The organism is Rahnella sp. PD4, assembly GCF_049199325.1.
Classification (GTDB): domain Bacteria; phylum Pseudomonadota; class Gammaproteobacteria; order Enterobacterales; family Enterobacteriaceae; genus Rahnella; species Rahnella perminowiae.
Window position 1 is genome coordinate 57,672 of sequence record NZ_JBLZQF010000012.1, and the last position, 57,671, is coordinate 115,342.

Sequence of the window (57,671 nt, forward strand, 5' to 3'; positions counted from 1 at the left end):
AGTATTTCGCACGCAGCACCGACATGGCGTTTTCGTTATTCTGCGGCGCGGCGCTGTTACTACTGGGAAATATTCTCTGGCTGGTCAGCCGTTACCGCTTTACCTTCCGCGCCGCTGACGCGCTGGTTGCCGCCTGTTATTTTGGCGGGCACTTCCTGATCGTCCGGTCGCTATACCTGTAAAATATCCCGCCGCGGAACCGTTCTGGTTCCGCTGATAAAATACTTGTTGACCTTAGAGCTGACTCCAGGGTTTACACTGGGAGTCATTCCACTCGGTTCCGAACCGGAGGCTTTATGATCCCACTGCAAAAAAACAACGGCTGTAGCTGCGGATGTCAGGGCAAACGTGCGCCTGCACTGCGTATCAACAAAATCGGCGCTATTGCACAGCCGGGCACCCATCCGGCAGGTTGCTGTAGCGAAAAAGCCACGCTGGCGGTTTCTGCCTGCGCCACGACAGACAGTTGCTGTGCGCCAAAAACAAGTGAGCACTCACACACATCAGACGGCAGCGGCACTGAAGGCTCGCCGGGTGAAGATGACCCCGGAGCACCGCTTTCCGGCAGTCGGCAATACAGCTGGAAGGTGGAAGGCATGGATTGCCCGGCCTGTGCCCGGAAAATTGAAAAAGCGGTTTCCGGCATTCATGGCATCAACCGCGCCAAAGTCTTGTTCGCCACCGAAAAGCTGGTGATTGATGCCGGTTTTGATATCACCCGGAACGTACAGAATGCCGTCACCGCCGCAGGTTTTACCCTGCAATCGCTCGACAAGCCACACAGTAAACCTGCCGCTGAACCTTCCCGTTTCCAGGAAGCGCTGCCTCTGATCGCCCTGTCGGCGCTAATGTTGCTGAGCTGGATTCTCGACCATATCAATCCGCAGGCTGGCAAAATCGCGTTTATCGCCACGACGCTGGTCGGGCTATGGCCGGTACTGCGACAGGCGATTCGCCAGACCCGGGCCGGTTCGCCATTCGCCATCGAAACGCTGATGAGTATCGCCGCGCTCGGTGCACTGTTTATCGGGGCTACGGCAGAGGCGGCCATGGTTCTGCTGCTATTTATGGTGGGTGAACGCCTGGAGGCTTTTGCATCTGGCCGTGCACGCAGCGGGGTAAAAGCGCTGATGGCGCTGATCCCGGATACCGCCGTCCGTATTGTGAATGGTCAATCGGAAACCGTGCCGGTCACCCGTTTGCGTCCCGGCGATATCATTGAAATCGCGGCAGGTGCACGCCTGCCTGCCGACGCCGTTTTACAAAGCGCCGCCAGTTTCGACGAAAGCGCGCTGACCGGTGAATCAGTGCCTGTAGATCATCTGCCCGGTGAAAAAGTACCGGCGGGCAGCCTGTGTGTTGACCGGCTGGCACGCCTCGAAGTGGCTTCCGCACCGGGCAGCAGCGCCATCGACCGCATCCTGCAACTGATTGAAGAAGCCGATGAACGCCGGGCGCCAATCGAGCGTTTCCTTGATACCTTCAGCCGCTATTACACACCGGTCATTATGCTGATGTCGTTGCTGGTGATTATCGTTCCCCCGCTGGCAATGGGGCTGTCGTGGGAGACCTGGATTTACCGCGGGCTGACGCTGCTGCTGATTGGCTGCCCGTGTGCGCTGGTGATTTCAACACCTGCCGCCATTACGTCCGGACTGGCAGCAGCCACGCGTCAGGGCGCATTAATTAAAGGGGGTGCAGCGCTTGAGCAACTGGCGCTGATTCAAACCGTTGCGCTGGATAAAACCGGTACGCTGACTGAAGGCAAACCTGAAATCACGAAGATTTTACCGCTGAACGGCGCCAGCGAAGGCGAGGTATTAAGTCTGGCATCTGCGGTGGAAGAAGGTTCGCATCACCCGCTGGCGCAGGCGATTCTGGCCCGTGCAAAAACCAGTAATCCGCTACCGCTCACGGCGCAGGATCGCCGGGCCCTGGCCGGTGCCGGCGTCGAGGGTGTGGTCGCAGGCCGTAAAATTCAGGTGCTGGCCCCGAAAAGTGTCACGCCAAACGGCCTGACGCCGGAAACCTTTGTGCAAATTGCTGACTGGGAATCCACAGGAAAAACCGTCGTCGTGGTATTACAGGAAGGGAATGCGATCGGGCTGATCGCCATGCAGGATCGTCTGCGTGATGACGCGGCCGACGCATTGCAGAAACTCAAAGCACTGGGCGTGTCCGCCGTCATGCTGACCGGCGATAATCCGCGCGCGGCAAAAACCATCGCGGACCGCCTGGGCATTGATTTTCGTGCGGGTCTGCTGCCTGCGGATAAAGTTTCGGCGGTCACTGCGCTGAACGCACAGAAACCGGTGGCGATGGTCGGTGACGGGATTAACGATGCGCCTGCCATGAAAGCGGCGACAATCGGTATTGCGATGGGAAGTGGGACGGATGTCGCGCTGGAAACGGCGGATGCCGCGCTGACGCACAACCGCCTGAGCGGACTGGCGCAGATGATCAGTCTTTCACGCGCCACGCGGGCGAATATCCGCCAGAACATTACGATAGCGCTGGGGCTGAAAGCGATTTTCCTGGTGACCACGCTGATGGGTCTGACCGGATTGTGGCTGGCAGTGCTGGCGGACTCCGGTGCAACAGCGCTGGTGACCGCCAATGCGCTGCGGCTGTTGCGCAATAAATCGAAATAAACCACACGGGCTGAGCCATCAGCCCTGTTTTTCCCTCAACCCTTTGCACAGTAAATAACGATACGGCTGATTATCGGTATCAGATGCTAATAACGTGTGTTCCATAAAACGGCAGAAACCGGGAATATCGCGGGTCGTTGCCGGATCATCGGCGATAATCAGCAGTGTTTCGCCATCTTTCATGGTGCGTACCACTTTGCGAACCATCATCACAGGTTCCGGACAGCGCAAACCCAGCGCATCAAGCTGATGGTCGGGATTGATAAAGGGATCGGTCATTTCGTTTCTCTACACTTCTTTGGGCGCGGCAAAGCCCCATAGTTTAACCCGCTGGATTTCACACGCAACAGACAGGGCTCATTGCGCTAAAATTAACCGCCGGCCCTGTTGCGCAAACGGTGCGCAAACAGTTACTATGCGCGCCGCAAACAGCTAACGCCCCTGCGGTTTCAAGAATGCAGGGTATTTGGGTTCCCTCACCCCAATCAACTAAAAAGGTCACATATATGTACTCCTTTACTGCTCAGCAGCGGTTCTCCGCGCTGATATGGCTTTCGCTATTCCACATTGCCATCATCACCTCAAGTAACTATCTGGTTCAGCTGCCCGTTTCCATCTTTGGTTTTCATACCACCTGGGGCGCGTTCACTTTTCCGTTTATTTTTCTGGCCACCGATCTGACTGTCCGCATCTTTGGTGCACCGCTGGCACGACGGATTATTCTGTCCGTGATGGTGCCTGCACTGGCCATTTCCTATGTCATCTCAGCGTTATTCTTTGAAGCGCAATGGCAGGGCATGGGAGCGCTCAACAGCCTGAATATTATGGTTGCCCGTATCGCCACCGCCAGTTTTATGGCGTATGTGCTGGGGCAAATTCTCGATGTTCACGTGTTTAACCGCCTGCGCCAGAACCGCCGCTGGTGGATAGCGCCGGTCGCCTCAATGTTCCTCGGCAATATCAGCGACACGCTGTCCTTCTTCTTCATCGCCTTCTACAAAAGCAGCGATGCCTTTATGGCTCAGCACTGGGTAGAAATCGCGATGGTGGATTACACGTTCAAGGTCCTGATCTGTCTGGTGTTCTTCCTGCCGATGTACGGCATGCTGCTCAACATGCTGCTTAAACGTTTGTCAGCAAAGGGAAACACTCCGCATTCTGCCGTCAGCGCGCATTAAACCCGGTCGCCGGTAAGACACAAATCGCGCCATAATCTGACTTGCATTTGTGGCCTGAATAGGTTGCCATAAAGGCTGTTAAGTCAACATGTAAGCCTGGTGAACAGGCCACTTAAGGAAGCCCGATGCGTAATATCGCGAAAATGATGGGAATGGCAGTACTGATCGCCGGTCTGGCTGCGTGTGACGGTAAGTCGACCGATGCACCGGCCACAGATAAAGGTGCACCGGCGGCCGCAGCGACGGCGGCGACCACACCAGTCAGCCTGCTGGATGGCAAAGTCACCTTCTCCCTGCCGCAGGGGATGAGCGATCAGAGTGGTAAGCTGGGTACTCAGGCCAATAATATGCACGTGTATGCAGACAGTACCGGCCAGAAAGCAGTGATCGTCATTTTGGGAGATAACACCCCCGAATCACTGGACGTTCTGGCGGGTCGTTTACAGGATCAGCAAAAAGCGCGTGATACCAATCTGCAGGTCGTCACTAATAAATCTATTCAGGTGAACGGCCAGACGTTGCAGCAATACGACAGCGTGATCACTTCTGCCGGTCAGAAAGCCTATTCGTCTATCGTTTTGGGCAAGGTCGACAGCCATTTGCTGACCCTGCAAATTACCCTGCCTGCGGATAATCAGCAGCAGGCACAAACCGATGCAGAAGCCATTATCAGTACCCTGAAAATTCAATAAATTCAGAGGTGATGGAAATATCAGGCGGGGCTCAGGCTCCGCCTTTTTTGCTTTGTGCTGTTACCCAATCTCACAACCCCGCCCGACTGTAATAAAAATGTAACATTTCCGTCATAAATCACAGTCCGTTTGTGCGCGAATAGCTAACATGATGTTCGTTATAGAACACATTGGCCCAGCCATTTCCCCATGGCTCATGATGAGTCGGACCTGATTTATGCCATCGGAGGCATGTATGCTCAGTATCTTTAAACCCGCGCCCCACAAAGCTCCTGTTGATGAGACTCACGTCGATCCGCTGTACCGCCGCCTCCGCTGGCAAATATTTATGGGGATTTTCTTCGGTTATGCGGCCTACTATCTGGTGCGCAAAAACTTCGCACTGGCTATGCCTTATCTGATTGATCAGGGCTTCTCACGGGGTGACCTTGGTTTTGCGTTGTCCGGGATTTCCATCGCCTACGGCATCTCAAAATTCATCATGGGTTCGGTGTCGGACCGTTCGAATCCGCGCGTCTTTCTGCCTGCTGGCCTGATCCTGGCCGCCGCAGTGATGTTATTCATGGGCTTCGTGCCGTGGGCAACGTCAAGCATCGCCATCATGTTTGTCTTGCTGTTTCTGTGCGGATGGTTCCAGGGAATGGGCTGGCCACCGTGCGGACGTACTATGGTGCACTGGTGGTCACAGAAAGAACGCGGTGGCGTGGTATCGGTATGGAACTGCGCACATAACGTCGGCGGCGGCATTCCTCCGCTGCTGTTTCTGCTGGGTATGGCGTGGTTTAACGACTGGCATGCGGCGCTGTATATGCCTGCTTTCGGCGCCATCTTGCTGGCGGTATTTGCCTTCATGACCATGCGCGATACGCCGCAGTCCTGCGGTCTGCCGCCGATTGAAGAATACAAAAACGATTACCCGCCGGACTATGTAAAAGAATCTGCTGAGCAGGAACTGACGGCGAAGCAGATTTTCATGCAATACGTTTTGCCGAATAAATTGCTGTGGTACATCGCGCTGGCCAATGTCTTTGTCTATTTGCTGCGTTACGGCATTCTGGACTGGTCGCCGACGTATCTGAAGGAAGTGAAGCACTTCGCGCTAGATAAATCTTCCTGGACATATTTCCTTTATGAATACGCAGGCATTCCCGGCACCCTGTTGTGCGGCTGGATGTCGGACAAAGTCTTCAAAAGTAATCGAGGCGCAACCGGCGTGTTCTTTATGGTGCTGGTCACCCTCGCGACCGTGGTGTACTGGCTCAATCCGGTCGGCAATCCGGGCATTGATATGGCCTGTATGATCACCATCGGCTTCCTGATTTACGGGCCGGTAATGCTGATTGGTTTACATGCGCTGGAACTGGCACCGAAGAAAGCAGCCGGCACCGCCGCCGGCTTTACCGGACTGTTTGGATATCTTGGCGGCTCGGTCGCGGCCAGCGCCATTGTGGGTTATACCGTGGATTACTTTGGCTGGGACGGTGGCTTTATCGTGATGATTGCCGGTTGTGTGCTGGCCGTTATTTTGCTGCTACTGACCATGCTCAGTGAAAACAAACATAAGGCGCAGCTGGCAAAAAGTGCCTGACGTTGGGTTTATCTTCGTCGAAAGGCACCGAAAGGTGCCTTTTTTACGCGCCATCCGGGAGAATCCGCTTGCCCGTTACATCAAACAATAAAATGCTGGCGGCATTAAACCCGAACCTGAGTGGCGTATTTTTAGCAAAGGAGAGCTGTTTCGATGACTTCATTTTCAGGATATGTTCGCCAAAGCGCGCATAGACCAGCGTTATTGCCTCGGCGCGATGCTGCTCGACCTGAATAATCCGTTCAACATCCTCGCCAAGTCTTCAGTACCGCTGTTACAGCCGGAAGCGATTTATGAAAAAGAGGGATTTTTTGGCAACGTGGTGTTCACCTGCGGCGCCTTGCTGGAACAGGAGATGCTGAAAATTTATTATGGGGCAGCCGATGAGTGCATTGCGCTGGCAACAATGCCGCTCAATGCTTTGTGGGGGCATCTCGGCCTGCCAACGTGAGTGTGGCAGAAATTCACGGCAACGGCGGATAAAAACAGCCTCGACACCGGCACGTTAGGCTTCAGCGACATCGGTAATAAAGCGGCAGATGCAGATCCCAAAGCAGAGTGGAAACCCTGCTTTGGTTTACCGCAGATTAACGCTCTTCGGACAAATACATCTTACCCAGGTAATGCGGCACGGCGTCATCAGCATTGGAACCGATGATCTCAGCATCCGGCATCGCCGCCTTCAGGCGCGGCAATGATCCGCTCATCAGACACCCTTTACCGGCCATGGTCAGCATTTCCAGGTCATTCAGTCCGTCACCAAAAGCGATGCAATCTTTCAGGGAATAGCCCATCAGTTTGGAGACATATTCCAGCGCATGGCCTTTTGATACGCCGCCTGCCATCACTTCCAGACACACCGGCAGTGAGAAACTGACGTTCACACGGTCGCCCCATCGCGCATTGATAGCTTCTTCCAGCGGCAGCAGTTTTTCGTGATCTTCACAGGTGAAATACACTTTGCAGATGCCATCAGTTTCCAGCAAACCCGGTTCATACAGTTTGTATTTGAAAACGGATTCACGGAAGAAATCATCCTGATCGGCACGGTCACGGTTCATGTACCAGTCATCATTGCGGTAAACGTTGGTCAGAATATCCGGGTTATTGTGCATGATACCGAACAAATCTCTGGCGATGTCTTCATCCAGATTGTGCGAGAAAATCAGTTCGCCATCGGTGTTATGCACACGCGCACCGTTGGAGGTGATCATGTACGCACTGATTTCCAGATTGTCGCGCATCTGCGCCACATCGATATGGTGACGCCCGGTGGCGAACACGAAATGCACGCCGCGCCGGGTCAGCAGTTTCAGCGTCTCTTTGGCGAACGGGGTCAGGGTATGATCAGGTGATAGCAGTGTGCCATCTAAATCGGAAGCAACAACATGGTACATAGCGTTAGGTTCTAACCTCTGATGGAGTTGTGCGCGGCGAACCGCGGATTAATGCTGTCGCGCAAAAAAGCGCATGATAGCGTCCAGCGCCTGTGCCCTCAGGTCGTCCCGTTCAAACAGGATCTCATGGCGCGCGCCTTCGATGACCAGCGGTTTTTCCCCTTCACAGGGGTGCCCCGCAACAGCCATGGCCTGACAAAAAGCAAGATGGGACCGGTTATCCACGACACGGTCTTCGCTCGCCTGCAATAACAAAACAGGAGTGGTGATTTTTTCGGCTTCTTTCAGGATATGCATCCCCGCCTCAATCCCTTCACGCACCCAGTGATAAGTTGGCCCGCCGACCTGCAACTCAGGGTAATCGGCATAAAAACGCAGATTACGGCGATAACGTTCGCGGCTGTGGGTCAGACGGTTGACCACAAAGGGTAACGGTCGCCAGTGGCCGGTACCGAGCGCATAACCGTCACGGCGCAGCGGGCGATTCTCCGCCCAGTTGAGGATCCGGCGTGAAATCCAGCCCGGCATCGGCAAATAAATGCCCGTCATCGGCGCGAGTAGTGCCGCTGCATCAAACCTGCCCGGATTTTTCGCCAGGAACAGCGCCAGAATTGCCCCTCCCATGGAGTGTGCCAGCGCGAACTTTTTCGCGTACTGACGTGGGGCAATCTCCAGTTGATAAAAGCTTTCGAAATCCCCGACATAATCGTCAAAGTGATTAACGTGCCCGCAGTGTGGATCATCGAGCATACGCCCGGAACGCCCCTGGCCACGATGATCAACAATCATGACATCATAACCACAATGGAATAAATCGTAGGCCACTTCAGGATATTTTACGTAGCTTTCTATACGCCCGGGTGACACCACGATGACTTTATCATGCTCCGGGGAACAGAACCGGACGTAGCGGATCGGAACGTCGTCAATGCCGCAAAACTCGGCTTCTTCGCGTGTACGCCAGAAATCCAGCAAAGGTCCGGTCGCAAAGGCGGAAAACTCCTTCTCTCGGGTTAACCACTTGGCAAAATTCACAGGCATTCATTGATCCAAAGTCGTCAGGCAGGGAGGAGGAAAGTGTTATTTGTGAGTTATAGCGCAATTATAAACAATGGCGTATTGTGCCATAAAACAACCTAAAACGTATTCAGGGAGTCTCGCAATGACACTGGACTGGTGGTTAACCTACCTGCTCACCACTTCTATTTTAAGTTTATCCCCCGGTTCCGGTGCCATTAACACGATGAGTACAGGCATCAGCCACGGCTATCGCGGGGCGGTGGCGTCAATCGCCGGGTTACAACTCGGTTTATCCATCCACATCGTGCTGGTCGGTATCGGGCTGGGTGCTCTGATTTCCTCATCGCTGATGGCCTTTGAAATTCTCAAATGGCTGGGTGCAGCGTACTTAATCTGGCTGGGTATTTGCCAGTGGCGCTCTGCCGGGGCGATTGATCTGAACGCGCTCGCCAGCAGTATGCCGCGCCGTCGTTTATTCAAACGCGCTATTCTGGTGAACCTGACCAATCCTAAAAGCATTGTGTTTCTGGCCGCGTTGTTCCCGCAGTTTATCATTGCGCACCAACCTCAGGCTGCACAATACGTGGTACTGGGCGTGACCACGGTTGTTGTCGACATCATTGTGATGATCGGTTACGCCACGCTGGCCACCCGCATCGCCGGTTGGGTGAAAGCCCCGAAACAAATGCAGTTGCTGAACCGTATTTTCGGCTCACTGTTTATGCTGGTGGGTGTGTTGCTGGCGAGTGCCAGAAAGGTTTAACACCGCAGAATGCAAAAAGGGTCCGGCATCAACCGGACCCTTTTTATGTGCAAAATGCGTTAATTAACGATTCATGATAAGCGCAACACCAAAACCTGCAAATACCACGCCCGCCACGCCATCAATCCATTTCGCTAAACGCTGGTATCCGCGACGCATTTTCGGCAGGGCAAAAACCAGCGCCACGAGCGAAAACCAGGCCAGGGTTTCCACTACGATCAGCAGAAATATGCCCAGACGCTCGCCACCGCTGACGCTGTCGCCAACGAACATGGAGAATACACTGCCGAAGTAAATCACGGCTTTAGGGTTCGAAAGATTGGTCAGTAATCCGCGCATAAAAGTACGACCACGGGCAGGCAATGCCACCGGTGTCTCATCGCCATTCTGCTTTTTAGCCCGTGCTGATTTCAGCAACTGCCAGCCCATCCAGCATAGATACAATCCGCCACCGACGGTAATAATCTGATGCAGCCAGGCCATTTTTTGCAGAATCAGATGCAACCCCATCAGCGCAACGGCTGCCCACACCAGTACCCCCAGAGTAATACCAATCACGCCCATCATGGCTTCTTTACGCGACCGGCTGGCAGCCGTTTGTGAGACAAAGAAGAAGTCCGGCCCCGGACTCATCAGCGCGATCAGATGAACCATCGCAACCGTCAGAAATAGCATCAGCATGATTAACTCTCTGTGTTATGTGTAGGAAACAGAATTCTTATTCGTCGCCGTTATCGATGTGATCACGGATCATCGCCATAAAGGGCCGGCCGAATTTCTCCAGCTTACGCTGACCGACACCGGTGATGTCCAGCAAATCGCTGGCGCTGACCGGCAGATGTTCAGCCATTTCCAGCAACGTGGTGTCGTTAAATACCACGTACGGCGGTACATTGTTGTCATCTGCCAGTGACTTACGCAGCTTGCGTAATTTGGCAAACAGCTTGCGATCGTAATTTCCGCCATAGGTTTTCTGGCTGGCATTGCTTTTAATTTTGAGCGTTTGAATACGCGGCACCGCCAGTTGCAACGGAATTTCACCACGCAAAACCGGACGCGCCGATTCCGTCAGTTGTAAGGCCGAGTGCATGGCGATATTTTGCGTAATCAGTCCAAGATGAATGAGCTGGCGCACCACGCTGGTCCAGTGCTCGGTGCTGTGTTCTTTGCCGATGCCGTACACGCTCAGTTTTTCGTGGCCGTATTCACGGATACGCTGGTTGTTCGAACCGCGCAGCACTTCGACGACATAACCTAAGCCAAAACGTTGCCCGACGCGCGCAACGACTGACAGCGCCTTTTGCGCATCCAGCAAACCGTCGTAGCGTTTTGGCGGGTCAAGACACACATCGCAGTTACCGCAGGCATTCTGTTTACCTTCGCCAAAATAGTTAAGCAGTACCAGACGGCGGCAGGTTTGAGCTTCGGCAAAGGCGTTCATGGCATTCAGCTTATGACGTTCAACGTCCTGTTGCGCACCCGCCGGTTTCTCTTCCAGACAGCGCCGCAACCACGCCATATCGGCCGGATCGTAAAGCAGCACCGCTTCGGCAGGCAGGCCGTCACGTCCTGCACGCCCCGTTTCCTGATAATAAGACTCGATGGTGCGCGGAATATCGAAGTGCACGACAAAACGCACGTTAGGTTTGTTGATGCCCATCCCGAAGGCCACGGTGGCAACCACAATTTGCAGGTCGTCACGCTGGAAACCTTCCTGCACACGGGCACGGGTGTCGTTATCCAGCCCTGCGTGATACGCCCCCACGCTCAGCCCGCGGCTTTGCAGACGGGCGGCGGTGTCTTCGACTTTGGCCCGGCTGTTACAGTAAATAATGCCGCTTTTTCCGCGCTGGTCCTGCACGAAACGGATCAGCTGATCGAGCGGTTTAAATTTTTCTACCAGTGTGTAACGGATATTCGGGCGATCGAAACTGCTAACCTGAATCAGCGGATCGTTCAGTTCCAGCAGGCGGACGATATCATTACGGGTCGCTTCGTCGGCGGTTGCCGTCAGGGCAATCACCGGCAATTGCGGATAACGCAGTTTCAGCTGTCCGAGTGCGCGGTATTCCGGGCGGAAATCATGGCCCCATTGGGAAATACAGTGCGCTTCATCCACGGCAAGCATCGCCGGGTTCCACTGTTGCAGCTGTTCGAGGAAATCGCCCATCATCAGGCGTTCCGGCGCGATATACAGCATTTTGATACGCCCCGCACGGCAACCGGCCATGACGTCAAGTTGCTGCTCACGGGTTTGCGTTGAGTTCAGGCAGCCGGCTTCAACGCCTGCAGCCATCAGTTGGTCGACCTGATCTTTCATCAGCGAGATGAGCGGCGAAACGACCAGCGTCAGACCGTCCATCACCAGAGCGGGAATTTGATAGCACAGCGATTTACCGCCGCCTGTTGGCATCACGACCAGGCAATCCCGGCCAGAAATGGCGGTATTGATGATGGTTTGCTGGCCTGGTCTGAATTGCTGATAGCCGAAGGTATCGCGTAATACCTGATGAGCCAGCTCTTCTTTGTTTATCACTGCCGCCGTAGACACTCAATTCCCCAACTGTTCAAACCACCCGGCTAAACCCTAAAGCCGCCGGGGCTGTACTGCACCGACATAATATACCCTAAATAATTCGGGATGCAGCCAACGCAACTGCAACCGGAAGTATGGCGGAATTACATGATGTCGTTAAGCATAATACCCACACCGATACGGGTCTGCTTATGGTTATAGTCAATCAATGACTCGCCGTAACCACTGAATACCTGAGTATAGAAACGAACCTGTTTAGTAATAGGATAGCTCCAGCCGGTAGTCGCACCGCCGTAGCCGGTATTCCAGTTGTAACGGCTTTCCACGCTGAATACGCTGTCACCCCAGGCATAACCGACTTTCAGACGGTAATACCCCATGTATTTGGTGATGTCGGGATTGTCATCATTTTTGTCGCTTTCCGGAATGCGATACCAGGGTTTGAGATCAACCTGCCAGTTGCCATTCTGCGCCATAAAACGGGCATACACGCGGTTCCAGCTGCGGGAGGTCGGATCTGAGCGGCCGTTAGACTGATGGCTGACACCATATTCCGCTTCGCGCAGTGTCCAGCCGAGAAAATCGTAATCCGTCGCCCAGGCCAGGAAAAACTGTGGCTCGTAGTTAGTCTCACGGAAAGGTGAAGATTGCCCGCTGTTGGAAAGCTGCCAGAACGATTTTTGCGTGTAAGACGCGCCGAGAACTGAGTTATCCCCCGCAATTCCTCGCCATAACGGGAACGCCAGGCTGAGCTGGAACGCCACTTCATCATGACGTGCTTTATCTGCCCAGTCGTAAGACTGAATGGCTTTTTTGTTAATATTGCTGGTATCAGTATAAATCAGGTAGTTCGGCTCGTAAGGATATAACGTGAACGGGTTGTCGTGCTCCTGCAACATATTCGCAATAATACTTCCGCGTACAGCAGGTTTATCATGCACTTCCTGCACTGTGGCCTCTGCGGCGTGTCCCAGCATTGGCATCGCCAGCATGGCGGCTCCGACAGCCCAATTTTTACGCATTATTCCTTACCCTCACCCTAAAGTTATCGACTCATTATGTTTGAAAATATGCCTTCTGCCCCGCCAATCCTGCGCTGACTAAATCCGCAAATCTCAAAGCAGGGCATTTTACACACAAATACATTTCTACATGAGTATTGAATACATTTATCCTTCGCAGTATAGAAATCCTTCTTACCCGCACCTAAAATCAACACTTCGTTAACTTTTTCAGCGAACATGCTGTCCACACGTTTTCGTCAGGAATTCATTCATGTCTGCTTCATCCCTCAGTCACGAGGCTGCCCTGCAACTGATCGGCAATATTTTCGTTTACGATATGCCGTTTAACCGCGAACTGGGTCTCGAGCTGAAACGTCTCGACTGTGATTATGCTGAACTCAAATTCACCAATCAGCCCAAGCTGGTGGGTAACGCAGCGCAAAAAATCTTACATGGCGGCGTGATTGCTGCCGTGCTGGATGTCGCAGCTGGCCTGGTCTGCGTAACCAGTTCGCTGATCCGCCGTGATAAACCTGATCACCCGTTGCTGGAAGCCGAAATGCGCCAGCGTTTATCCAAAATGGGCACTATCGATTTACGCGTTGATTACCTGCGTCCGGGCCGTGGCGACTATTTTATTGCCTCGGCCAGCCTTATCCGCGCCGGAAACAAAGTCTCCGTGGCACGCGTCGATTTGCACAGCGACACGGGAATTCATATCGCGACCACCACGGCGACATATATGGTGGGCTGAGATCAGGTAAACTCCGCTCCTTTCTCTACTTTTTTCAGGTATCCACATGGACGCACATCGTACCCGGCAAGGTGTTATTTTTGCCTTTATCGCCTATCTGATCTGGGGGATCGCACCGGCGTATTTCAAACTCATCAAACAGGTTCCGGCGGATGAAATTCTCACTCACCGTGTGATCTGGTCATTCTTCTTCATGTTAGTACTGCTGTCTGTCAGCCGCAGCTGGGGAGACGTCCGCCAGGTATTCGCGCAACCTAAGAAAGTCGGTATGTTACTGATCACTGCCCTGCTTGTCGGTGGGAACTGGCTGATTTTCATCTGGGCGATTAATCATAATCACATTCTGGAAGCGAGCCTTGGCTACTTTATCAATCCGCTGGTGAATGTGGTGCTCGGCATGCTGTTTTTGCGCGAAAGATTCCGGAATTTGCAATGGTTTGCCGTGGCGCTGGCATTTGCCGGGGTGATGGTCCAGGTGTGGATATTTGGCTCCGTGCCGGTCATCGCAATCGGACTGTCCCTGACGTTCGCGTTCTACGGCCTGCTGCGTAAAAAAATCGGCGTGGATTCACAAACCGGGATGCTGATTGAAACTCTCTGGCTGCTGCCGGTAGCCGGGATTTATCTGTTCTTTATCGCCCACAGCCCGACCAGCAATCTGGCGGCGAATCCGTGGTCTCTGGATCTGCTGCTGATGGCGGCCGGGATTATTACCACCATTCCGTTGCTGTTCTTTACCGCCGCGGCGGCCCGTCTGAAACTGTCTACGCTGGGGTTTTTCCAGTATCTCGGGCCCACGCTGATGTTCCTGCTGGCCGTGGTGTTTTACGGTGAAACCGTCAACACTTCGCAACTTATCACCTTCGGCTTTATCTGGGCAGGCCTGCTGTGCTTTATCAGCGACGCGCTCTATACGCAGGGCCGTTTACGACGAGGAAGAAGCGGACACCGCGCTGCGTGAGATAAAGCGCGCCATCGCGGGACCGGTTATCAGAATGGTGATCAGACGCAATGTCTGCATTGCCATCACAAACCCTAAATCTGCATGGCTGCCTGCCGCAATAATCGCCACCGTGTCCAGCCCGCCCGGGCTGGTCGCCAGGTAGGCCGTCAGCATATCCACCCCCAGCAGTTTGGTCAGCGCCCATGCCATGCCGCCGCAAATCAGCATCAGGCCGATAACCGAGGCAATCATTTGCGGCAGAGTACGCAGTGCCAGTTTGAAAATAGGTCGCGTGAACCGCAGCCCGACACTCCAGCCAATCAGCGTATAAGCTATCGCCAGCAACCATTCAGGCACTTCTAACGAGACGGTTCCGGTGGAATGCAAAACCGCGCCGGCAATGGCCGGAAGTAACAGGGCGCCGGAAGGAATACGCAACCGTGGTCCCAGCCAGACACCGGCCAGTGCCAGAAATACTGTCACAAAGAAACGCCAGGTCAGCGGCGGAAACCAGACTACCGCCGCCGCCAGCGATGCACTGTCGCCCATTGCCATGCGGGCAACAAATGCGGCGGCGGTGGCGACAAACAGCACGCGCAGATATTGCATGAACGCGACCAGACGCACATCTGCACCGAAATCACCGGCCATGGCGACCATGGCACTGGCGCCGCCAGGTGATGAGCCCCAAGCGCCGGTCGGGCCAGGCAACTGACTAAAACGCACCAACAGCCAGCCCGAAAGACCGCTGGCGAGCAACGTGGCCACCAGTACCATCAGCACCAGCGGCCAGTCGTTGAGTAACGGTGGCAGAATCGAAGGCGACAGGCTTTGCGCAATCATGCAGCCCAAAACGCCCTGCGATATTTTGAAAAACAGCGGATGAATACGCACGCTGGCCCCCGTCAGCCCCATGACGACGCCGACAATCATCGGCCCGAGCAGGAGGGCGGCAGGAACGTGGAAGGTTTGAAAAATAATGCCCAGCATCAGCGAGGAAGCCACGAGGATGACCCACTGGCCCGCCGGAGCCACCCTTTCCATCAACATGGTCGGTTACAACCAGTTTTTACGTTTGAAATACAGATAAGGCGCCAGTCCGGCGAGGATCATCAGCGCAATCGCCCCCGGATAACCGAATGACCATTTCAGTTCCGGCATGAATTCGAAGTTCATCCCGTAACTTGAAGCCACCAGCGTTGGCGGCAGGAAGACCACTGAAACCACCGAGAAGATCTTGATGATACGGTTCTGTTCGATGTTGATAAAGCCCATCGCCGCCTGCATCAGGAAGTTCACCTTCTGGAACAGGGACTCGTTGTGTGGCAGCAGGGATTCGATATCGCGTAACACTTCACGCGCCTGCTCCAGTTGCCCTGCCGGTAAGCGGGCTTTACGTACCAGAAAATTCAGCGCGCGCTGAGTATCCATCAGACACAAACGCACTTTCCAGCCGATATCTTCCAGCTCGGCCAGTGTGGAAAGCGCAGCGTCATATTCATCGCCCTGATGCCCTTCCATGATCACACGGCTGAGTTTTTCCAGATCGCTGTAGATATTTTCGATTTCATCTGCCAGCTGTTCGATTTTAGTTTCGAACAAATCCAGCAACAGTTCATAGGCGTTACCATCAACCAGCGTCTGATTGCGGGCACGCATACGGTAGAGACGAAATGCCGGTAATTCGCGTTCACGCAGGGTATACAGACGCCCTTCACGCACGGTAAATGCGACGGTACTGTTACCTGCATGATCTTCGGCATCTTCATAATAAAAGAAGGAGTGAATGTGCAGGCCGTCTTCGTCTTCAAAGAAACGTGCAGAAGCTTCGATGTCGTCCAGTTCAGGACGCGTCGCCAGGCTTTGTCCTAATTCACTTTGAACGCGCTCACGTTCCAGATCATCGGGTTCGACCAAATCCACCCACAATGAGGTTTTGAGATCGTCTGACTCGTCCAGCTCTAAACGGGATAAGCGGCTGTTTTCTAATTTAAAAGCACTCAGCATGTGCCCGTTCTCCCAAAAATGACAGAAAGTGGACAACGCGTTGAAGCACAGAAAATCACGGGATGAAAAGTGTCACCGGCGTAATTCAGACCAAATTCAGATCTGACTCACAGCGACAGAACGGGGGTCGCTGACAACCACTAAGGCCATCAGCAAAGAGGAGGGCCTTAGAAGTGGTACCTGACAAACAGGTTATTGAGCCAGTATCTACTGGGTGTGTCCAAGGCGAAGTTCCTCATTGATAATAGTGCGCGCATGTTACGCCGGGAGTAAAAAGACTGTCAACCGCGAACAAATCTATTCTGGCAACATTTATGCATAAATTTCAGGCGGTGTGGATAACCTTTGCTGACTTATGCCGGCGGTTTTTTTTGCTACACTCAGGCACCGGATTTCCCCGTTTCCCTAGCTTCTCAGGCAGAGACTGAAATGATTAAACAAATAAACCAGGACACGCTGTGTGATCTGATCACCAAAGCCACCCGCTCGCCGCGTCAGCGTCAGAATCTGAATATTCATCCTGCGCCTGAAGATGACGTGCAGCGTCTGGCCATCGCGATGGAGCCCGGTACTTATGTGCGCATTCACCGCCATCCGCACACCTGGGAAATGCTGACGGCGCTGCGTGGCCGCTTTCTGGTACTGATTTACGATAACAGCGGCAAAGTCACTGACCGCCTGTGGCTCGGTGCCGAAACCCTTCTGCTGGAAATCCCGGCCAATACCTGGCACAGCGTGCTATCCCTCGACGAAGGTGGCGTGATTTTTGAAGTGAAACACGGCGCGTATCAGCCGGTACAGGAACAGGATTATCTTCCGGGCACCCCGCCGGAGGGCGACGAAGGCGTAAAAGAAACGCTGGAATGGTATGCGAAAGCCGAAGTGGGTGAAACTTTTAGCCTCTGATACTCTGTCGGGCAAGCGTCAGCGGCGCAGCGAGGTTGAGTCCGGCCAGCGCGGAGACACCGGAATGGACACGTAGTCCATGAGGATGTCGAGCACTGCCCGGACTCAAGATCGCAAGTAAGCTAGCTTGCGGCTTCGAGGCGGGCGTAGGCGGCGACCAGCCACTTAATCCCTTCGCCCGGAAACGCCACTTGTAACCGACTGTGTTCGCCACTGCCTTCCATATTGACGATGGTACCTTCGCCGAATTTAGGGTGCATAACGCGCTGGCCGAGTTTAAAGCCGGTATCGCTGACGCTGGTAGGCGTGCCGACGCTGCGGTTGCTCATCGGGCGTGATACGTTGGCGCGCATCCTGACTTCTTCGACACAGTCTTCCGGCAATTCGCCGACAAAACGTGACGGACGGTGAGACACTTCCTTACCGTATAAACGGCGGGTTTCCGCGTAGGTCAGGGTCAGTTTTTGCATGGCGCGGGTGACGCCGACGTAGGCCAGACGGCGTTCTTCTTCCAGACGCCCGCCTTCTTCCAGCGACATCTGGCTCGGGAACATGCCTTCTTCCATCCCGACGATAAACACCTGCGGGAACTCCAGTCCTTTCGCCGAGTGCAGCGTCATCAGCTGCGTGGCGTCCTGATTGGCGTCCGCCTGCCCTTCTCCCGCTTCGAGGGCTGCATGGGACAGAAACGCCTGCAACGGCATCAGATCTTCATCTTCATCCTGATAGCTGAACTGGCGCGTCGCTGTCACCAGTTCCTCTAAGTTTTCGATGCGCGCCTGACCTTTCTCGCCTTTTTCCTGCTCATACATGATGAACAGGCCGGAATCTTTGATCACCCGGTCAGTCTGCACATGCAGCGGCATATCTGACGTTTCATGTGCCAGAGCGTCAACCAGCTCAGTAAAGCGTTGCAGTGAAGACGCCGCACGGCCTGCCAGCACTTTTTCCTGCAACAGCGCACGTGTGGCCTGCCACATAGTCAACTGACGATCACGCGCCGTCTGGCGCACCACATCCAGCGTACGGTCGCCGATGCCGCGCGTTGGCGTATTCACCACGCGTTCAAAAGCGGCATCGTCATTACGGTTCGACATCAGGCGCAGATACGCCAGCGCATCTTTGATTTCCTGACGGTCAAAGAACCGCTGGCCGCCGTAGATGCGGTAAGGCATCGCCATTTGCAATAACGCTTCTTCGAGTACACGTGACTGGGCATTACTGCGATAAAGAATGGCGCAATCTTTCAGTGCACCGCCGTTGTCCTGCCAGGTTTTGATGCGGTTAACCACAAAGCGCGCTTCATCCAGTTCGTTGAATGCGCAATACAGCGAAATCGGTTCGCCTTCGCCGTCTTCAGTCCACAGGTTTTTCCCCATACGACCATTATTGTTTTCAATCAGCGAGTTGGCGGCTTTAAGAATGGTACTGCTCGAACGATAGTTCTGTTCCAGACGGATGGTTTGCGCATTCGGGAAATCTTTCAGGAAACGCTGGATGTTTTCAACCTGCGCACCACGCCAGCCGTAGATCGACTGATCATCATCACCCACGATCATCACATTATTGTTATCGCCGGCCAGCAGGCGGATCCAGGCGTACTGAATGCTGTTGGTGTCCTGAAATTCGTCCACCATCAGGTTGGTAAAACGTTCGCGGTAATGCTGCAGGATATGCGGCTTGTTCAGCCAGAGCTCGTGGGCGCGCAGCAACAGCTCGGCGAAATCGACCAACCCGGCACGGTCACAGGCTTCCTGATAGGCCTGATAAATACGCAGCCAGGTCGCTTCAACCGGGTTGTTGTAAGTTTCGACATGCTGCGGACGCAGACCTTCGTCTTTTTTGCCGTTGATGTACCACATCGCCTGACGCGGCGGCCATTGTTTCTCGTCGATGTTCAGCGCTTTGATCAGGCGCTTGATCAGACGTATCTGGTCGTCACTGTCGAGGATCTGGAAATCCTGCGGCAGGTTGGCATCCAAATGGTGTGCACGCAGTAAACGGTGTGCAAGACCATGGAAGGTACCGATCCACATGCCCCCCTGACTGGTGCCAATCAGCTGGTCGATACGGTGGCGCATTTCTGCCGCCGCTTTGTTGGTGAAAGTGACCGCCATAATAGAATACGGTGAGCACTTTTCTACCGCCAGCAACCATGCAATGCGGTGCACCAGCACGCGGGTTTTGCCACTGCCTGCCCCGGCCAGTACCAACAGATTGCAGCGCGGCGCGGCCACGGCTTCACGTTGTTTTTCATTCAGGCTGTCGAGCAGGTCAGAAACGTCCATAGGCACCGTTTGTCAGGATGAGAAAAGCACTCACACGAATATTATCGCTGCGAATGCATTTCTACTGTGAATTTATACAGAGTAATTTAAGGAGGGATTATAGCAATGCTGTCAGCGATGCCAACTGCGAAATCTCAATATGCGGTAACAGACGGGCATCTTTAATGTGCATCAGGTCGCCTTCGCGCAAATTAATCCAGCATGATTGCATACCGCAACGCACCGACCCTGCGACGTCTGTCGTCAGATCATCGCCGACGTGAAGGATGTTTTCCAGCGGAATATCCAGCTTCATCGACGTTTTTTTATACATGTCGGCGTACGGTTTTGCGCGGCCATGATCACCCGCCCGCAGCGTAAACTGGAAATATTGTGCCAGACCAAATGCCGTCGGGTCAGCGTTGCCGTTGGTGATAGCCACCAGCGGCCAGCGTTCAGCCAGCGCCGCCAGTGCATCGTGGTTTTCCTGCGGAACATAAATCCGGCTGCGCCATTTCGCGAACGTTTCCATGGTGGCTTTGGTGCCCTGTTCAGCTTCACTGTGACTCAGACCTGCACGGGTCATCGCCAGTAATACAGCCTGACGACGCCATTCGGTGACATCATGATAAATTTCTGCGTCCTGCGCCAGTAACTCTGCGCGCATCAGACGGACAGCATCCGGTGCTATATCGGCCAGTGCCGGGTGGTAACCCTGCATGAATTTCAGTGTTTCGGCATCAGTGCGGCGGATAACGTCGTAATTATCATACAGCGTGTCATCTAAATCGAAGGTGATCGCTTCAATGCGTTTCAGCGGACGATAAAACTTCATCAGGATTTTCCTCGTTTTGCCCGGGGATGCGCGGCGTCGTAAACCGTCGCCAGATGTTGAAAGTCGAGGTGGGTATAGATTTGGGTGGTAGACAGATTCGCGTGCCCCAACAGTTCCTGTACCGCGCGTAAATCGCCGCTGGATTCCAGCACATGCGTGGCAAACGAGTGACGCAGTTTATGCGGATGAATATGGCTGTTAACACCCTGTTTAACGCCCCATTCGGCAAAACGCTTCTGAACATTACGCGCAGAAATACGGCAGCCTTTGCTCGATAAAAACATCGCATCATCCTGCGGATTAAATTCTGCGCGGCGTTTCAACCAGTGTTCAAGCCAGGTGACGGCAGTCCGCCCGATCGGCACTTTGCGCTCTTTGCTCCCTTTACCCAACACCCGCACTTCACCGGAGGCCATATCGATATGCTTGCAATCGATGCCCACCAGTTCCGAAAGACGCAGCCCGCCACCATACATCACTTCGAGCATCGCGCGGTCACGCACGGAAAGCGGATCATTGAGATCGATTTCCAGCAATTTGTTCACTTCATCGACATCAAGATTTTTGGGCAGATGCTTGGGAGAACGCGGCGTGGAAATGCCTTTGGCAGGATTGGCGCTTAATACGCCCTGACGCACCAGCCAGTCAAGAAAGCTGCGCAGCGAAGACATACGCAATGCCAGACTGGACGGCCCTAAACCAGCACGTTTACTGCGCGCCAGTAACAACCGCACTTTCGGCGCATCGAGTTGCTGCCAGTGAGAAATACCTGTCTCGCCGGAGAGGGCGATCAGAGCTTCTAACTGGCGGCTGTAATTGGTGGTCGTAAGCGGGCTGAGTTGACGTTCAACGTGCAGGTAACGCAGAAACGCCTCGACCGCAGGATAAAGAGGCGATTCGGTGTGATTCATACCCGTTCTATCCAGCGTTCCAGCAGGCCAGGTAACATTTTAGCCAGCTGATCAAGTAAGACCGTGCCCATGCCGGGCTGATAATGCTGAGGATCACGACTGCTGAAAATGAGCACGCCCAGTTCCCCCTGCTCACCCATCAGCGAGAGCGCGACAGAACCCACGGCTTTCGCCTGCGGCAATAACAGCAACAGTTCCGGGCCGTTCAGGCTGCCGAGATAATGCGGGGCTTCACCCAGACGCTGAATGCGCATGGATTCAAACGCGCTGCGGCTTACCGCAAGATGGGTGAAATCAGACGGCGCGCCGATGCGCCAGCCTTCGCTGAACAAGCGTACATTGGCACCTGCCAGTCCCAGACTGCGCGCCCAACGCTGCAGACGGTTAAGCATATCCTGCAGACTGCTGGCCGCCGCCAGCGTGGCCTGGAGTTCGATCATCCGCCCGAACAATGATTCATTGACCGAAGCCTGTTCCATCAGCAACGTAATTTCTTCTTCAAGCTGCGCAATCTGATGACGCTGACGCCCGAGTTGCCATTCAACCAGCGAAATACTGCCTTTCACCGGATGCGGTACATGCATCTGCTCGACGCTGCGCGCATTACGAATAAAGAAATCCGGGTTTTGCAGCAGATATTGCATCACGCTGTCGTCGTCGAGCGCTATCACCGGTTCAATCTGGTCATCAAGATTGTTCATAGATGAATAAATCCGTCGTAAACATGAGTGGCGGGTCCGGTCATATATAACGGGTGACCCGGCCCTTTCCAGCGAATATCGAGGCTGCCTCCCGGCAGTTCCACCTGAACTTCTTCTGCGAGTAAACCTTGCTGAATACCGACCGCCACAGCGGCACAGGCACCGCTTCCGCACGCCTGTGTTTCACCGGCTCCCCGCTCGTACACGCGCAATTTTACGCTTTCCGGACTGAGGATCTGCATGAAACCGACATTTACGCGCTCGGGGAAACGCTCATGGCTTTCCAGCATCGGTCCGAGAACCTCGACTTCAGCTGTCAGCACGTCATCAACCTGTAACACGCAGTGCGGGTTTCCCATCGACACCACGCCGCAAAATACTGTGCGCTCTTCTGCACGCAGAATATAGGTTTTTTCCGCTTTCGCTGCACGGAATGGGACCTGCTGCGGCTCGAAAACCGGCTCGCCCATGTTGACCTGCACTTCTTCATCTTCCGTGACGGTCAGTACCATACGGCCGGTCTGCGTACTGACGCGGATATCGCGTTTGTTTGTCAGACCTTTGATGCGCACAAAGCGGGCAAAACAGCGCGCACCATTGCCACACTGCGCGACTTCGCTGCCATCTGCGTTAAAGATGCGGTAATGGAAATCTAATTCGGGATCGTAAGGAGGTTCCACCACCAGTAACTGGTCAAAACCTACGCCACGGTGGCGGTCTGACAAACGACGGATCAACTCAGGAGAAAAATAGACATTTTGAGTGACGGCATCAACGACCATAAAGTCGTTACCCAGGCCGTGCATTTTGGAGAACTGCATAACTGACTCCGTTTACCGCTGGTCAAATCCAGTCGCGATGATCCGTTAAGGAGAGGTTCCGGCAGTATTGCGCGAAACCCCGACAATCTGCCGGTTAATCTCTGGAATTCGTCGTGAGGTTTTCGGGTGATACCCCTTTTTCCTGCGATGAACCATCGTTCGCCGTGCCCGGAACATTGCTGGTTTTTTGCGTGGCTGATTTTTCCGGTGGTGGGAAATACAACGGCCCTTTAAGTCCGCAACCGGAGAGAGAAAAGAGAATTGTCGCGGCCAGAGACCAGCGTAAAGCGTTTTTCATTTTATGAATGCCCGTAATTCATGCGACCAAGCTCTCTATAATCGCAGGTGGATCATGAAAAGCAACAGGAATCGACAAAACCCCCGGGCACATTTTCAGGGTTTAAAGCGAAGTACAGCCGGATAATCTGCCACATGTCCGTGATACGGACACCTTTTCTAATGCAACTGAAATTGCTGCTTCAGACGCGAAGGTTCTGCGTCGGTTTCAGGCAATGTGGCGCAGGCGGCAGAGAGAGCGTTGCTGCGAAAAGGGATCACCTGGATCCGATTATCAAGTGACACAATCTGATAAAACTGCGGCAGGTTGAAGTTAATAAAGCTTGAGCCGTAGGTAAACCGGTCATGGGAAGACGAGTAGAACCGGCTGACATCGCGCACCAGATCCTCTTTGCTGCCTTCGCAATGGTGATAAACCTCAACACGGTTGGATTCATCAAGAATATAGATATTAAAGCCGATGTCGTCCGAACTGTCTTCAAAGAAGAACTGAATAATCCCTTCACTGGCATAGCCGTCAATCACTGCCGGCAGATGCGCCTGATCGGTCTGCAATTTCACCGACAAACCGTGCAGTTTGTTATTGGAAATCGCGCCATAGAATTCAATCGCATTCTCCAGCTTTTGCACTGAAACGCTGAGGCGTTCAAAGAACAATCCCCAGGTTTGCCCGGCAACACGCACGGCTTTGAAACGCCCGGGTTCAAGTCGTTTGCTCGACAGGCGAAGCTCAATGCATTCCGATACCAGTTGCTGAATCCGCGTACGGATAAGACCGCGTAAATGCTGGCTGTAACAGAACACCTCCACCGATTCCGGCGGTGCGGCATCCTGATGCATTTTGCCCAGAATCGTTTTCAGCGCTTCCAGAACCGCCTGTTCCCCGCTGAAATGCAGCGTACGCACTTCATTCCATGAGTTGCGATAAAGCAGGTCAATACTGCCAACCATACATTGCTGATTCTGCCCGAAACTGAAGACATCCAGTTTACGGAAATCAAAATGCACCACCTGATTGCGAAACGCTGCGGTCGGATCGTGTTCCAGATTCACGATAATCGCTAAGTGGCGAATTTCGCACGGACTGTACAACGCTTTAGGCGTCGGTGCCGCCAGACGCAACGGGAAGCTGTGTGAAACATCCGCCACCAGTTCGCGCAGTTTAGCGATATCACACAAGCTGCCACTTTTAATGTGCAGGCGCGTGGTGGAGGTCAGCAGACCATTGAAATAGGCCCACGCCACCAGTTTATTCAGATAGCGGTTATATTCGAGCGGCTGATGGCTGACAATAGATTCCATCGACGGTGACTGGTTATACAGATACCAGCCGGTGCGGTTCGCACGGCCAATCGGCACATGAATAAAGGTTAAATCACCTTCTGACAAGTCAGGCGAAATTTGCGGATTCACCAGCGTGACTTTACCCGGCAGCGCTTCAAATGCGGCGTACAATTTACGGGTCAGCACGCCGATATCCTGCGGGCTGGCACTGACGCTTAAATTGTTGCGACGGGCAAAGCGGATCAGGTTGCGATAGCTTTGCATCATGGCATCAAGCAGTTCGTTATGCGCTTCGCGCACGCGCTCGATTTTCCAGTTCGCCCGGTTATCCAGAATGGCCAGACGTTCTTCATCCCATCCCCATTCCGTTACCAGCTGGCTGAGTATTTCACGACGCCAGCCTACCGACGCCCGCGCACGGGAGAGTTTTTCACAGACTTTTAAATAGAAACAACGGCGGACTAAATCAAGGCGGGTGAAATCTTCAATCTGAGTGAGATAACGGGTCACGCGGTCGAGCATCATACAATAGGAATCAAGCCCGAAGCAGACGATCTCGCCCTGATGCAGGCGTTGTTTAATATCCATCGCCAGGAGCTGCGTTTTAGGGTATTCCCAGGAATAGGTTTCCAGCAGCAACGTTTTGAGTACCGCTTTATAAGGAGAATCGATACTTTTATACAATTGCCAAAGGCTCGCGCCGAAATACTCTTCTGCCGACAGCGTACTGAGGCCACCGAGATCGAGCCATTCGTTGGGCGTCAGTACGCCCTGTGCATAAAGCGAAAGCACGTATTCGTCGTAATGCGCTTCTTCTTCGCCCGGCACCATATTCCACAGAATACGCTTACCGGCCAGACGGACGGCGGTACGGTAGAATTCGTCGAGCAATAAGATGTGCTGTGTTGAACCGCAGTCCTCACCCCCCAGGCTGCCGCTTTCATTATGGCGGAAGCGGTTTTCGTCGATCAGGAAAAAGCTGACTTCCACACCCAGCGAGGCGGCCCATTTTTCTAACAGGCTGCATTTTTGCTGTAGGCGGTTGCGCTCTTCATTATCGAGCCATGACTGATGGCAGACCCAGATATCGAGATCAGAACTTTGGCTCTGACCGATGGAAGAAGTACTGCCCATGGAGTACACACCCGTGATTGGCAATTCACCTTTCACCAGAGGTTCAAAAGCGCTGCCCCATTTATCTTCAAGGTCAGTCAGGTAGGTTTGTTGGGATTCATCAGGCGTGAAAATACAGATACCATGCGGAACCTTACCTTCAAGGTATCCTGGCATCAGAGGATGATGTTGATGTAGAAAGACAGGAAGCAGCTGATAGACCTGTTGAAACGCAGGACCCATGGCTGCCAGTGCGCGATCCACCCGTAACTGATTGATCGCATCCAGTCTTTGCTTCAATGTCTCGATGTAGAGGTACAAGACGTTTCGCCTGATTATACAGTGTCTGGAAAGAACCCCGTTCCAAATCCGTCATTTATCGTGATGCTTATACTTTGCCCGATCGCAGCCGTGCAAATAGTTGACGAATAATTGCTGGAAACGTGATCAATTTAACACCTTGCTGTTTGACCGTAAAGAAAGTAACGCACCACAATTACGCTTCCGCTTCTCTGTATTTTATCGCCTGTTCCGAAACGGAACAAATCTCTTCAACGTCCGTTAACCTTCTTTTACGAATGGCTTCTTACGCTGACAGCTTTCTATTGTCAGTGGTAGGATGGTCACAGAGACAGTTAAACGGTAACAAACATGTTAGACAAAATCATTCGAATTGCCACCCGTCAGAGCCCGCTGGCTTTGTGGCAGGCACAATATGTTCAAAGCCAGCTGATGGCCTGTCACCCCGGTTTGCAGGTGGAACTGGTTCCCATGGTGACCAAGGGCGATATCATTTTAGATACCCCGCTGGCTAAGGTCGGCGGCAAAGGTTTGTTCGTCAAAGAACTTGAACTGGCGATGCTTGATGGCCGTGCGGATATCGCCGTGCATTCCATGAAAGACGTCCCGGTAGAATTCCCCGAGGGCCTGGGACTGGTCACTATTTGTGAACGCGAAGATCCGCGCGATGCTTTCGTCTCTAATCACTACGCCAGTCTGACCGATTTACCGCAAGGCAGTATCGTCGGCACATCAAGCCTGCGGCGTCAGTGCCAGCTGCGTCAGAAACGTCCGGATCTGGTGATCCGTGATCTGCGCGGCAATGTAGGCACCCGCTTATCCAAACTCGATAACGGTGAATATGATGCCATTATTCTGGCTGTCGCGGGCCTGAAACGCCTGGGTCTGGAAAACCGCATCACTTACGCACTGACACCGGAAGAATGCCTGCCCGCTGTAGGACAAGGTGCCGTCGGCATTGAATGCCGCCTTGACGATCAAACCACCCGCGACTTGCTGGCCCCCCTGGCGCACCACGAAACGACAGTACGTGTACAGGCTGAACGGGCAATGAATATGCGTCTTGAAGGCGGATGTCAGGTTCCCATCGGCAGCTATGCCGAGCTGAAAGGTGACGAACTCTGGCTTCGTGCTTTGGTCGGCGCACCGGACGGCAGCCAGATGGTGTGCGGCGAACGTCGCGGTCCGGCCGCTCAAGCACACAGCATGGGTATCGACCTGGCAGAAGAATTGCTCGCCAACGGCGCGCGCGAAATTCTGCATGAGGTGTATCAGGGGAACGCGCCTAAATGACCATTCTGGTCACCCGCCCCTCTCCGGCAGGAGAAGCACTGGTCAGCCGGCTGCGCGCAATGGGACGGGTTGCCTTCCATTCCCCGCTGATTGATTTTGCACCGGGGAACCAGCTCGCATCGCTCCCGAACCTGCTATCCTCATTAAATCAGCAAGATCTGGTGTTTGTGCTCTCGCAACATGCCGTCAGTTACGCTGACCGTATCTTGCGTCAGTCCGCCACGAACTGGCCGGACACCGTGAATTATTTTGCTATTGGCCGTACTACGGGCCTGATTTTCCATCGGGTCAGCAGCCTGCCGGTTCTCTATCCCCAGGATGGCGAAACCAGCGAGATGTTATTGAATCTTCCGGCATTGCAACGCATACAAGGTAAAAAAGCACTGATACTGCGCGGTAATGGCGGACGGGAATTGTTAGCTGAAACTCTGACTGAACGCGGTGTCCACGTGACTTACTGCGAATGTTATCAGCGCAGCCCGGTTTTCTACGATGGCAGTGAACAGAGCGCGCTCTGGCAACGTGCCGGAATTGATACGCTGGTTGTGACCAGCGGAGAAATGCTGCAACAGCTTTACCAATTAGTTCCTGATTACTACCGACATTCATGGTTACTGCACTGTAATCTGGTGGTGGTCAGTGAGCGTTTGGCAGCCCTCGCACGCCAGCTTGGCTGGAGCGCAATTCGGGTTGCCGGAAATGCAGACAATGATGCGCTGATCCGCGCATTACAACTACCTGACTAAGGGATGTGCCAAAATGACGGAACAAAAAAATCCTTCCGCGCCGGATGAGAATGTTGTTATCTCCCCAGCGGTTGAGAGCCCCCAGCCAGACGCTTCCGACCGGGAACAGGAATTGAAAACGTTGCGCAAAAAGCAACGTACAGCGCCGGTACTGGGCGCTATCGCCATTGTACTGGTTATAGTACTGGGTGCCGGTCTCTATTATCACGGCCACCAGCAATCACTGGCGCAGGCCGCCTCAGACGAAGCGCTTTCTGAACAACTCGATGCGCTGCAAAAAACCCAGCAGCAGGACAAACAGCAAATTGCTGATCTGCTCACACAGCAGCAAAAGACCCGGCAAGAGGCCGACCGCCAGCAGGCTTCGTTTGGTCGCCAGTTGAATGAATTACAAGATAAGGTTGCCAGCATTTCCGGCAGCGATGCTAAGACCTGGTTACTGGCGCAGGCCGATTATCTGGTGAAACTCGCTGGGCGCAAATTGTGGAGTGATCAGGATGTCACCACCGCCGCCGCACTGCTGAAAAGCGCCGATGCCAGCCTGGCGGACATGAACGATCCAAGCCTGATTGAGGTGCGCCGTGCGCTGAATGAAGACGTGGGTAGCCTTTCTGCCGTTGCACAGGTCGATTTTGATGGCATCATTCTCAAACTGAATCAGCTGTCGAATCAGGTAGATAACCTGCGTCTGGCGGACAATGATACTGACGACTCTCCGATGGACAACGACAGTTCCAGTTTGTCCGGCTCACTGACCGAATGGCGTCAGAATCTGACCAAAAGCTGGCACAACTTTATGGATGACTTCATCACGATTCGCCGCCGTGATAGCAGTGCTGAACCGCTTCTGGCACCGAATCAGGACGTGTATTTGCGCGAGAACATCCGCTCGCGTCTGCTGATTGCCGCGCAGGCCGTGCCGCGCCATCAGGACGAAGTGTACAAACAGTCACTGGAAAGCGTCTCGACCTGGGTTCGCGCTTACTTCGATACTTCAGATCCTTCGACCAAAGCGTTCCTGGAAGAACTGGACAATCTCAGCCAGCAATCTGTTTCGATGGACGTGCCGGATGAGCTGAAAAGCCAGCCGATGCTGGAAAAACTGATGCAGACCCGCGTGCGTAACCTGCTTCAGCAGCCCGCCGCCGCCACACAGGGGGAATAACACATGTTACGAGTTTTCGTGTTATTCCTGATTGTGTTTGCCGGGATTATCGTCGGCCCGATCCTGGCCGGCCATCAGGGTTATGTCCTGATCCAGACCGACAATTACAACATCGAAACCAGCGTCACCGGTTTGGTCATCATGCTGATCGTACTGATTCTGGTGCTGTTCCTGATTGAATGGATCCTGCGCCGCGTTCTGCGTACCGGTGCACGTACCCGCGGCTGGTTTGCCGGGCGCAAAAGCTCTAAAGCGCGCAAGCAAACTCAGGCAGCGATGCTCAAACTGGCGGAAGGCGATCACCGTCAGATGGAGAAATTGCTGGCCCGTCATGCCGATCACGCCGAACAACCGGTAGTGAACTATTTACTGGCGGCGGAAGCGGCGCAACAGCGCGGCGACGATATCCGCACCAATCAATATCTGGAGCGTGCAGCGGAAATCGCCGATACCGACCAGATGCCGGTCGATATCACCCGCGTACGTATCCAGCTGGCCAGAGGCGAAGTTCACGCAGCACGCCACGGCGTTGACCGTTTGCTGGGCCAGTCGCCACGCCATCCGGAAGTGTTACGCCTGGCAGAGCAGGCTTATCTTCTGACTGGCGCTTATGGTTCTCTGCTGGAGATTTTACCGTCGATGGCGAAAGCCGATATTCATACTGACGGTGAAATCCGTATGCTTCAGGAGCAGGCTTATGTCGGCATGATGAATCAGCTGATGGCTGAAGAAGGCAGCGAAGGCCTGAAGCGCTGGTGGAAAGATCAGAGCCGTAAAACCCGTCATGAAGTGGCCTTACAGGTCGCGATGGCGACGCATCTGATTGAATGCAATGATCAGGATCTGGCGCAGGAAGTGATCCTCGACGGGCTGAAACACCAGTATGACGACCGGCTGGTCGCGCTGATGCCGAAGCTGCGTTCGGGTAATCCTGAGCAACTCGAAAAAACCCTGCGTCAGCTCATTAAGCAAAACGGCACCACACCGCTACTGAGCAGCACGCTCGGTCAGTTGCTGATGAAGCATGGCGAATGGCAGCAGGCGAGTGAGGCCTTCCGTGAGGCACTGAAACAACGCCCTGACGCGTATGATTATGCGTGGCTGGCTGATGCGCTGGATAAGCTGCATAAACCGGCAGAAGCCGCTGAGATGCGTCGTGAAGGATTGATGCTGACGCTGAATAATTCACAACAACCGTAACGGGTTCTCAGAATAAAAAAGGCTCCTTCGGGAGCCTTTTTTATGTCATCAATCCTTATACCCTAAATGATTTGAGTTGCAGAAAGGCGGCAAACGCAGGGATACCGATGAGCTGACATAAGTCAGTGATACGGGTGACGAAGAGCGACCAGCGTATCTGCAGCTCAAAGGATGACGGGTATGGGCAAAAAAAAACACCTGCCGTTTATGCAGGTGTATAAAAACAATCAGGTCCAGGACAACAGATGTAGTGCCTCACTCAACGTTTTGCCTTCTGGATGATAGCGCTTGCGCGTTATCGGTCAGGATGACAATAGGCACTGTAAATTGGCTCTGCATCATTCCCAGGTTTATGAAGCCGGAGCAAACATAATGGGTGGAATGAGCATCTACGGCGGGAATATTGCAGGACGCGTGCCAGCATGGCAATACCTGATTAAAAAAATTTTATCTATTTGATTTTAAAAACATTTATTTTACGGCGTGTGAACAATAATTTTTAACTGCCACGTTTCCTTTCCCCCTTTGCCGGTGAACCGTCGCCTGCAAACGACAACTGTGCAGGCTGAGAAGTTAATCCATTATTTTCAAGGAGATAAATGTCTCCCGTCTGAGACAAAAGAAAGCGGGTATGTCGCAGATAAACAACACAGGCAGTGAGAGGGGAAAAGGTTTTATACGGACGAAAAAAAACCTGCTTTAAAAAAGCAGGTTCTTCAAATATGGTCGGCGAGAGAGGATTACGCGCATCTGCGATGCTTGCCCTGCGGGCCGTTGCTAAAGCAACGTGGTCTCGCTTCGCTCGGCTCAAACCTCCTTCGGAGGTTCTCATCCTCATAAACTCCGGACGAAAAAAAACCTGCTTTAAAAAAGCAGGTTCTTCAAATATGGTCGGCGAGAGAGGATTCGAACCTCCGACCCACTGGTCCCAAACCAGTTGCGCTACCAAGCTGCGCTACTCGCCGATGTCGTGCATCTTACTACTTTCTGATGCTAACTGCATCATTTAAATGTATTTTGTGTGTGGTGCGAAGGGAGGGACTCGAACCCTCACATCCGAAGGACACTAACACCTGAAGCTAGCGCGTCTACCAATTCCGCCACCATCGCATGTCACAATCACAAAACCATTTTTAGAGTGGGGTGGCTAATGGGACTCGAACCCACGACAACTGGAATCACAATCCAGGGCTCTACCAACTGAGCTATAGCCACCATATCTCTAACTAACGTGAACTGCCTGACTTCAACATTCCACCGCAACTCTAGCGCATACTAAATGGTGCGCCCGACAGGATTCGAACCTGAGACCTCTGCCTCCGGAGGGCAGCGCTCTATCCAGCTGAGCTACGGGCGCTTAGCGCCGTTGCGGGTGGGGATACTACGGTTTTAACGCCTGGCTGTCTAGTGCTTTTTATCAGAAATATTGCGTTTGATTACGCTTTATCCAATACGCAGTAAAAGTAAGCATCTTGCCTTCCCCACCCGTGACTTACGACGTTATTTTACTTTTTCTGCCGTCAGCGCGGCACGCTTATGCATGCCGAGGCCGAAGTATATCAGCGAGACTGCCGCAATAAAAATACCCCCTACCAGTAAAGAAACCCGCGTATCCGGGTTAATTGCCATACCGACCAGCACACATGCCAGGAATATCAGCGTCAGGTAGTTGGTATAAGGGAAGAGAACCGACTTAAACGGATGGTTTTTCAGTTTCTCTTTGTGCGCGTCACGGAAACGTAACTGGCTGATCAATACCACAAACCATGGCACCATACCCGGCAGTACGCTGGCACTGTAGACATACACGAATACTTTCTCAGGATTCGGAATGATGTAGTTCAGGCACGAACCGACCAGCAGACACAAAATAGTGATCGCAATACCGTAAACCGGCACACCACTTTTCGAGACATTGCTCAGAAACGCAGGCAACTGGCGATTCTCAGACAGCGCATAAAGCATACGTCCGCAACTGTACATACCGCTGTTACAGCCGGACAATGCTGCCGTCAGCACGACAAAGTTAATAATGCCTGCAGCCGAAGCAATACCAATCTTCGCAAATGTCAGAACGAACGGGCTGCCGTGGGTGCCCATTTCGTTCCACGGGAAAATGGTGATGATGACGAAAATTGCGCCGACGTAGAAAATCAGGATACGCCACAAAATGTTATTGATGGCACGTTTAAGCGTAACCTGCGGATTCTTCGCTTCACCGGCAGTAATACCCACCAGTTCCACGCCCTGATAGGACGCTACAACAATACACAGCGCAAACAGGAAACCTTTCCAGCCACCCGCAAAGAAGCCGCCGTGTGCCGTCAGGTTGCCAAAACCGATAGCTTCGCCATGATTGCCGAATCCGAAGAAAATCACCGCCAGCCCGACCACGATCATCACAATGATGGTGGTAATTTTGATCAGCGCAAACCAGAACTCCATTTCACCATACAGTTTCACCGCAGCAAGGTTAGCAGAGGCCACAATCGCCACCGCGATCAGCGCGGGGATCCACTGTGGTAAATCCGGGAACCAGTATTGGGCGTATACACCAATCGCGGTGATTTCAGAAATCCCCACCGCTATCCACATAAACCAGTAACTCCAGGCGGTCAGGTAGCCATAGTATGGTCCAAGATATTTATGGGCATAGACGGCGAACGAACCGGCAACGGGCTCCAGATGCAGCATTTCACCCATTGAGCGCATGATAAAGAAGACGAACACGCCCGCCAGAATATAGGCCAGCAACACTGAAGGCCCGGCCCATTTCAGGGTACTGGCTGCGCCCATAAATAATCCTACGCCGATAGTGCCGCCCAGCGCTATCAGCTCTATGTGCCTCGCTTCAAGCCCCCGGTGTAGCCCACCCTTTTCTTCTTGATTCGCCATAATTCCTCAGTTTCTCTGTAATTGTGTTTGCCTTCCGGAATGACCGGAATGTTATTTTTATGGGTGATGATGCCCGTACAGGGCGGAAAAACGGCGTTATGGTTCCGCATTTCAGGATGAGTTGCAAACCACAATTGAGAAAGATCCGCACAGGTAGACATGTCAGGGTGCAAACGACAGTAAAGGGTAGAGTGAAATGAGAGGTAAAACGCCGCGCTGAAGATCAGCCACGGCGCAAATATTACAGACGACCGGTATAGTAGTAACGGATAAATTTGAGCAGTTTGAGCTGACGACGCAAACGGCTGGGCTGTAAAATCAGCCGGTAGAGCCATTCCAGCCCCAGATTTTGCCAGATTTTAGGGGCACGTTTAACATGCCCGGTAAAGACGTCATAGGTCCCACCGATGCCCATGTAAAGCGCATCTGGATGCACACGACGGCAGTCACGCATCAGGATTTCCTGCTTTGGTGACCCCATCGCCACGGTCACGATAGATGCTCCGCTGCTTTTTACCTTTTCAAACAATGCTTCGCGCTGTTCAGGCACAAAATACCCATTCTGGCTGCCAACAATATTGACGTTCCACAGCAATCGCAATTTTTCTTCCGTCTGCATCAGGACTTCCGGTTTACCGCCGATCAGAAAGACCGGTGTTCCTTCACGCCCTGCGCGCTCCATCAATCCTTCCCAGAGGTCAGCCCCTGCAATACGCGAGACGCGTGACTGCGGATATTTACGCCGTATAGCGCGCACAATGCTGATCCCGTCGGGGTATTTAAACTCCGCATGGTCGATCAGCGTACGCATTTCAGGGTTGCTTTCGACCGTCAGCACTTTCTCTGCATTTATCGCCACCAGCGAACCTTTTTTCACCTGATGACCGGCAAAAAGATAATCAAGAAAATGCGCCATATTGCGAAAGCCCCAAAGGCGGATCCCGCGAATATCATATTGCGGGACGTTATTCTCCAAATTCATCCATCTTCCTTACTACCAAAGGCTCCATGAGGTTTTTTCTGACCGGCATCCTGGCTCGTATCAGCCCGGCGGCGTCAAACATCCAGTACAATAATTTTGCGACAACCAGACAAGTTGCGAATACGACACAGAAAAACACCACCCGTGAGAAAAAGGAATCCACGCCTTCGCGGGCAAGTACGATCATATTGAATACGGCACCAAAGCAAAAACTTTGCAGAATGGCCGCTTTATAAATGTTGGTCTCCGCTTTGCCTTTTTCATAAAGCCAGTCGAACCATTTAATGATCATCCCAACCGCCACCGCACCCAGCGGGATAAACCACACGCCGCCCATCACAACCAGCGAGCCAATCAGCGTTGGCGAAATGGCCAGACCGGAATGGTTACCGAGCACATCCCAGGTGAAATAGTTGGCGGTGTTGAGCACCACACCCGGACGGTCATGCCATAGCCAGCTGGGGATAAAGACGTAGAAATCACGAATAATCGGTGCCAGTCCCTGAAAACTAATTTTGTCGTAATTTTGCAGCAACAGTCCCAGATTTTCCCATGGCGAGAACGTATCACGCGTCAGGTACAGGAAGGTATAAAACGCCTCAGGGCCGCTGACATTCAGCCCGTAACGTTTCAGCGCCAGCCAGAACATACCGACAATGCCCAGTACGCCCGCCACCGCCAGCATCCACAAACTAATCCAGCCGCGTACGATGCCGATAAACAAAAACAGTGCGAACGCGATAATGATATTCGCGCGTGTCCCGCCAACAATAATATACGTGAGTAAACCAAATGCGACGGTACTGACCAGGAAAAACAGCCAGCGCTGCGGATTGGGTTTGAGGAAGAACACCACCAGCATCGCTGGCAGGAAGAAGTAAAAGAAGCGTTTAAGCGCAACCCCGGACACATCACTGGAAAAAATCTGGCTGTACGATTTGAGCTTAAACAGCAAAAATCCGTTATGCGTAAAGAAGATGGACACGGTTACCACGGCGATAAGTGCCAGTAAAAACCAGGTCAGATGGGTTTCGACACGGTTCATCGTAAACAGTGTACGGGACGGGCCATCACGTTTTGCCCTCAACCGCGTTTTATAACTGACATAATAAATACCGTAAAAACAGGTTGCGGCCAGCATCGCCTGTAACAGGTTTTCAACCGGTACGACGTTGACATCAAACTGGAAAACCAGCAGACAGGTCAGCGGAAAACCGAAATAGAACGTCAGTAGATACAACAGCGAAAACAGGACGTTGAAGTTAAAACGCACACGGCGAAATTCTTTGTAGGTCAGCGTCAAAATGAACAACAGCGAGAACGCATAAACGACAGACAGGCCGCCAAGCTGTGCCATTGTCATGATGTTTCTCCTGCCGCCAGCAGTAACGCCTGTTGCCAGCCGGCGATGTAATTCGGGCTGAAGAATGCGATATTCTTCCGGTCCGTAGTCAGCAACTGGCGCCGCGCTTCGGCCACAGTTCGGGTATCAAGTGCGTCACCGTAAAACAATACCGGCAGATTTTGTTCTGCCAGATCCTGCCAGAACGGATTCTGACGGCTGACCACAAACGGCACGCCGAACTGAATCAGCAAACATTGCGTCCCGATACCCTGCTGGCGGTCAAAAATAAAATACCCCAGCGAGCAACCACGCAGCACGTCGAGATATTGTGCAAAAGGCATCGAACCGGTCATCAGCTCAACATTCCCGGGCGCAAAAAGTTTGAGCGCCTCGCGGCGAACCTGCTCGATATAGGCGTCATTGTTGGCCGGATAGCCCATAGGAATAATCACCCGGATACCGGCACCAAACTGTTGATGCAACGAACGCAGCGCTTCAGTATGTCGGTTACTGCGATCGCCGGAATTGCCGACCAGCACGGTCATCGGCTCTGCAGGTTCAGGCTGCCCGGCTGAAAGCGTCAGCGCCGGATCCATACGCGTCGGGAAATACAATAATGAGGACGGCACGCGCGGATGTCTCTGATGGAAATGAATCAGATCGCCGCGGGTAGCGAAAACATGGCCGATACGTCCCTGAGCCAGACGCCTTAAAAAATAAAACAGGCGGAATTTCAGACCACCTGTCGATTCATAAAGATCTGCGCCCCAGATGTGCCAGCTGGCCTGCTGAGATTTAATTTTGCCGGTCAGCAGCGCCAGCCAAAGCGTCGGGTTGAACTGGCCATGGAAGAAAAAGTGATGTGTACGATCCTGTGCCCGGGAAATCACCGCGTCGGCCAGCGATTTTTTGTCCGGATAAACCCGAATATCCAGACGTGCGAATTCAGCAAATGCTGATGCATCTGCTGCCGCCACCATAAAATGATAAATCAGCTTTTCAGGCGCGCATTCGGCCAGAACATCATTAAAAAAGCGCAGCACGGTGACATTATGGTGGGGAATGTCAGATCCCAAAACGTGAATCAGCGTTGTCATGCTCGTCTACGATAAATAACAAATACGGTACAGCACAGGGCGAAATAGACGACATACGTCGCCATATACGCTTGCGCGGCGCCAAGAGAACCCCGTATCGGGATCAACCAATGTGAAAAACCCGTCAGTAACGCAAACTGGCTGATTTCAGTCAGCACGTAAAAACGCAGAGAGGCTCTCGCAATCACCAGATAGCCAAAAACATAAGAGCCGACTTTCAGTACGTCACCCACTAACTGCCAGGCGAACAAATCGCGCATCGCGATAAATTGTTTTGAAAACAGTAACCAGATAGCAAAATCACGCAACAGCCAGACAGTAAAACTGACGGCCGCTACGGCGGGCAGAACAAATTTTAATGACTTAACGATTTCACGCGTAATATCGCGTTTATCCGTCATGCGCGATAGCGTCGGCAATAAATAAACGCTGAAAGAGGCGGTGATAAACTGCAAATAGGCATCAGAAATACTGCTGACGCCCTGCCAGATCCCCACATCTTTCCAGCTGTAATGCTCCGCCAGCAGGTTTCGCATCATCACATACGCCACCGGCAACGTGACAGATGTGATCAGTGCCATCAGGGTAAACTTTCCCAAATGGCTGGCGATAAAGCGGTCCCAGCCCGGCTTTAAGTAGGCCAGCGGAAAGGATTTTCGCCGCCACAACATACCGCCCGCAGGCACAACGACCAGCGCTGGCACCAGTGCCAGCCCGGCCAGCGCGCCTTCATAACCGCCCAGTTTGAAACACAAGAGATAGGCCAGCAAGCCAATCAGACTGCCACCCATTACAGCCAGCGCGTTACCCGTCGCATCACGATAACCTTTCAGGATGGCCTGAAAATAGTTGGCATAAGCAATGCCCATCTGGATAAATGCCACGGCCCGCACAACGGCCTGATAGCGGTCGTGTCCGAACAACCCGACACTGACAGGGCCGGCAGCCAGCAAAAAGATGGCGGCCAGCAGCGTCGAGAAACCCAAAATCAGCGAAGAGGACGTACCGAGTACAGCTTTAAGCCGCTCAGGATCCTGATGATGTTCGGCAACGTATTTAGTAATACCATTGAAAATACCGGCACCGGACAGCACACCAAGTACGGTCACGAGCTGGCGGAAATTCCCTGCCTGCCCTACGCCGTCAGGGCCGAACGTCACGGCCAGCAATTTCACCACCAGCAACCCGGCACCAATTTTAATCAGCGTAGAACCGGCGGTCCAGACTGATGCTTTTGCCAGCGACATATCAGGCGAAATATTGCAGCATGGCCGTAATCACCGCACGCTGCGTATCATCGGTCATGTTGTAGAACAGGGGCAGGCGCACCAGACGCTCACTCTCTTTTGTCGTGAAACGATCGACGCCAGCGAAACGACCAAAATCTTCGCCCGCCGGACAGGCATGCAGCGGGATATAATGGAATACGGTGAGAATATCTGCCGCTTTCATGTGACGAATAAAGGCATCACGGTCGTCGATATCACTCAGACGCACATAGAACATATGAGCATTTTGCACACAGTCTTGTGGAACTGAAGGCAACTGAACGCGGCCTGCGTCGGCCAGATCCTGCAATGCTTCGTAATACTGATTCCAGATTGCCAGACGGCGCTGGTTGATCTTTTCAGCTGAATCCAGATTCCCCCACAGATACGCGGCCTGCAAATCGGACATCAGATAGCTGGAACCAATGTCCCGCCAGGTATATTTATCCACCTGACCGCGGAAGAACTGGCTGCGGTTAGTGCCTTTTTCACGGATAATCTCGGCACGATCAATCAGGGCCGGATCGTTAATCAGCGTTGCACCACCTTCACCGCCCGCCGTGTAATTCTTGGTTTCGTGGAAACTGAAACATCCGATATGACCAAGGGTGCCCAGTGCTTTGCCTTTGTAAGCTGACATCACGCCCTGTGCGGCATCTTCCACCACAAACAGATGATGTTTTTCGGCGATCGCCATGATGGTATCCATTTCACAGGCCACACCCGCGTAATGCACTGGGACAATCACTTTCGTTTTTTCAGTGATCGCAGCTTCAATCAGGGTTTCATCAATATTCATGGTATCCGGGCGGATATCCACAAACACGATTTTCGCGCCGCGTAAAACGAATGCATTGGCGGTCGAAACAAACGTAAAGCTTGGCATAATCACTTCGTCACCGGGCTGAATATCCAGCAGCAACGCGGCCATTTCCAGCGATGCCGTACAGGACGGCGTCAGCAAAACCTTCGGACAGTTAAAACGCTGTTCAAACCATTTCTGGCAGCGCAGGGTAAACCCGCCGTCACCGCACAGTTTGCCGCTGTCCATGGCCTCGCGCATGTAATCAATTTCAGTACCCACAATCGGTGGCGCATTAAAAGGGATCATCGTTTCACCTGTACAACCAGTACGCCGAGCGCATGACTTTGCCACCGCTGGCGAGATAAAGATTTAAGGCCGCGATATTACCGGTTTGCGTGGCGACATACAGTCGCGATACACCCTGTCCGGCACACCAATTTTTCGCAGCCGCCATTAACTTTTTACCTGCTCCCTGCCCCTGGAATTCAGGTCTGACAGCCAGCAGGCCAATTCTAACTTCATCTTCTGAAAGACGTCGCAACGTGACAAAACCCAGCCTGTTACCCTGTGCATCGTCTGCCCACAGGCAAAGGTGATCAAACGTGCCCAGTACCGCCTTTTCTGCCCACATTGCGTAGAAACGGGCGCTGTCATCAGGCTGATACCAGGGTGCGCGAAAACGGCTGAAACGAAACGTCTGGCTGGCAATAATCGCCACATCAGCGATATCTTGCGGCAAAGCCAGACGCCCTGCTGGCAACGCCATATCCTGCGGCGTGACCGTCACGCAAAAGTCCGTTTCACCTTCTGCCAGTCGGAAACCCAACGCAGACAGGGCGTCCAGCGTGTGCGTTTGATCTGCCTCTACTTTGGCCTGCACCAGTGCATATTGTTCAAGCTTCTGCGGCGTGATTTCACCCGCAGAGGCATCCGGTGTCAGACGCGCACTGTTAAGCTGGAAGAAATGACTCTCCCATCCGAGCGGTTCGATATTGCCGTGCAAAGGATTATTTATCGCCATACGCCTTTAGTATCCACAATCCATGACTGCCGGATCTGACTGCCAGGGATCGCTTTGAACGGTTGGTGATCGACTAACATCACCAACAGATCGGCTTCAGCCAGTGCGCGATCCAGGCTTTCTAACGTCACTTTATCCGCGAGAGAAGCCGGTAGCTGATGCACATTAGGCTCGACCGCCCACGTTTTTCCGGCGTGCCAGTCGGCAATCAGGTGTGTCACTTCCACTGCCGGGCTTTCGCGGAGATCATCAATATTGGGTTTAAACGCCAGGCCAAAGCAGGCAATCTTGACGTCGGCTGCACGTTTGCCCGTGGTAGTCAGGCAATCTGCCAGTGCCGCTTTTACACGATCCACGACCCAGTGCGGTTTGCTGTCATTCACTTCGCGCGCTGTGCGGATGATTCTGGCCAGCGCCGGGTTTTGCGCAACAATGAACCACGGGTCGACTGCAATACAATGTCCGCCTACGCCCGGACCCGGCTGCAGGATATTCACCCGTGGATGACGGTTCGCCAGACTGATCAGCTCCCAGACGTTAATGCCCTGAGCATCGCAAATCAGCGACAGCTCGTTGGCAAAGGCAATATTTACGTCGCGGAAACTGTTTTCCGTCAACTTGCACATTTCGGCGGTACGGGAATGGGTGGTAACACATTCGCCTTCAAGGAAAATGTTATATAAATCGCTGGCACGCTGTGAACAAACTGACGTCATGCCGCCAATGACACGGTCATTTTTGATCAGCTCAACCATCACCTGTCCTGGCAGCACGCGTTCCGGGCAGTAAGCAATGTTGATATCGGATTGCTCACCGGCTTGCTGAGGAAAGCTCAGATCAGGACGGGCTTCCGCCAGCCAGACGGCCATTTGCTCTGTCGCCCCCACCGGTGACGTAGATTCCAGAATGATCAGATCGCCTTTTTTCAGAACCGGCGCCAGAGAACGTGCGGCAGATTCAACGAATTTCATATCCGGTAAATGATCGCCCTTAAACGGCGTCGGAACTGCAATCAGGAAAGCATCTGCAGGTTCCGGTTTAGTCACTGCCCGCAACAATCCCGCATCAACGGCCTGCCTGACCAGAAGATCAAGATCGGGTTCAACAATATGGATCGCACCACGGTTAATCGTATCCACGGCATGCTGATTAATATCGACGCCCACCACTTTTTTTTGGCGTGAGGCGAAAGCGGCAGCGGTTGGCAGACCGATGTAACCGAGTCCGATGACAGAGATAATGTTAAAACTCATTGTGGTACCCAATGATTTTTCAATGCGTCAAGAATATGGCGGCAGGCATGCCCGTCGCCGTAAGGATTGTGTGCCCGGCTCATGCTGTTGTATTCGTTTTCATCGTTTAGCAGACGGTTCACTTCCTCGACTATTTTAGCGGGATCGGTGCCCACCAGCCGGACTGTTCCGGCATCAACCGCTTCCGGACGTTCTGTGGTTTCACGCATCACCAGCACAGGCTTGCCCAGTGAAGGCGCTTCTTCCTGCACCCCGCCGGAGTCGGTCAGGATCAGATAAGCTTTATCCATCAGATAAACGAATGGCAGGTAATCCTGAGGGTCGATCAGTACGATATTGTCGATGCTTTGCAGAATGCGATTCACCGGCTCGCTGACGTTAGGATTGAGATGCACCGGATACACAATTTGTACTTCAGGGTGCTGGCATGCAATTTCCGCCAGGGCCGAGCAAATCCGTTCAAAGCCTTTGCCAAAGCTTTCACGACGGTGGCCCGTCACTAAAATCAGCTTTTTGTTGGCATCCAAAAACGGGTAGTTATTCGCCAACTGTTGTGCCAGCGAGACATCGCTGTTAAAGCGGTCACGTACCCAGAGCAGGGCATCAATCACCGTATTCCCGGTGACAAAAATGCTCTCTGCGCCGATGTTTTCCCGCTGCAAATTGACACTGGCATTCTCGGTGGGTGCAAAGTGCCATTTCGCCAGATGACCTGTTAGCAGGCGATTGCCCTCTTCCGGCCACGGGGACGATAAATCCCCGGTACGCAGACCTGCTTCAACATGCCCGACGGGGATCTGGTGATAAAACGCGGCAAGGCTGGCGGATAAAGTGGTGGTGGTATCACCGTGCACCAGCACTATGTCAGGCTTGAACTCATCCAGAACCGGCTTAAGGCCGGTCAGGATCCGACTGGTAATTTCTGTCAGTCCCTGCCCTGGCTTCATAATGTTGAGATCATAATCAGGGGTGATGTCAAAGAGGCGCAATACCTGATCGAGCATTTCACGGTGTTGAGCCGTCACACACACTTTTGATTCAAAGGCCGCATCCTGCGACAAAGCAAGCACCAGAGGAGCCATTTTGATGGCCTCCGGACGCGTGCCGAAAATCGTCAACACTTTCACAATGTGTTTCTCTTATTTTTACGGCGGGTCAGGGCAACGCCAGCCCCGATTAAACCACCGACAATGCCCCACATAATCATCAATAATGCCCGACGAGGGCTGTCACGTTTTACAGGTTCTTCAGGCGTTCTCAGATAGCGATAAGTCTGGAATTTTGCCGTAAGCGTTGGCCCGACGTTCAGCGTCGACAGCATCGCACGGTTCTGATCGTAATCCAGATCATACCCCGGACCGGAGGCTTGCAGTAATTCCAGACGAGCCTTGAGCATAGGCACACCCAGCAGGAACATATCGGAATCCGGCAATTCTTCTGCGGGCGTATCGGTCACACTTTTATTAATGTTTTGCTGCTGAGCAATCTTCAGTGCCTGCTCAGTATTATGCGTGGTGCGCTTGAAAACAGTCTGGGCAACCTCTTCCTGACGCTTGACCTGCGCTTTCATTGACTGCGTTCGTGCCGCCCACGCGCCTTCCAGCTCATCATAGAGATGTTGTGCCGCACGCTGGCTGGCGAAATCGACATACTGACGTAAAAGTTTGTTCGCATCAGCGGCATTTTCCGCCGTGAGTTTCACCATATCGTTCGGCACTTTCGGTGCATCACGGGCAGTAAACTGGATGTCATTGATCATTTCATCCAGCAGAACCGCATCAGCACGCGCATCATTTTCCTGACGTTGCTGGTAATAAGGGTTATGCAGCCAGAAATCCCGGCGGGTGTCATAAGCCGCAAGTTGCATGACAAACTCGTTGTAGGCTTCATCAGAAATGGGTGGGCGGTTGGCGTCTGACTGCGGCACATTACGCATATCTAAATTACGCAGAAACTGTGCCTGAGAGAAATAGGACGAAAGATTGTTGACCGTAGGCCGATCCGTGATTGCCGTCGAACTCCATTCCTGTTTCATGAGGTAAGACGACCCCAGGGCGACTAAGGCAAAGAGTATCGCCAGACCTGCAATCCAGAATTTTCCTTTCCATAAAGTGCAGCACAGCCCGCGGATATCAAGTTCATTCTCGATGGCGCGTTCGTTCTGGTTTCTCATCATTTCTGGTTTATCCACAGCCAGTAAGCCCTTGCTTAAAAAGTGATTATTGATTAGAAGAACGGCGCAAACGTCTTTTAACCCGTTTTATAAACCGCGCCACACGCCAGGCGTGTTTGATGCAGATGCCGTACAACAGGAAGGCAACGAAGAATAAAGCCAGCATTATCCATTCGGGAACAAAACTCAGATGTTCGCCCACCACACCAATGCCCGCCAGAATAGCGGCAGCCACAGTTATTAAGACGAAAGCCTGACGTGAAGTAAAACCTGCGCGCATGATCAAATGATGAATGTGCTGACGATCTGCTGAGAACGGGCTCATCCCTTTACGAAGCCGGCGATACATGATGGCGACCATGTCCATCAGGGGAATAGCGATAAGCCAAAGTGCAGTGACCGGATTCATAGGATGAGATTCGCCTTGCGTACTTTGCAGGAGGACCCAGATGACCGTAAACCCTATCAGCGTGCTGCCCGCGTCGCCCATAAAGACTTTGTAACGAGGCCCCAAAACACCCAAATTGAGTAAAATATACGGGATGATTGCGGCAATCATCGCGAAGCACCAGTACGCTAACTCCATGTGTCCGCTCTCGTACATGATGAGGCCCAGTGAGCCAAAGCTGACACAAGACAAGCCGCCCAGTAAGCCATCAATACCATCGACCATGTTGAAGGCGTTAATGGCAGCCCACACGGCGAACAAAGTGACAAGATAGCCAAACGGGCCTAATACCATTTCCCAGGGACCAATCAGATGTCCGAGGCTGCGAAGCGTGAGGTTAGCAAAACTCATCATCGCAACAGCGACCACGGCCTGAACCATTGCACGTGTTTTTACACTGATATCGAAACGGTCATCCAGTGCACCCACTAATACCAGCAGCCCGGCGCAGGCAATGTAAAGGTTGCCATGTGGAATAGTATAATTGGTGATCAGAAAGGCAAAACAAACACCCGCATAGACAGAGATCCCACCAACGAGTGGTATCAGTCCCTGGTGACGTTTACGAAAATTCGGTTTATCAACAAGTCCGATTTTATTCGCTACCTTCCGGGCAACGAATAAAAAGAGGAATGAAAATACGAAAACAATCGCTAGCTCAGTACTCATATTGAGTAAATTCACAGTTAAGAAGTCTCTTCTGCAAAAATAAGGTGTGGAGTTGACAGCATCATAAACCTCACAGCCTTAAATCATATCCTATGGTGACAGTTATGGTTTTGTCTCGGGCAAGACCTTATCTGCTGCCATTTCTCGGGCAATCAACCGACAAAGTAAAGAAAGGGCACGTGATAAACCATCAGCTATTATCCGAATAGTCTGACAATCTTCCCAAAGTAGCATTATGGTAGCCACCAAAAACAAAAAACGCCACGACTGTGCGTGGCGTTGAGCGGACTTTACACCAAATTAAGAACGTTTCATCATGTCGAAGAAGTCATCATTGGTCTTGGTCATTGCAAGCTTGTTGATGAGGAATTCCATCGCATCGATCTCACCCATCGGATGAATGATTTTACGCAGGATCCACATTTTTTGCAGTTCTTCAGAAGTGGTCAACAGCTCTTCTTTACGGGTACCAGAGCGGTTGTAGTCGATCGCAGGGAAGACACGTTTTTCAGCGATTTTACGCGCCAGATGTAATTCCATGTTGCCGGTACCTTTAAACTCTTCATAGATAACTTCATCCATTTTAGAGCCGGTATCAACCAGCGCAGTAGCGATGATAGTCAGGCTACCACCCTCTTCCACGTTACGCGCAGCACCGAAGAAGCGTTTTGGACGGTGCAAGGCATTGGCATCCACACCACCGGTCAGCACCTTGCCTGAAGCAGGCACCACGGTGTTGTAAGCACGTGCCAGACGGGTAATGGAGTCCAGCAAAATGATTACGTCTTTCTTATGCTCAACCAGACGCTTGGCCTTTTCGATGACCATTTCAGCCACCTGAACGTGGCGGGAAGCGGGCTCGTCAAAGGTAGAGGCGATAACTTCACCTTTCACCAGACGCTGCATCTCGGTCACTTCTTCCGGACGTTCGTCAATCAGCAGTACCATCAGCACGCAGTCAGGGTGGTTGTACGCAATGCTGGTGGCGATGTTTTGCAGCAGCATGGTTTTACCGGCTTTCGGCGGAGCAACAATCAGACCACGTTGACCGCGACCAATTGGCGAAGCTAAATCCAGTACGCGAGCGGTCAAATCTTCTGTTGAACCGTTACCCCGTTCCATACGCAGACGTGAATTAGCATGCAGAGGGGTTAAGTTTTCAAACAGGATTTTGCTACGGGCGTTTTCTGGTTTGTCGTAGTTAACTTCGTTAACTTTCAACAGGGCAAAATAACGTTCACCTTCTTTTGGTGGACGGATTTTACCGGAAATGGTGTCGCCGGTACGAAGGTTGAAGCGGCGAATTTGGCTTGGAGATACGTAGATGTCGTCGGGGCCTGCGAGGTAGGAACTGTCTCCGGAGCGGAGGAAACCAAATCCATCCTGCAATATCTCCAGTACGCCATCACCGAAGATGTCTTCTCCGCTTTTCGCATGCTGCTTCAATATTGAAAAGATAATGTCTTGCTTACGCATGCGGGCCTGGTTTTCCAGTCCCATATTTTCGCCGAGTGCAATGAGGTCAGAGACCGGCGTATTCTTTAATTCGGTAAGATTCATAATGGTGGGTTCTTAAACTCGGGGTATGTCTCGAACATCTGTCGTGAATGGGTATGGCAGGGTCATCCATGCCTGTTTATTGTATGACACCTAAATAACAGCCCGGTAATCCAGCCGCAGGCAGTCGCGCGCGGGCGATTCTTGAGGGGTAATGCTGATATTGAAGGTGTCTTAAAGCCGATTTTGTCAAAACCGTTAGATGGTCAAGTACAGTGCCAGTTCAATTTAATTATTATTCAAAGAAACTTTATAGGCAGATGTTTTTGACACAACAGAGTAAAACGTAAGAATCAAACTACAGGTAAGCTCTATTTGCAGTAAGCGTAAACTTAGCATGCTTCTTGACAGGCGTCTAGCGGACAATGTGAAAAACACGGTAACCCGCTAAACACCTGGCTTAGGTCATCCCGACCGATTACAGATTAGCTGTTAAGAACTCTTTCAACTGACCTTTCGACAGTGCGCCAACTTTAGTTGCTGCGACTTCGCCGCCTTTAAATAACAGCAGGGTAGGAATACCACGGATGCCATATTTAGGGGCAGTACCTGGATTTTCATCGATGTTCAGTTTCGCGATGGTCAGCTTGCCTTCGAACTCAGTGGCAATTTCATCCAGAATCGGAGCGATCATCTTACATGGTCCGCACCACTCTGCCCAAAAATCGACCAGCACCAGCCCTTCGGCTTTCAATACGTCGTTGTCGAAACTGTCATCGGTCAGGTGAATAATTTTATCGCTCATGTTTACTCCAAAGGATTATCTTTACCTTGTTGATGTAGCATTAACCAACATCAGGTTGACTTTATTTCACCGGATACGCTTTCGTAAAGCAATAGTTAGCTGATATTCTACCACACTATGAGCAAAACACACTTGACCGAACAGAAGTTTTCCGACTTCGCCCTGCACCCGCTGGCAGTAGAAGCCCTTGAAAAGAAAGGCTTCCATTACTGTACTCCTATTCAGGCATTGGCATTGCCAATCACGCTCGCTGGGCGTGATGTTGCAGGTCAGGCGCAAACCGGTACCGGCAAGACGCTGGCTTTTTTAGCGTCTACTTTCCATTATCTACTTTCTCACCCTGCTGCGGAAGGTCGTCAGACTAACCAGCCGCGTGCCTTGATCATGGCACCTACGCGTGAACTCGCGGTGCAGATCCACTCCGACGCCGAAGCATTATCTGAATCTACCGGGCTGAAATTAGGCCTGGCATATGGCGGCGACGGGTACGATAAACAGCTAAAAGTGCTGGAAAGCGGCGTGGACATCCTGATCGGAACCACCGGCCGTTTAATCGATTACACTAAACAGAACCACATCGACCTGGGCGCGATCCAGGTGGTGGTACTGGATGAAGCAGACCGCATGTTCGATCTGGGCTTCATCAAAGATATCCGCTGGTTGTTCCGCCGGATGCCTCCTGCTAATCAACGCCTGAACATGCTGTTCTCAGCAACGCTTTCCTATCGTGTGAAAGAACTGGCGTTCGAAAACATGAATAATGCCGAGTCGATTGAAATCGAACCGGAACAAAAAACCGGCCATCGTATTAAAGAAGAGCTGTTCTATCCTTCAAACGAAGAAAAAATGCGCCTGTTGCAGACGCTGATTGAAGAAGAATGGCCGGATCGCTGCATTATTTTTGCCAACACTAAACACCGTTGTGAAGATGTCTGGGGCCATCTGGCGGCCGACGGACACCGTGTCGGTTTGCTGACCGGTGACGTTCCGCAGAAAAAACGCCTTCGTGTTCTGGAAGACTTCACAAAAGGCACGCTGGATATTCTGGTTGCGACCGACGTTGCTGCCCGTGGTTTGCACATTCCTGCCGTAACGCACGTCTTTAACTATGACCTGCCTGACGACTGTGAAGACTATGTGCACCGCATTGGCCGTACCGGTCGTGCAGGTCTGAGTGGTCATTCCATCAGCCTGGCATGTGAAGAATATGCCCTGAATCTGCCGGCAATTGAAACCTATACCGGCCACAGCATTCCGGTCAGTAAATACAACAGCGATGCGCTGTTAACTGATTTGCCTCCTGCAAAACGTCTTGCCCGCTCGCGCACCGGTAACGGCCCGCGTCGTAACAGTAATTCGTCTTCACGTCGCAGCAGTGCACCACGTAGCAACCGTAAACGTCCGGGCTGATAACCTATGCTAAGTTCCACCTCACTGTATGCAGCGATTGATCTGGGTTCTAACAGCTTTCACATGCTGGTTGTTCGTGAGGTGGCAGGCAGTATCCAGACCCTCGCCAGAATTAAACGCAAAGTGCGTCTGGCCGCCGGTCTGGATAAACAAAATCTGCTTTCTCAGGAAGCGATGCAGCGTGGCTGGCAATGCCTGAAGTTATTTTCTGAAAGATTGCAGGATATCCCGCGCGACCAAATTCGTGTCGTTGCCACCGCAACGCTGCGTCTTGCCAGTAATGCCGATGAATTCCTGGGTAAAGCTCAGTTAATTCTCGGTTGTCCTATTCAGGTCATTACCGGTGAAGAAGAAGCCCGTCTGATTTATCACGGCGTTGCCCATACCACGGGCGGGCCGGATAAACGTCTGGTCGTCGATATTGGCGGTGGCAGCACAGAACTGGTGACCGGCATCGGAGCTCAGGCCACCACGCTTTATAGCCTTTCGATGGGCTGTGTCACCTGGCTGGAGCGCTATTTTGCGGATCGAAATCTGGCCAAAGAAAACTTTGATCAGGCTGAACAGGCGGCAACAGACATGATCCTTCCTGTTGCTCCCGAGCTGATTGCGAATGGCTGGCAGATCTGTGTCGGCGCTTCCGGTACCGTGCAGGCCTTACAGGAAATCATGGTCGCTCAGGGCATGGATGAACACATCACGCTGCCTAAACTTCAGCAGCTCAAACAGCGTGCCATTCAGTGCGGCAAGCTGGAAGAGCTGGAGATTGAAGGTCTGACCCTTGAACGTGCGCTGGTTTTCCCGAGCGGATTGTCTATCCTGATAGCCATTTTCAAGACCCTGAACATCGAAATGATGACTCTGGCGGGTGGCGCATTGCGTGAGGGCCTGGTTTACGGCATGCTGCATTTGCCGATCGAGCAGGATATCCGCCAGCGTACGCTGCGGAATCTGCAACGCCGTTACCTGCTGGACAATGAGCAGGCCGAGCGGGTGGCACAACTGGCTGAGAACTTTTCGCTGCAGGTAGCTCAGGAATGGAAGCTGGATGCCCGTGCCCGTGAACTGCTTAACAGTGCCTGCCTGATCCACGAAATTGGCCTGAGTGTGGATTTCAAGAAAGCCCCCCATCACGCAGCCTATCTGATCCGTCATCTGGATCTGCCGGGTTTCACACCGGCGCAAAAAAAGCTGCTGGCGACGTTACTGCAAAACCAAAACAACACGCTTGATTTACCGTTGCTCAATGAACAAAACGCCGTGCCACCGCGTCAGGCACAACGTCTTTGTCGTATTCTGCGTCTGGCGATCATATTTGCCAGCCGTCGACGCGACGACACATTGCCTGCAGTGCGTTTACGCGCCAATGATGATGAACTGAGTGTGATTGTGCCACAGGGTTGGCTGGAACAGCATCCGCTGCGCGCTGAAGAATTAGAGCAGGAAAGCCACTGGCAAAGTTATGTCCACTGGCCACTGTTTGTCGAAGAACAGTGACCGGCAGCTGTAAAAAGTTATAGCGTAAAGCAGAGAGCTGATTCATCAGCCTCTGCTTTTTTAATGGCTAAGATTTAATGGCTAATTGCCGCCTTTTGCTTTCGCCAGTTGCTCGCGGATTTTCTCCAGGTGGCTTTGCCCTTTCACCATGCGTTCCTGCGCGCTCACTACTTTACGTTCGCTTTCCCAGGCCAGGTCATCCTGCGGTAATTCCAGCAGGAAGCGGCTCGGTTCCGGGCGGATCAGCTCGCCGTACTGACGCCGCTCACGACAGAGTGTAAACGTCAGCTCTTTTTGTGCCCGGGTAATCCCCACGTAAGCCAGACGCCGCTCTTCGTCCACGTTATCTTCGTCGATGCTGCTCTGATGCGGCAGCAAACCTTCTTCCATACCGACCAGATACACATAAGGGAACTCCAGTCCTTTAGAGGCATGCAACGTCATCAGCTGAACCTGGTCCAGCTCTTCGTCGTTCTCGCCACGTTCCATCATGTCACGCAGCGTAAAGCGGGTGACCACCTGCGTGAGCGTCATTGGCTCATCCAGATCGGTGCCTTCCAGCATTTCCGTCATCCAGCTGAACAGCTGATTGACGTTTTTCATGCGCATTTCAGCGGCTTTCGGGCTCGGAGAAGTTTCAAACAACCAGCTTTCGTAATCAACACCGTGGATCAAATCCCGCACCGCCGCAACCGGTTCACGTTCTGCCAGCGCAGAAATATTGCCCATCCAGTGTGTGAAACGTTGCAGGGATTCCAGCCCGCGCCCCGTCAGATACTGACTCAGCCCCAGATCAAAACTGGCTTTAAACAGCCCTTTATTGCGCTGATTGGCCCATTCCCCCAGTTTTTGCAAAGTGGCGGCCCCGATTTCACGACGTGGCGTGTTAACGATACGCAGGAATGCACTGTCATCGTCCGGATTGGTGAGCACACGCAGATAAGCCAGCAGGTCTTTAATCTCTGGCCGCGAGAAGAAGGAAGTGCCGCCAGAAATCCGGTACGGGATACGGTTCTGCATCAGCATTTTTTCGAACAAACGCGACTGATGGTTGCCACGGTACAAAATCGCGTAATCACCATAAGCAGTTTTATTGATGAAGTGATGGGCAATCAGCTCGCCGACCACCCGCTCGGATTCATGATCTTCATTATTTGCCGTCACTACTTTCAGTGATTCGCCATAAGCCAGCTCTGAGAATAAACGCTTCTCGAACACATGCGGGTTATTGGCGATCAGAATGTTGGCGGCTTTCAAAATACGCTGCGTGGATCGGTAATTTTGCTCAAGCTTGATAACCTGTAACTGCGGAAAATCTTCTTTCAGCAACACCAGGTTTTGCGGCCGCGCCCCGCGCCAGGAGTAAATTGACTGGTCATCATCACCCACCACGGTGAAACGTGCGCGGTTGCCGACCAAAAGTTTCACCATCATATACTGACTGGTGTTGGTGTCCTGATATTCATCGACCAGCAGATAACGCAGCTTGTTCTGCCATCGCTCTCGCACCTCTTCATTACTTTGTAGCAATAGCGTTGGCAGCAGGATCAGGTCATCGAAATCAAGAATATTACAGGCTCGCATATGGTCATGATAAAGGCCGTAGCAGTGCGCGAAGATTTGATCGCGTTCTGATCGCGCCAGACCGGCAGCATGGGCAGGATCAACCAGATCGTTTTTCCAGTTTGAGATCGTCGATACCAGCTGCTGCAATAATGTCTTGTCGTTCTCCAGCCATTTTTCGCTCAGTTCTTTAAGCAGGGCCAGTTGGTCCTGATCATCAAATAAAGAAAAATTAGACTTCATGCCCAGGGCAGCATATTCGCGTTTGATAATTTCCAGCCCGAGCGTGTGGAACGTCGCAATCAGCAAGCCACGTGCTTCTTTGCGCCCGAGGGTTTGTGCGACGCGCTCTTTCATTTCGCGTGCGGCCTTATTGGTGAAAGTCACCGCTGCGATGTGGCGCGCCTGATAGCCACATTCGCGGATCAGGTGTGCGATTTTATTGGTAATCACCCTGGTTTTGCCGGAACCGGCACCCGCCAGAACCAGGCAGGGTCCGGTGACAAATTCCACGGCATGTTGTTGACTGGGGTTTAATCGCATGGCGTATCTTTGCTCACCTGATAGACAAGGACGGCGATTGTAGCAGAAACACCGCCTGAGATTGACAGGCTTTACGGCGCAATTTGTTGTGTATGGAATGCAGGCCGGATTCCCCCGGCGGGGTTTCAGATGTTACATTACGCCTCTGGAAACACTCTCGTAAAAAGGTCTTATCATGGCAAAAACTGCCGCAGCAATGCATATCCTGGTTAAGGAAGAAGCACAGGCACTCGATCTTCTTGAACAACTGAAGAATGGTGGTGATTTTGAAAAACTGGCTAAGAAGCATTCTACCTGCCCGTCAGGCAAGAAAGGCGGCCATTTAGGTGAATTCAAGCAAGGCGCCATGGTGCCTGCTTTCGATAAGGTGGTTTTCTCCGCACCCCTGATCGAGCCTCAGGGCCCGCTGCACACTCAGTTCGGTTACCACATCATTAAGATTTTGTACCGCAACTAAGTTCTGTCTTTGTCAGCACCCAAAGAAAGGGCACCGCATTTTCATGCAGTGCCCTTTTTATTATTTCTTAGAGACCCGAATAATTCGAGTTACAGGAAGGCGGCAAGCGAATGACAAATCGGTCGGGAACCGATTTGAACAGCGCTCGCGCTGGCCCGCAGGGTGAGCCTCAGGGACAAGGCTCATTAATCCCGATGACCTTACTCAGGTAAGTGATTCGGGTGACCGAACGCAGCCAGCACATCTGTAGCTTGAAGTATGAAGGGGGATCAGCTTGCTACCGCGATACGCTTCATATCAGTCATATAGCCACGCAAAGTGCGGCCGATTGACTCAATGGGATGGTTGCGGATCGCTTCGTTAACGTCGCGCAGTTGCGCGTTATCAACCTGCGTTTCAGCCACTGATTTGCCCAGATCGCCTGCCTGCAGCGTGGTCATGAACTCTTTCAGCAATGGCACGGCAGCGTTAGCGAACAGGTAGTTACCGTATTCAGCCGTATCCGAGATAACCACATTCATTTCGTACAGACGCTTACGTGCAACGGTGTTGGCGATCAGCGGCAGTTCGTGCAGTGATTCGTAGTAAGCAGATTCTTCGATGATGCCGGACGCCACCATGGTTTCGAAGGCCAGCTCAACGCCCGCTTTCACCATCGCAATCATCACAACGCCGTGGTCGAAGTATTCCTGCTCGGAAATTTTACCGTCGAACTGCGGTGCATTTTCGAACGCGGTTGCGCCCGTTTCTTCACGCCAGGTCAGCAGGTTTTTGTCGTCGTTCGCCCAGTCAGCCATCATGCCGCTGGAGAATTCGCCGGAGATGATGTCGTCCATGTGTTTCTGGAACAGTGGCGCCATGATCTCTTTCAGTTGTTCGGACAGCGCATAAGCACGCAGTTTCGCCGGGTTGGACAGTCGGTCCATCATCAGCGTGATGCCGCCTTGTTTCAGCGCTTCGGTAATGGTTTCCCAGCCGAACTGCAACAGTTTTTCTGCGTAGGCTTCATCAACACCGTCAGCAACCAGTTTGTCGAAGCACAACAGAGAACCCGCCTGCAGCATGCCACACAGGATAGTCTGCTCGCCCATCAGGTCAGATTTTACTTCAGCCACGAAGGAAGACTGCAGAACGCCCGCACGGTGACCGCCGGTGGCTGCTGCCCAGGCTTTGGCAATCGCCATGCCTTCGCCTTTCGGGTCGTTTTCCGGGTGAACCGCGATCAGCGTCGGTACACCGAAACCACGTTTGTATTCTTCACGCACTTCGGTACCCGGACATTTCGGGGCAACCATCACCACGGTGATGTCTTTACGGATTTGCTCGCCCACTTCAACGATGTTGAAGCCGTGGGAATAACCCAGGGTTGCGCCGTCTTTCATCAGAGGCTGAACCGCTTTTACCACCGCGCTGTGCTGTTTGTCTGGCGTCAGGTTAACCACCAGATCAGCCTGCGGGATCAGTTCTTCGTAGGTGCCGACTTTAAAGCCGTTTTCGGTCGCTTTACGCCATGAAGCTCGCTTCTCAGCAATGGCTTCTGCACGCAGGGTGTAGGACACATCCAGACCGGAATCACGCATGTTCAGCCCCTGGTTCAGGCCCTGTGCACCACAGCCTACAATCACCACTTTTTTACCTTTGAGGTAGCTGGCTTCGTCCGCGAATTCATCGCGACCCATGAAGCGGCATTTGCCCAGTTGTGCCAGCTGCTGACGCAGGTTCAGTGTGTTGAAATAGTTAGCCATGTCTTGCTCCGTTCTATCGAGGTAAGTGCTGTTATTTTTTGTTTCACCGGTGAGCCGGTGAACGCCGTGAATTCACTATATGTCATGCGACACATTGCTTAAATTGATATATTACGAAGATGATGTTGCAGATTCTGCAATATACTTCGTTTGATTCCTGTGAAACTAAAAAGCCGGGTATTCGATATGGACTTACGTGATCTGAAACTGTTTTTACATCTGGCGGAAAGCCGCCATTTTGGCCGTTCGTCAAAGGCGATGCATGTCAGCCCGTCCACATTGTCACGCCAGATCCAGCGGCTGGAAGAAGAACTCGGCCAGCCGTTATTTCAGCGTGATAACCGCACCGTGCAACTGACCAGTGCAGGTGAACAACTCAAAAACTTTGCTCAGCAAACGCTGCTGCATTATCAGCAACTGCGCAGCGGGCTGGATCAGCATGGCCCGACACTGAGCGGCGAATTGCGACTTTTTTGCTCGGTAACCGCCGCCTACAGTCATCTGCCGCCGATCCTTGACCGTTTCCGTGCGCAGCATCCGCTGGTAGAAATCAAACTCACCACCGGTGATGCCGCCGATGCGGTTGAAAAAGTTCAGTCCACCGAAGCGGATCTGGGGATCGCTGGTCGTCCGGAAAGTTTGCCGGGCAGCGTCGATTTCACACAGATCGGCGAAATCCCGATGATCCTGATTTCTCCTTCCCTGCCTTGCGCCGTACGCACACAGGTCAGCGAACCGCATCCGGACTGGTCACAAATTCCGTTCATCCTGCCGGAGCATGGTCCGGCACGAAAACGCATCGACGTCTGGTTTAAACGCAACCGCCTGAGCAATCCGCTGATTTATGCCACGGTATCCGGCCATGAAGCCATTGTCTCGATGGTCGCGCTCGGTTGCGGTATCGCACTCATTCCGTCCGTCGTGGTCGATAACAGCCCGGAACCGGTGCGCAACCGTATTTCCATTCTGGATAACGTCACGCTCGGCGCGCCGCTGGAACTGGGCGTCTGCGTGCAAAAAAAACGCCTGAACGAACCCCTGATCGACGCGTTCTGGCAATTGCTCTGAACGTTTACACCATAAAAAAGGGGCACTTTTCAGGTGCCCCGTTGAGTTTAGCCCGCCAGGAAGAAGCGGAACGCCGGATTATCACTTTCGTTATGACAGTCATAACCCAGTGCCGACAGGTTCTTTTCAAATTCCGGTTCTTGTTCGTTCAGCTCAAAGGCCGCCAGCACACGGCCAAAATCGGTGCCGTGGCTACGGTAATGGAACAACGATATATTCCAGTGCGTACCCAGCGTGTGCAGGAATTTCAGCAACGCGCCCGGTGATTCAGGGAATTCAAAGCTGTAAAGCCGCTCGCGCAGAGGCTTGGTCGGACGGCCGCCCACCATGTAACGGACATGCAGTTTCGCCATTTCATCATCGGACAAATCCACGACCTGATAGCCGTCATGATTGAGTTCCGCGATGATTTCCTGACGTTCCGCATGGCCGCGTGTCAGACGCACACCGACAAAAATGCAGGCATTATCCGCATCGGCGTAACGGTAGTTGAACTCCGTTACCGAACGGCCACCCAGCAACTGACAAAACTTCAGGAAACTGCCTTTACGCTCAGGAATAGTCACTGCCAGCAGCGCTTCACGTTGCTCACCCAGTTCACAGCGTTCCGACACATAACGCAGACCGTGGAAATTGACGTTCGCGCCGGAAAGCACATGCGCCAGTCGCTCACCCTGAATATTGTGCTGCTGCACATATTTTTTCAGCCCCGCCAGCGCCAGCGCACCGGAAGGCTCAGCAATGGCGCGGACGTCTTCGAACAAATCTTTCACGGCAGCGCAAATTGAATCACTGTCGACGGTGATGACGTCATCAAGATATTCGCGACACAAACGGAACGTTTCGTTGCCGATACGTTTCACTGCCACGCCTTCCGCAAACAAACCCACACGCGCCAGATCAACCGGTTCACCGGCATCCATTGCCGCGCGCAGGCAGGCAGAATCTTCAGCTTCGACACCGATGACCTGAATCTGTGGCATCAATTGTTTGATCAGCACGGCGACGCCGGCGGCCAGACCACCACCGCCGACCGGGACGAATACGCGGTCAAGATGCGCATCCTGTTGCAGCAACTCCATTGCCAGCGTGCCCTGCCCGGCTATCACCGCCGGATGGTCAAATGGCGGCACAAACGTCATGCCCTGTTCCTGCGACAGCGTGATCGCTTTGGCTTTCGCCTCATCGAAATTGGCGCCATGCAGCAAAACTTCGCCGCCGAAGTTACGCACGGCATCCACTTTGATATCTGCTGTGGCAACCGGCATCACAATCAGCGATTTGATGCCTTTTTTGGTCGCCGATAACGCAACACCCTGCGCGTGATTTCCCGCAGACGCGGTGATGACACCACGCGCAGCCTGTTCTTCCGTCAGGCTGGCGATCATCGAATAGGCGCCGCGCAGTTTAAAACTGTGAACGGCCTGGCGATCCTCCCTCTTCACCAGAATGGTGTTACCCAGCCGGGAAGAGATCTTTTCCATGACCTGCAAAGGCGTCACCTGCGCGACTTCATAAACCGGCGCACGCAGTACGGCACGCAGATATTCTGCGCCGCACGGCTGGTCGGGTAGAGGTTGTGATACCGCCATGACTGTCAGCCTCCCAGCTTAGACTTGTCGCGTACTGCGCCTTTGTCCGCGCTGGTTGCCAGCAATGCGTAAGCACGCAGCGCCAGAGAAACCACACGTTCACGGTTTTTCGGCGTCCAGGCTTTGTCGCCGCGGGCCAGTTCAGCTTCGTGACGCGCCGCCAGTTCTGCCGCGGGCACATCCAGCACCATTTTGCGGTTTGGAATATCGATGTCGATGATGTCGCCATCTTCCACCAGCGCAATCAGACCACCGCTGCCCGCTTCCGGAGAAACGTGACCGATAGATAAACCGGAAGTGCCGCCCGAGAAACGGCCATCGGTGATCAGCGCACACTCTTTGCCGAGCCCCATGGATTTCAGGTAAGTGGTCGGATACAGCATTTCCTGCATGCCCGGCCCGCCTTTCGGCCCTTCGTAACGGATAACCACAACGTCGCCGGAAACCACTTTGCCGCCGAGGATCGCGGAAACGGCATCATCCTGGCTTTCGTACACTTTTGCCGGACCACGGAAGGTCAGGTTGGATTCATCCACGCCTGCGGTTTTAACGATGCTGCCCGCTTCGGCGATGTTGCCGTAAAGCACGGCCAGACCACCGTCTTTACTGAATGCATGCTCAAACGAACGGATACAACCGTCGGCGCGGTCATCATCCAGCGTGTCCCAGCGGCAGTCCTGCGAGAAAGCCTGCGTGGTGCGGATACCGGCGGGACCCGCGCGGAACATTTTTTTCACGGCTTCGTCTTGGGTCAGCATAATGTCGTACTGATCCAGCGTCTGGTTCAGGGTCAGGCCCAGGATGTTTTTCACGTCGCGGTTCAGGAGATTAGCGCGATCCAGTTCCCCCAGAATCGCCAGCACGCCCCCTGCCCGGTGCACATCTTCCATGTGATATTTCTGGGTGCTTGGCGCGACCTTACACAGATGCGGCACTTTGCGTGACAGACGGTCAATGTCGGTCATGTCGAATTCAATTTCGCCTTCCTGCGCTGCCGCCAGCAGATGCAGTACAGTGTTGGTCGAGCCGCCCATCGCGATATCCAACGTCATGGCATTTTCGAAAGCCGCTTTGCTGGCAATGCTGCGCGGCAGTGCGCTGACATCGTCCTGCTCGTAATAACGTTTGGTCAGCTCAACGATGCGACGACCGGCATTCAGGAACAG

General features: G+C 52.9%; 49 protein-coding genes, 4 tRNA genes, 1 other RNA gene and 1 pseudogene (2 of these 55 cut by a window edge). 18 read left to right on the top strand and 37 right to left on the bottom strand.

Annotated features, from left to right (window positions below; all coding sequences use genetic code 11):
- Both ACOZIO_RS22140 and ACOZIO_RS22145 read left to right on the top strand, forming a co-directional pair.
- A protein-coding gene (locus tag ACOZIO_RS22140) for a lysoplasmalogenase (protein ID WP_129992156.1) crosses the window boundary here: on the top strand, positions 1 to 182 show its 3' portion. It extends 445 nt beyond the left edge of the window; 182 of the gene's 627 nt are visible here — the last part of the coding sequence; its start codon lies off the left edge, out of view; it ends in the stop codon at positions 180 to 182.
- Between the two features lie 114 nt (positions 183 to 296).
- On the top strand, positions 297 to 2,651 hold the full coding sequence (locus ACOZIO_RS22145) for a zinc/cadmium/mercury/lead-transporting ATPase (RefSeq protein ID WP_421595728.1): 2,355 nt from the start codon (positions 297 to 299) through the stop codon (positions 2,649 to 2,651).
- Positions 2,652 to 2,669: 18 nt separating this feature from the next.
- On the opposite strand, the gene tusA is transcribed toward ACOZIO_RS22145, so the two are convergent.
- The gene (gene tusA, locus ACOZIO_RS22150) at positions 2,670 to 2,930 is read right to left on the bottom strand and encodes a sulfurtransferase TusA (protein WP_129992154.1); all 261 of its coding nucleotides are present in this window, start codon (positions 2,928 to 2,930) and stop codon (positions 2,670 to 2,672) included.
- Positions 2,931 to 3,157: 227 nt separating this feature from the next.
- On the opposite strand from tusA, the gene ACOZIO_RS22155 reads away from it, so the two are divergent.
- The 4 genes and pseudogenes from ACOZIO_RS22155 to ACOZIO_RS22170 all read left to right on the top strand — a co-directional run.
- Positions 3,158 to 3,829: a 7-cyano-7-deazaguanine/7-aminomethyl-7-deazaguanine transporter gene (locus ACOZIO_RS22155; protein WP_258452797.1), complete on the top strand. Its 672-nt coding sequence runs from the start codon at positions 3,158 to 3,160 to the stop codon at positions 3,827 to 3,829.
- A 125-nt stretch (positions 3,830 to 3,954) separates the two neighbouring features.
- Positions 3,955 to 4,521: a DcrB family lipoprotein gene (locus ACOZIO_RS22160; protein WP_129955192.1), complete on the top strand. Its 567-nt coding sequence runs from the start codon at positions 3,955 to 3,957 to the stop codon at positions 4,519 to 4,521.
- 235 nt (positions 4,522 to 4,756) lie between these two features.
- Positions 4,757 to 6,109, top strand: coding sequence for a glycerol-3-phosphate transporter (gene glpT, locus ACOZIO_RS22165; protein ID WP_217137699.1), 1,353 nt, complete (start codon positions 4,757 to 4,759; stop codon positions 6,107 to 6,109).
- Between the two features lie 196 nt (positions 6,110 to 6,305).
- Positions 6,306 to 6,560: pseudogene (locus ACOZIO_RS22170) on the top strand (glycosidase); the annotation flags it as partial.
- 136 nt (positions 6,561 to 6,696) lie between these two features.
- Here ACOZIO_RS22170 and yigL read toward each other — a convergent pair.
- Both yigL and pldB read right to left on the bottom strand, forming a co-directional pair.
- A complete protein-coding gene (yigL, locus tag ACOZIO_RS22175) occupies positions 6,697 to 7,506 on the bottom strand; it encodes a sugar/pyridoxal phosphate phosphatase YigL (RefSeq protein WP_421595729.1) in 810 nt (269 codons plus the stop codon).
- A 48-nt stretch (positions 7,507 to 7,554) separates the two neighbouring features.
- Positions 7,555 to 8,547: a lysophospholipase L2 gene (gene pldB / locus ACOZIO_RS22180; RefSeq protein ID WP_129955195.1), complete on the bottom strand. Its 993-nt coding sequence runs from the start codon at positions 8,545 to 8,547 to the stop codon at positions 7,555 to 7,557.
- 121 nt (positions 8,548 to 8,668) lie between these two features.
- Here pldB and rhtB point away from each other — a divergent pair, with 121 nt between their 5' ends.
- The gene (gene rhtB / locus ACOZIO_RS22185; RefSeq protein ID WP_015699115.1) at positions 8,669 to 9,289 is read left to right on the top strand and encodes a homoserine/homoserine lactone efflux protein; all 621 of its coding nucleotides are present in this window, start codon (positions 8,669 to 8,671) and stop codon (positions 9,287 to 9,289) included.
- A 63-nt stretch (positions 9,290 to 9,352) separates the two neighbouring features.
- Here the strand turns inward: rhtB and rhtC are convergent, their stop codons facing one another.
- The 3 genes from rhtC to pldA all read right to left on the bottom strand — a co-directional run bounded on the left by rhtC (position 9,353) and on the right by pldA (position 12,847).
- A complete protein-coding gene (gene rhtC, locus ACOZIO_RS22190) occupies positions 9,353 to 9,970 on the bottom strand; it encodes a threonine export protein RhtC (RefSeq protein WP_129955196.1) in 618 nt (205 codons plus the stop codon).
- A gap of 37 nt (positions 9,971 to 10,007) precedes the next feature.
- Positions 10,008 to 11,840 carry an ATP-dependent DNA helicase RecQ gene (recQ, locus tag ACOZIO_RS22195; RefSeq protein WP_129955197.1) on the bottom strand — a complete coding sequence of 611 codons (1,833 nt, stop codon included), beginning with the start codon at positions 11,838 to 11,840 and terminating at the stop codon, positions 10,008 to 10,010.
- Between the two features lie 128 nt (positions 11,841 to 11,968).
- Entirely contained in the window at positions 11,969 to 12,847 is an 879-nt protein-coding gene (pldA, locus tag ACOZIO_RS22200; RefSeq protein ID WP_129955198.1) for a phospholipase A, read from the bottom strand.
- Positions 12,848 to 13,100: 253 nt separating this feature from the next.
- Between pldA and ACOZIO_RS22205 the strand changes: the two genes are divergently transcribed.
- Together ACOZIO_RS22205 and rarD are read left to right on the top strand one after the other, a co-directional pair.
- The gene (locus tag ACOZIO_RS22205) at positions 13,101 to 13,583 is read left to right on the top strand and encodes a thioesterase family protein (protein WP_129955199.1); all 483 of its coding nucleotides are present in this window, start codon (positions 13,101 to 13,103) and stop codon (positions 13,581 to 13,583) included.
- A 46-nt stretch (positions 13,584 to 13,629) separates the two neighbouring features.
- Positions 13,630 to 14,544, top strand: a complete 915-nt coding sequence (gene rarD, locus ACOZIO_RS22210) for an EamA family transporter RarD (RefSeq protein WP_129955200.1) — start codon at positions 13,630 to 13,632, stop codon at positions 14,542 to 14,544.
- Here the strand turns inward: rarD and ACOZIO_RS22215 are convergent.
- Both ACOZIO_RS22215 and corA read right to left on the bottom strand, forming a co-directional pair.
- Positions 14,509 to 15,576, bottom strand: a complete 1,068-nt coding sequence (locus tag ACOZIO_RS22215; protein WP_377426425.1) for an AbrB family transcriptional regulator — start codon at positions 15,574 to 15,576, stop codon at positions 14,509 to 14,511. The genes rarD and ACOZIO_RS22215 overlap by 36 nt on opposite strands.
- 6 nt (positions 15,577 to 15,582) lie before the next feature.
- A complete protein-coding gene (corA, locus tag ACOZIO_RS22220) occupies positions 15,583 to 16,533 on the bottom strand; it encodes a magnesium/cobalt transporter CorA (protein ID WP_015699122.1) in 951 nt (316 codons plus the stop codon).
- Positions 16,534 to 16,962: 429 nt separating this feature from the next.
- Here corA and ACOZIO_RS22225 point away from each other — a divergent pair, with 429 nt between their 5' ends.
- Positions 16,963 to 17,439, top strand: coding sequence for a WbuC family cupin fold metalloprotein (locus tag ACOZIO_RS22225; protein ID WP_129955201.1), 477 nt, complete (start codon positions 16,963 to 16,965; stop codon positions 17,437 to 17,439).
- Positions 17,440 to 17,561: 122 nt separating this feature from the next.
- Here ACOZIO_RS22225 and uvrD read toward each other — a convergent pair whose 3' ends face one another.
- The 7 genes from uvrD to ACOZIO_RS22260 all read right to left on the bottom strand — a co-directional run bounded on the left by uvrD (position 17,562) and on the right by ACOZIO_RS22260 (position 25,989).
- Positions 17,562 to 19,727, bottom strand: a complete 2,166-nt coding sequence (gene uvrD, locus ACOZIO_RS22230; protein WP_129955202.1) for a DNA helicase II — start codon at positions 19,725 to 19,727, stop codon at positions 17,562 to 17,564.
- A gap of 97 nt (positions 19,728 to 19,824) precedes the next feature.
- Positions 19,825 to 20,541 (bottom strand): 5-amino-6-(5-phospho-D-ribitylamino)uracil phosphatase YigB, encoded by a 717-nt coding sequence (gene yigB, locus ACOZIO_RS22235; RefSeq protein ID WP_217157786.1) that lies wholly within the window; start codon positions 20,539 to 20,541, stop codon positions 19,825 to 19,827.
- Positions 20,541 to 21,452 (bottom strand): tyrosine recombinase XerC, encoded by a 912-nt coding sequence (gene xerC / locus ACOZIO_RS22240; protein ID WP_129955204.1) that lies wholly within the window; start codon positions 21,450 to 21,452, stop codon positions 20,541 to 20,543. The genes yigB and xerC overlap by 1 nt, the downstream gene beginning before the upstream one ends.
- Positions 21,449 to 22,153, bottom strand: a complete 705-nt coding sequence (locus ACOZIO_RS22245) for a DUF484 domain-containing protein (protein WP_129955205.1) — start codon at positions 22,151 to 22,153, stop codon at positions 21,449 to 21,451. The genes xerC and ACOZIO_RS22245 overlap by 4 nt, the downstream gene beginning before the upstream one ends.
- Positions 22,150 to 22,974, bottom strand: a complete 825-nt coding sequence (gene dapF / locus ACOZIO_RS22250) for a diaminopimelate epimerase (protein WP_129955206.1) — start codon at positions 22,972 to 22,974, stop codon at positions 22,150 to 22,152. The genes ACOZIO_RS22245 and dapF overlap by 4 nt, the downstream gene beginning before the upstream one ends.
- 94 nt (positions 22,975 to 23,068) lie before the next feature.
- Positions 23,069 to 23,272, bottom strand: a complete 204-nt coding sequence (gene lptM / locus ACOZIO_RS22255; RefSeq protein WP_015699129.1) for an LPS translocon maturation chaperone LptM — start codon at positions 23,270 to 23,272, stop codon at positions 23,069 to 23,071.
- A gap of 158 nt (positions 23,273 to 23,430) precedes the next feature.
- Positions 23,431 to 25,989: a class I adenylate cyclase gene (locus tag ACOZIO_RS22260; RefSeq protein WP_129955207.1), complete on the bottom strand. Its 2,559-nt coding sequence runs from the start codon at positions 25,987 to 25,989 to the stop codon at positions 23,431 to 23,433.
- Positions 25,990 to 26,319: 330 nt separating this feature from the next.
- Here ACOZIO_RS22260 and hemC point away from each other — a divergent pair, with 330 nt between their 5' ends.
- Genes hemC through hemY form a run of 4 tightly spaced genes read left to right on the top strand, consistent with a single transcriptional unit; the run spans position 26,320 to position 30,372 of the window.
- Positions 26,320 to 27,261 (top strand): hydroxymethylbilane synthase, encoded by a 942-nt coding sequence (gene hemC / locus ACOZIO_RS22265; RefSeq protein ID WP_129955208.1) that lies wholly within the window; start codon positions 26,320 to 26,322, stop codon positions 27,259 to 27,261.
- Entirely contained in the window at positions 27,258 to 28,007 is a 750-nt protein-coding gene (hemD, locus tag ACOZIO_RS22270) for a uroporphyrinogen-III synthase (RefSeq protein WP_129955209.1), read from the top strand. Before hemC ends, hemD begins: the two co-directional genes overlap by 4 nt.
- A gap of 13 nt (positions 28,008 to 28,020) precedes the next feature.
- Positions 28,021 to 29,172 (top strand): uroporphyrinogen-III C-methyltransferase, encoded by a 1,152-nt coding sequence (gene hemX / locus ACOZIO_RS22275; RefSeq protein WP_129955210.1) that lies wholly within the window; start codon positions 28,021 to 28,023, stop codon positions 29,170 to 29,172.
- 3 nt (positions 29,173 to 29,175) lie between these two features.
- Positions 29,176 to 30,372 carry a protoheme IX biogenesis protein HemY gene (hemY, locus tag ACOZIO_RS22280; protein WP_421595730.1) on the top strand — a complete coding sequence of 399 codons (1,197 nt, stop codon included), beginning with the start codon at positions 29,176 to 29,178 and terminating at the stop codon, positions 30,370 to 30,372.
- A gap of 723 nt (positions 30,373 to 31,095) precedes the next feature.
- On the opposite strand, the gene ACOZIO_RS22285 is transcribed toward hemY, so the two are convergent.
- From ACOZIO_RS22285 to trxA, 18 genes are all read right to left on the bottom strand, one after another.
- Positions 31,096 to 31,224: non-coding RNA, RtT sRNA (locus ACOZIO_RS22285), on the bottom strand.
- A gap of 36 nt (positions 31,225 to 31,260) precedes the next feature.
- Positions 31,261 to 31,337 (bottom strand) — tRNA-Pro (locus tag ACOZIO_RS22290).
- A gap of 59 nt (positions 31,338 to 31,396) precedes the next feature.
- Positions 31,397 to 31,482: transfer RNA gene (locus ACOZIO_RS22295), tRNA-Leu, on the bottom strand.
- Positions 31,483 to 31,511: 29 nt separating this feature from the next.
- Positions 31,512 to 31,587 (bottom strand) — tRNA-His (locus ACOZIO_RS22300).
- Between the two features lie 65 nt (positions 31,588 to 31,652).
- Positions 31,653 to 31,729: transfer RNA gene (locus ACOZIO_RS22305), tRNA-Arg, on the bottom strand.
- A 143-nt stretch (positions 31,730 to 31,872) separates the two neighbouring features.
- Positions 31,873 to 33,267, bottom strand: a complete 1,395-nt coding sequence (gene thrP, locus ACOZIO_RS22310) for a bifunctional threonine/serine APC transporter ThrP (RefSeq protein ID WP_129955212.1) — start codon at positions 33,265 to 33,267, stop codon at positions 31,873 to 31,875.
- A 241-nt stretch (positions 33,268 to 33,508) separates the two neighbouring features.
- Complete coding sequence (gene wecG, locus ACOZIO_RS22315; protein WP_129992146.1) at positions 33,509 to 34,249, bottom strand: lipopolysaccharide N-acetylmannosaminouronosyltransferase; 741 nt, start codon at positions 34,247 to 34,249, stop codon at positions 33,509 to 33,511.
- Positions 34,233 to 35,612, bottom strand: a complete 1,380-nt coding sequence (gene wzyE / locus ACOZIO_RS22320; RefSeq protein ID WP_217220837.1) for an ECA oligosaccharide polymerase — start codon at positions 35,610 to 35,612, stop codon at positions 34,233 to 34,235. Before wzyE ends, wecG begins: the two co-directional genes overlap by 17 nt.
- Entirely contained in the window at positions 35,609 to 36,691 is a 1,083-nt protein-coding gene (locus tag ACOZIO_RS22325; protein WP_129955215.1) for a TDP-N-acetylfucosamine:lipid II N-acetylfucosaminyltransferase, read from the bottom strand. The genes wzyE and ACOZIO_RS22325 overlap by 4 nt, the downstream gene beginning before the upstream one ends.
- Complete coding sequence (wzxE, locus tag ACOZIO_RS22330) at positions 36,688 to 37,938, bottom strand: lipid III flippase WzxE (protein ID WP_217220840.1); 1,251 nt, start codon at positions 37,936 to 37,938, stop codon at positions 36,688 to 36,690. The genes ACOZIO_RS22325 and wzxE overlap by 4 nt, the downstream gene beginning before the upstream one ends.
- A gap of 1 nt (position 37,939) precedes the next feature.
- The gene (gene rffA / locus ACOZIO_RS22335; protein WP_129955217.1) at positions 37,940 to 39,070 is read right to left on the bottom strand and encodes a dTDP-4-amino-4,6-dideoxygalactose transaminase; all 1,131 of its coding nucleotides are present in this window, start codon (positions 39,068 to 39,070) and stop codon (positions 37,940 to 37,942) included.
- Positions 39,071 to 39,074: 4 nt separating this feature from the next.
- Positions 39,075 to 39,785, bottom strand: coding sequence for a dTDP-4-amino-4,6-dideoxy-D-galactose acyltransferase (rffC, locus tag ACOZIO_RS22340; protein WP_129992141.1), 711 nt, complete (start codon positions 39,783 to 39,785; stop codon positions 39,075 to 39,077).
- On the bottom strand, positions 39,776 to 41,038 hold the full coding sequence (gene wecC / locus ACOZIO_RS22345; RefSeq protein WP_217137707.1) for a UDP-N-acetyl-D-mannosamine dehydrogenase: 1,263 nt from the start codon (positions 41,036 to 41,038) through the stop codon (positions 39,776 to 39,778). Before wecC ends, rffC begins: the two co-directional genes overlap by 10 nt.
- Positions 41,035 to 42,165, bottom strand: coding sequence for a non-hydrolyzing UDP-N-acetylglucosamine 2-epimerase (gene wecB, locus ACOZIO_RS22350; RefSeq protein WP_129955220.1), 1,131 nt, complete (start codon positions 42,163 to 42,165; stop codon positions 41,035 to 41,037). The genes wecC and wecB overlap by 4 nt, the downstream gene beginning before the upstream one ends.
- A complete protein-coding gene (gene wzzE / locus ACOZIO_RS22355; RefSeq protein ID WP_258452783.1) occupies positions 42,162 to 43,214 on the bottom strand; it encodes an ECA polysaccharide chain length modulation protein in 1,053 nt (350 codons plus the stop codon). Before wzzE ends, wecB begins: the two co-directional genes overlap by 4 nt.
- Positions 43,215 to 43,257: 43 nt before the next feature.
- Entirely contained in the window at positions 43,258 to 44,343 is a 1,086-nt protein-coding gene (wecA, locus tag ACOZIO_RS22360) for a UDP-N-acetylglucosamine--undecaprenyl-phosphate N-acetylglucosaminephosphotransferase (RefSeq protein WP_129955222.1), read from the bottom strand.
- Between the two features lie 285 nt (positions 44,344 to 44,628).
- The gene (gene rho / locus ACOZIO_RS22365) at positions 44,629 to 45,888 is read right to left on the bottom strand and encodes a transcription termination factor Rho (RefSeq protein ID WP_013577536.1); all 1,260 of its coding nucleotides are present in this window, start codon (positions 45,886 to 45,888) and stop codon (positions 44,629 to 44,631) included.
- Positions 45,889 to 46,303: 415 nt separating this feature from the next.
- Complete coding sequence (trxA, locus tag ACOZIO_RS22370) at positions 46,304 to 46,630, bottom strand: thioredoxin TrxA (RefSeq protein WP_013577537.1); 327 nt, start codon at positions 46,628 to 46,630, stop codon at positions 46,304 to 46,306.
- A gap of 117 nt (positions 46,631 to 46,747) precedes the next feature.
- Here trxA and rhlB point away from each other — a divergent pair, with 117 nt between their 5' ends.
- On the top strand, positions 46,748 to 48,040 hold the full coding sequence (gene rhlB / locus ACOZIO_RS22375; protein WP_129955223.1) for an ATP-dependent RNA helicase RhlB: 1,293 nt from the start codon (positions 46,748 to 46,750) through the stop codon (positions 48,038 to 48,040).
- Positions 48,041 to 48,046: 6 nt separating this feature from the next.
- The gene (gppA, locus tag ACOZIO_RS22380; protein ID WP_129955224.1) at positions 48,047 to 49,537 is read left to right on the top strand and encodes a guanosine-5'-triphosphate,3'-diphosphate diphosphatase; all 1,491 of its coding nucleotides are present in this window, start codon (positions 48,047 to 48,049) and stop codon (positions 49,535 to 49,537) included.
- Positions 49,538 to 49,618: 81 nt separating this feature from the next.
- Here gppA and rep read toward each other — a convergent pair whose 3' ends face one another.
- Entirely contained in the window at positions 49,619 to 51,643 is a 2,025-nt protein-coding gene (gene rep, locus ACOZIO_RS22385; protein WP_129955225.1) for a DNA helicase Rep, read from the bottom strand.
- 175 nt (positions 51,644 to 51,818) lie between these two features.
- Between rep and ppiC the strand changes: the two genes are divergently transcribed.
- Complete coding sequence (ppiC, locus tag ACOZIO_RS22390) at positions 51,819 to 52,100, top strand: peptidylprolyl isomerase PpiC (RefSeq protein ID WP_015690589.1); 282 nt, start codon at positions 51,819 to 51,821, stop codon at positions 52,098 to 52,100.
- 269 nt (positions 52,101 to 52,369) lie between these two features.
- Here ppiC and ilvC read toward each other — a convergent pair whose 3' ends face one another.
- A complete protein-coding gene (gene ilvC / locus ACOZIO_RS22395; RefSeq protein WP_056772344.1) occupies positions 52,370 to 53,845 on the bottom strand; it encodes a ketol-acid reductoisomerase in 1,476 nt (491 codons plus the stop codon).
- A 186-nt stretch (positions 53,846 to 54,031) separates the two neighbouring features.
- Between ilvC and ilvY the strand changes: the two genes are divergently transcribed.
- Entirely contained in the window at positions 54,032 to 54,913 is an 882-nt protein-coding gene (gene ilvY / locus ACOZIO_RS22400) for an HTH-type transcriptional activator IlvY (protein WP_129955226.1), read from the top strand.
- Between the two features lie 47 nt (positions 54,914 to 54,960).
- Here the strand turns inward: ilvY and ilvA are convergent, their stop codons facing one another.
- Both ilvA and ilvD read right to left on the bottom strand, forming a co-directional pair.
- On the bottom strand, positions 54,961 to 56,505 hold the full coding sequence (gene ilvA, locus ACOZIO_RS22405; RefSeq protein ID WP_129955227.1) for a threonine ammonia-lyase, biosynthetic: 1,545 nt from the start codon (positions 56,503 to 56,505) through the stop codon (positions 54,961 to 54,963).
- A gap of 5 nt (positions 56,506 to 56,510) precedes the next feature.
- Positions 56,511 to 57,671: the 3' portion of a dihydroxy-acid dehydratase gene (gene ilvD, locus ACOZIO_RS22410; protein ID WP_129955228.1), read on the bottom strand. Its footprint extends 690 nt past the window's final position; 1,161 of the gene's 1,851 nt are visible here — the last part of the coding sequence; its start codon lies beyond the right edge, outside the window; its stop codon occupies positions 56,511 to 56,513.

Excerpts from the sequence above, each read along its gene's own strand:
- wecG (WP_129992146.1), bottom strand. The coding sequence starts at position 34,249 with ATGAATTTGGAGAATAACGTCCCGCAATATGATATTCGCGGGATCCGC.
- rep (WP_129955225.1), bottom strand. The coding sequence starts at position 51,643 with ATGCGATTAAACCCCAGTCAACAACATGCCGTGGAATTTGTCACCGGA.
- hemC (WP_129955208.1), top strand. The coding sequence starts at position 26,320 with ATGTTAGACAAAATCATTCGAATTGCCACCCGTCAGAGCCCGCTGGCT.
- ACOZIO_RS22325 (WP_129955215.1), bottom strand. The coding sequence starts at position 36,691 with ATGACAACGCTGATTCACGTTTTGGGATCTGACATTCCCCACCATAAT.
- rhtC (WP_129955196.1), bottom strand. The coding sequence starts at position 9,970 with ATGCTGATGCTATTTCTGACGGTTGCGATGGTTCATCTGATCGCGCTG.
- xerC (WP_129955204.1), bottom strand. The coding sequence starts at position 21,452 with ATGAATCACACCGAATCGCCTCTTTATCCTGCGGTCGAGGCGTTTCTG.
- ACOZIO_RS22205 (WP_129955199.1), top strand. The coding sequence starts at position 13,101 with ATGTCTGCTTCATCCCTCAGTCACGAGGCTGCCCTGCAACTGATCGGC.
- uvrD (WP_129955202.1), bottom strand. The coding sequence starts at position 19,727 with ATGGACGTTTCTGACCTGCTCGACAGCCTGAATGAAAAACAACGTGAA.
- wzyE (WP_217220837.1), bottom strand. The coding sequence starts at position 35,612 with ATGACAATGGCACAGCTTGGCGGCCTGTCTGTCGTTTATGCGTTCTCG.
- rhtB (WP_015699115.1), top strand. The coding sequence starts at position 8,669 with ATGACACTGGACTGGTGGTTAACCTACCTGCTCACCACTTCTATTTTA.
- rffA (WP_129955217.1), bottom strand. The coding sequence starts at position 39,070 with ATGATCCCTTTTAATGCGCCACCGATTGTGGGTACTGAAATTGATTAC.
- tusA (WP_129992154.1), bottom strand. The coding sequence starts at position 2,930 with ATGACCGATCCCTTTATCAATCCCGACCATCAGCTTGATGCGCTGGGT.
- ACOZIO_RS22145 (WP_421595728.1), top strand. The coding sequence starts at position 297 with ATGATCCCACTGCAAAAAAACAACGGCTGTAGCTGCGGATGTCAGGGC.
- trxA (WP_013577537.1), bottom strand. The coding sequence starts at position 46,630 with ATGAGCGATAAAATTATTCACCTGACCGATGACAGTTTCGACAACGAC.
- rffC (WP_129992141.1), bottom strand. The coding sequence starts at position 39,785 with ATGGCGATAAATAATCCTTTGCACGGCAATATCGAACCGCTCGGATGG.
- ACOZIO_RS22245 (WP_129955205.1), bottom strand. The coding sequence starts at position 22,153 with ATGAACAATCTTGATGACCAGATTGAACCGGTGATAGCGCTCGACGAC.
- ACOZIO_RS22160 (WP_129955192.1), top strand. The coding sequence starts at position 3,955 with ATGCGTAATATCGCGAAAATGATGGGAATGGCAGTACTGATCGCCGGT.
- hemX (WP_129955210.1), top strand. The coding sequence starts at position 28,021 with ATGACGGAACAAAAAAATCCTTCCGCGCCGGATGAGAATGTTGTTATC.
- pldB (WP_129955195.1), bottom strand. The coding sequence starts at position 8,547 with ATGCCTGTGAATTTTGCCAAGTGGTTAACCCGAGAGAAGGAGTTTTCC.
- ppiC (WP_015690589.1), top strand. The coding sequence starts at position 51,819 with ATGGCAAAAACTGCCGCAGCAATGCATATCCTGGTTAAGGAAGAAGCA.
- pldA (WP_129955198.1), bottom strand. The coding sequence starts at position 12,847 with ATGCGTAAAAATTGGGCTGTCGGAGCCGCCATGCTGGCGATGCCAATG.
- ACOZIO_RS22215 (WP_377426425.1), bottom strand. The coding sequence starts at position 15,576 with ATGTTGATGGAAAGGGTGGCTCCGGCGGGCCAGTGGGTCATCCTCGTG.
- hemD (WP_129955209.1), top strand. The coding sequence starts at position 27,258 with ATGACCATTCTGGTCACCCGCCCCTCTCCGGCAGGAGAAGCACTGGTC.
- ACOZIO_RS22225 (WP_129955201.1), top strand. The coding sequence starts at position 16,963 with ATGATTAAACAAATAAACCAGGACACGCTGTGTGATCTGATCACCAAA.
- ilvC (WP_056772344.1), bottom strand. The coding sequence starts at position 53,845 with ATGGCTAACTATTTCAACACACTGAACCTGCGTCAGCAGCTGGCACAA.
- glpT (WP_217137699.1), top strand. The coding sequence starts at position 4,757 with ATGCTCAGTATCTTTAAACCCGCGCCCCACAAAGCTCCTGTTGATGAG.
- thrP (WP_129955212.1), bottom strand. The coding sequence starts at position 33,267 with ATGGCGAATCAAGAAGAAAAGGGTGGGCTACACCGGGGGCTTGAAGCG.
- wzxE (WP_217220840.1), bottom strand. The coding sequence starts at position 37,938 with ATGTCGCTGGCAAAAGCATCAGTCTGGACCGCCGGTTCTACGCTGATT.
- yigL (WP_421595729.1), bottom strand. The coding sequence starts at position 7,506 with ATGTACCATGTTGTTGCTTCCGATTTAGATGGCACACTGCTATCACCT.
- gppA (WP_129955224.1), top strand. The coding sequence starts at position 48,047 with ATGCTAAGTTCCACCTCACTGTATGCAGCGATTGATCTGGGTTCTAAC.
- rarD (WP_129955200.1), top strand. The coding sequence starts at position 13,630 with ATGGACGCACATCGTACCCGGCAAGGTGTTATTTTTGCCTTTATCGCC.
- rho (WP_013577536.1), bottom strand. The coding sequence starts at position 45,888 with ATGAATCTTACCGAATTAAAGAATACGCCGGTCTCTGACCTCATTGCA.
- lptM (WP_015699129.1), bottom strand. The coding sequence starts at position 23,272 with ATGAAAAACGCTTTACGCTGGTCTCTGGCCGCGACAATTCTCTTTTCT.
- corA (WP_015699122.1), bottom strand. The coding sequence starts at position 16,533 with ATGCTGAGTGCTTTTAAATTAGAAAACAGCCGCTTATCCCGTTTAGAG.
- yigB (WP_217157786.1), bottom strand. The coding sequence starts at position 20,541 with ATGAAGTTTTATCGTCCGCTGAAACGCATTGAAGCGATCACCTTCGAT.
- ilvY (WP_129955226.1), top strand. The coding sequence starts at position 54,032 with ATGGACTTACGTGATCTGAAACTGTTTTTACATCTGGCGGAAAGCCGC.
- rhlB (WP_129955223.1), top strand. The coding sequence starts at position 46,748 with ATGAGCAAAACACACTTGACCGAACAGAAGTTTTCCGACTTCGCCCTG.
- wzzE (WP_258452783.1), bottom strand. The coding sequence starts at position 43,214 with ATGATGAGAAACCAGAACGAACGCGCCATCGAGAATGAACTTGATATC.
- wecC (WP_217137707.1), bottom strand. The coding sequence starts at position 41,038 with ATGAGTTTTAACATTATCTCTGTCATCGGACTCGGTTACATCGGTCTG.
- ilvA (WP_129955227.1), bottom strand. The coding sequence starts at position 56,505 with ATGGCGGTATCACAACCTCTACCCGACCAGCCGTGCGGCGCAGAATAT.
- hemY (WP_421595730.1), top strand. The coding sequence starts at position 29,176 with ATGTTACGAGTTTTCGTGTTATTCCTGATTGTGTTTGCCGGGATTATC.
- dapF (WP_129955206.1), bottom strand. The coding sequence starts at position 22,974 with ATGCAGTTCTCCAAAATGCACGGCCTGGGTAACGACTTTATGGTCGTT.
- ACOZIO_RS22155 (WP_258452797.1), top strand. The coding sequence starts at position 3,158 with ATGTACTCCTTTACTGCTCAGCAGCGGTTCTCCGCGCTGATATGGCTT.